This window comes from Caulobacter sp. 10L414, assembly GCF_056395525.1.
The window spans coordinates 1-57,671 of record NZ_JBFTJR010000026.1 but is presented as its reverse complement, the minus strand read 5'-3'; the positions used below and the strand labels follow the sequence as shown (position 1 = coordinate 57,671).

Below are 57,671 nucleotides of genomic sequence, written 5' to 3'. Positions count from 1 at the left end.
TATCCAGGTCGCCGGCCTACCGCGTGCTCAACGGCCCCAACGAGTTCACCATCGTCGGCAAGATCAAGGACTGGGATCGCCGCAAGGACCTGGGAGCGATCACCCAGAAGACCCTGATCACCACCGGCGAGTTCGACGAGGTCACCCTCGACTGTCACGAGACCCTTCGCGACGGCATCGCCGGCAAGGCGCGTCTGGCGGTGATGGCCGGCTGCTCGCACCTGACGATGAACGAGAAGCCCGCTCAATATAACGCCCTGTTGCGCGGCTTCCTGAACGAAGCCTAGGAGCCTCGCGGCCGGCGGCGGGGAGCGCCCGTCGCTGGCCAGGCGCTCAAAGCTGCGGGTTCGCCTCGGCGTTGGCCAGCCGGTCGGCCATGCGCACGAGTTCGGGCAGGGACTCGGCCTCCATCTTCTTCATCACCTGGCTGCGATGCAGTTTGACCGTGGCTTCGGTGATCGCGACCCGCTCGGCGATCTGCTTGTTGAGCAGGCCGGCGGCGACGAGCACGAAGACCTGCCGTTCGCGCTCGGACAGGGTGGCGTAGCGTGCGGCCAGCGCCTGGTCGAGCCTGGCTTCGCCCCGTCGTTGCCGGTCCTTTGTCAGGGCGCGGTTCACCGCCTCCAGCAGATCCTGCTCGCGCACCGGCTTGGTCAGCACGTCGATCGCGCCTGCCTTCATCGCCCGCACCGCCATCTGGACGTCGACATGGGCGCTGATCAGCACGACCGATTGGGCCGCCCCGCTTCGCGCCAGGGCTTCCTGGAACTCCAGGCCGCTGCGGCCCGGAAGCCGGATGTCGAGCACGATGCAGCCGGCGCGCTCAAGCTGGCCGGCGTCGAGGAACGCCTGCACCGATCCATAGATCTCCGTCGTCAGGCCCACCGACTGGAAGAGCGCCCGCAGCGCCTCGCGGACGCTTTCGTCGTCGTCGATGACCACGACGAGCGCATCGCTGTCCTTAGCGCTTGGAAACATGAACGCCGTGTCCTTCCGCCAAAGGCAGGGTGAAACTGAAGACGCCGCCGCGCGTCCCGTTGCTCGCCGCCCAGATCCGTCCCCCATGGGCTTCGAGGATCGACCGGCAGATGGAAAGGCCCATCCCGATGCCTTCGGGCTTGGTGCTGAAGAAGGCCTCGAACAGGCGATCAGGGTCGTCGGCGCCGAGGCCTGGCCCGGTATCCGTTACGGTCACCAGGGCCTCGCCGTCTCGCGTCTGGGCCCGCACGGTCAGGTGTCGGGGGCTCGTCGACGCGCCGGCCATGGCCTCGACGCTGTTCATGATCAGGTTGAGGATCACCTGCTGCAGCTGGGTCGTGTCGCCGAGGATGACGATGGCGCCGTCGTCCAGCTCCGCCCTGGCGGTCACGTCGTGCCGCTTGAGCTCGCCGCGCAGCAGGTCGAGGACGGGCTGGACGACATCGTCGAGGCTGACGCGGTCCATCCGCGGCGCGGACTTGCGCGCCAGGCTGCGCAGGCTGGCGATGATGTCGCCGGCCCGGTGACCATCGCGGACGATGCGCTCGGCCGCCTGGCGGGCCATGGCGATGTCGGTCTGCGCGCCATCGAGCCAGCGCAGGCAGGCGCTGGCGTTGGTGACCACGCCCATCAGCGGCTGGTTGACTTCGTGGGCGATCGACACCGCCAGCTCGCCGATCGTGGTCATCCGTGTGACGTGGGCCAGATCGCTTTGACTCTGGCGCAGATCTTCCTCGGCGCGCTTGCGGTTCTCGATGTCGACATTGACCCCGAACCATCGGGTCAGGTTGCCGTGCTCGTCGAAGAACGGGCAGGCCCGGATCAGGAACCAGCGATACTCGCCGTCGGCGCGGCGCAGGCGCAGTTCGGCCTCGCCGGGCGTGCCGGCGGCGATGATCTGCGTCCACATTTCCAGGATGTGGTCGCGATCGTCGGGGTGGATGTAGTCGGCGAATTTGAAGCCCAGGACGTCGTCGAGCTGCGCGCCCGCGTAGTCGAGGTACTGCTGGCTCCAGAACCGCGTGGCGCCCTTGGCGTCGGACGACCAGGTCAGGCCGGGGATCGAGGAGATGATCTGCTGCAGTTCACGTTCGCTGTCGCGCAGCGCCGCCTCGCTGGCGCGAACCGCATCCTGCGCGACCTTGCGGTCTTCGATGTCTATGTTGACCCCGAACCATTCGGCGAGCCGTCCGGCGTCGTCGAACGAGGGGCTCGCGCGAAACAGCATCCAGCGATAGCTGCCGTCGGCCCGGCGAAGGCGGGCCTCGTGCTCGTTGGCGAGGCCCCGGGTGAAAGCATTTTCCCACGCCGCGAAGAGGCTTTCGGCGTCCTGCGGGTGGATGGCGTCGCGCCAGGCGCCGGCCAGGGCGTGCTCGGCGTCGAGGCCGATGTAGTCCAGGTATTGCTGGCTCAGGAAGGTGATCTCGCCGTCCGGAGCGGCCGACCAGACGAGGCCGGGAACGGCGTTGATGATGTGCTCGAGCCGGCGCTTGTTGTCGCGCAAGGCGGCCTCGCTGGCCCTCAAGGCCTTCTCCGCTCGCTTCCTGTCCTCGATATCGACGACGATGCCGTACCATTTGAGAACGTTGCCGTCGGCGTCCAGCAGAGGGTTCTGACGAAACTCGAACCATCTGTATTCGCCATCGCGGCCCATCATGCGGCCTTCGGTCTCCTGCGGGCGCGTCGAGCCGACGACCTCGTTCCAGGTCGAGCGCAGAGGCTCCACGTCGTCAGGATGGAAAAGCCGATAGAAGCCGTCGCCCTCGATCTCTTCAAACGCGACGCCCGCGAAATCCAGGAAGGTCCGGTTCCAGGAATCCAGCATGCCGTCGGGCTTTGTCGACCAGACCATCGCGGGGATGGTGCTGATCGTCAGGCTAAGCGCCCGCTCGCTTTCCCGCAGCGCGGCTTCGCTTTCCCGTAGCGCGTTCTCGGCGCGCTGCAGATCCTCGATGTCGACATTGCATCCGAACCAGCGGACCGCGCCGTTGGCGTCGGTGATCTTCCGACCCGCGAAATAGAACCATCGGTACTGACCGTCCGCGCCGCGAATGCGCCCCTTGAGCGCGGTCTGGTCGTTGTAGGTGATGTCCCGCGTCCAAGTCTCCATCATGCTCGGGACGTCGTCGGGGTGGTAGAGGTCCAGGAAGCCCCATTCCAGGATCTTGTCCGCCGGCTCGCCGGCATAGTCGCGCCAGCTCTGGTTGATGAAGTCGGCGCTGCCGTCGGGGCGGGCGGACCAGACCAGCACGGGCAGCGAATTGACGATCAGGTCGAGGTTCTGCTCGCTGGCCAACAGCGCGGCCTGGGCCTCCTCAAGCGCGGCCTCGGCGCGCTTGCGGTCTTCGATGTCGGCGCCGGCGCCGTACCACTTGATGACGTTGCCATCCGCGTCGAACAGCGGGTTCTGTCGCAGCACGAACCAGCGGTACTCGCCGTCGGCCCGCCGAATGCGGCCCTCGACGTCGCGCGGGCGCTTGGTGGCCATGATCTCCTGCCAGGACGCCAGCAGGTGCGCGGTGTCGTCGGGGTGGAAGATCGGCCAGAAGCCCTGGCCGCTGATCTCCTCGGCGGTCCAGCCGACGAAGTCGACGAAGTTCTGGTTGCAGAAGTCGATCAGCCCGTCCGGCGTCGTCGACCAGGCCATGGCCGGGATGGTGTTGATGGTCAGGTGCAGGCGCCATTCGCTTTCCGCCAGCGCCTGGGCGGACGGCGGATTGGCGCGCTGGTCCTCAGGCGGTCGGCGATCGCTGAGTTCGCGCATTTCCCGACAGGCCAGGCTGGTCTGCGCAGCGGCGATCTTCAGCTTCGAGCGCTCGTGGGCGTTCGGAAAGCCTTCGCGGCGCGACCCGGCGAGGATCTCGCCGATGCTGGCGCTGACGCCCAGCCCGCACACGGCCACCGATACGGACTGACCACCCACGGAGAGCCGGGTGTCGGCCGCGCCATGGTCCGTCCAGCTCTCCAGCGCGGCGCGGATGTCGTCGGGCGTGCAGGCCTGGGCGAAATCCGTCGCCACGCGAAGAAACACATGCGTGGTGTCGTTGAAGCGCAGGCCCACGAAGTCCAGCCCGAGCATGTCGAGCAGGGTCTCCAGAACGCTTTCGGCGATGGAGGTGGGGTCCAGGCCGGTCCAGGCCTCGGGCAGGCTGCCCAGGCGCTCAAGGTCGTGTTCGAGCTGTTCCAGGATCCGACTTTCGGCCGCCAGCGGCATGACGTGCGGAGGTGCCACAAGGAGCCCTTTGTCTTGTCTCTCCGACGCAGCCGCAGCCTATCGTGATCAAAGCATCGCTTCCACCTCGACCAAGGTCGAGGCCGGTTCGACGATGGGCTAGGGCGCCGCGACCATGGGCGAATTGAAGCTCCACGCGGCGCGGCGGTACGATTAGTCGTCCAAATCAAAGGAGGGTGGCGTGTCGAACCGTTCGAATTCCACCCACCGGCGCCGGAGGGGCGGCTGATGACGCCCGCGCCGACCTTCGCATTCGGGGACTATCTCTTCATTCCCGGGCGCCAGCTCCTGCTGAGGGGCGGCGAGGTCGTTCGCGTCGGCTGCCGGGCCCTGGATCTGCTGACGGCCTTTGTCCAGCGCCCCGGCGAGCTCCTGACCAAGCGTGAACTGCTGGAGGAGGCCTGGCCCAGCACGACCGTCGTCGAGGGCAACCTGAAGGTTCACATCGCCGCCCTGCGTCGGGCGCTCGACGATGACGTCGACGCCGCCCGCTACATCGCCACCGTGAACGGGCGGGGCTATCGCTTCGTTTCGCCTGTCGAGGTCGGCGAGGCGCTGACCGCGGGCGCAGTTTCGCCTGCGGCCCTGGCCGGCGAGGTCGCGCTCACCCCCGCCGGCCCGGCGCATGGGAACTTCGAAGAGGCGCTGGCGCTGCTGGCGCGGACCCTGCGTTCGATGGTCATCGAGATGCCCGACGATCCCGACAGGCAGGCGGCGGCTGGAGCCTCGCGCCGGGTGCTGTTCATCGAGCTTACGCTCCGGGACGAGGCCTGGATCGAAGACATGTTCGCCCAGCGTCTGCGCACGATATCCGCGACGCGCTGAGCGCCGCGGATATCTTCGGCTACCGAGGGCGGGCCTACTTCTTGAGATTACGGTCGAGGAAGTCGTGGATCAGCGGCGCCATCTCGCTGAGGCGGTCTTCCAGCGCGAAGTGGCCGCTGTCGAGAATGTGGATCTCGGCCTTGGGCAGGTCACGCAGGTAAGGATGGGCGCCCTCCTCGGGGAAGATCTTGTCGTTCTTGCCCCAGACGATCAGCGTCGGCGGCTGGTTGTCGCGGAAGAACTTCTGGAAGTCGGGATAGAACGGCACGTTCGAGCCGTAGTCGCCGAGCATGTCCAGCTGGACGTCGCGGTTGCCCGGGCGATCCAGCAGCGCCTGGTCGTGGACCCAGTTGTCGGGGCTGATGCGGGAGACGTCGCCCATGCCGTCGGTGTACTGGAACTTGGTGATGTCCAGCGTGACCAGGCCGTTGAGGGCGTCGCGGTTCTTCTGCGAGCGATCCTTCCAGTAGACCTTGATCGGGTCCCAGAAGGGCGACAGCAGGCCTTCGTCATAGGCGTTGCCGTTCTGCACGATCAGGCCGCTGACCCGCTCGGGGTGCTTGAGCGCCAGGCGGTAGCCGATCGGGGCGCCGTAATCCATGACGTACATGGTGTAGCGCTTGAGGCCCAGCTGGCCGACCAGCTTGTCGACGATGTCGGCCTGGTTGGCGAAGGTGTAGGAGAACTTGGTGTGGTCCGGCGCGTCGCTCTGGCCATAGCCCGGATAATCGGGCGCGATGACGCGGTACTTGTCGGCCAGCAGCGGGATCAGGTCGCGGAACATGTGCGACGAGGTCGGGAAGCCGTGCAGCAGCAGCACCACCGGACCGTCGGCCGGCCCGGCCTCGCGGTAGAACACCTTCACGCCGTCGACGGTGGCGGTCCTGTAGTGGATGACCGGGGGCGCGGGGCGGGTGGCGGCCGCCTTCGGCACCGGGGCGGCCAGGGCGTGCGGCGCGGCGGCCAGGGTGGCGGCCGACAGCGTGGCGGCGGCGAGCGCCAGGGACGTGAACAGTCGGGTCATCGAAGTCTCCTTGGTGTTTCAGGACGTTTTCGGGGAGGAGGGGGCCTCGCCCCGCGGACTGCGCGCGGCGAGATCGTCTTGCGGGGCGACTACTTGGTCGCGTCGGCCGCCATCGCGATGAAGTCGGCGACGTAGGCGGGCTTGGAGAGCATCACGGCGTGGCTGCTCGGGGTTTCCACGAGCGTGGCCTTGGCCCGCACCGCCATCGCGCGCTGGGCCGCCGGCGGGATCATCAGGTCCTGCGTCGCCAGCAGGTAGTAGCTGGGCTTGGCCTTCCAGGCGGGCGCGGTGATCTTGGCGCCGACCGCGCCCAGGCCCCACGGCACCTGGGAGGCGGCCATGAAGTGGGTGACCTTGGGGTCGACGTCGGCGGCGAAGGCCGAGGCGAACTTGGCCGGATCGACCTGGATGAACCCGTCCTTGGGCGGCAGGAGCGGCGCAGGGGGCGCGCCGGGGACCGGCGTGCTGGCCAGTTCCAGGACCGACTCGCCGGCGTCGGGCGCGAAGGCGGCCAGATAGACCAGGCTCTTGACCTTGGGGTCGGCGCCGGCCTCGGTGATCACAGCGCCGCCGTAGGAGTGGCCCACCAGGATGACAGGGTGCCTGGCCTGGGCGATGGCCTGCCGCGTCGCCGTGGCGTCTCCGTCCAGCGTGATGGTCGGGTTCTGGACGATCAGGACCTCGTAGCCCTTGTTCGATAGCAGGTCATAGACCGGCCGCCAGCCCGAGGCGTCGACGAAGGCCCCGTGGACCAGGACGATGGATACGGGCTTCTCGGCGGCGAAGGCCGCACCGGTCGATCCGGCGGCGGCCATGGCCGCGATCATTCCAACTACGGCGCGCTTCATCGTGTTCTCCATGGGGCGACCGAGCCCTGGGTGGGCGTTGGTCAATAGAAATAGTCCCTTGGAGGCGAGCGCGGGGTTAGGTGTGGTAAAGGCTGGTCAAGGCTGGAGTGATGAGCTTCGTTCGTGAAAAATGTGAGCGAATTTTCTCGAAGCGGTCGTGGTGAATAGGGTTTCGAAATTTGCAGTGATTGGGCCGATACCGAATTTTACGGAGCTTTACTGGCTCGTGCGGACTGATCGGAGAATGGTCGACCTGCGCGGGGCGTCCTCGAGGATGCCGATCCTGGCGCGGACCATTCGAGGAAGTCCCCATGACCACGTCACCGAAACAAAAAACGAGCGTCCTGCCCACGGGCGGCGGCGCTGCTCTCCTGGATCCCGCCGATGCGGCGATCCTGCTGCTCGATCACCAGTCGGGCCTGTTCCAGACCGTCAAGGACATCGCGGTGGCGGACCTTCGGCGGAATGTCGAGATGGTGGCCCGTCTGGCGACGCTGCTGAACATTCCGGTGATCACGACCGCGTCCGAACCGTCCGGCTCCAACGGCCCGCTGATGCCCGAGATCCACGAGCTGGCGCCCCACGCCGTCTACGTGCCGCGCAAGGGCGAGGTGAACGCCTGGGACAACGGCGACTTCGTCGAGCAGGTCAGGGCCACGGGCCGCAGGACCCTGATCATGGCCGGCGTCTGGACCAGCGTCTGCGTGATGTTCCCGGCCCTGGACGCGGTGGCGGCCGGCTATGAGGTCTACGCCGTGGTCGACGCCTCGGGTGATCCCAGCGAAATGGCCTCGCGCACCAGCCTGGCCCGTTTCGTCCAGGGCGGGGTCAAGCCGACCTCGACCAACGCGCTGCTCAGCGAACTGCATCGCACCTGGGCGCGTCCCGAGGCCGCCGAACTGGCCAAGCTCTACGGCCTGGCCGCGCCCAACTACGCCGCGGTGATGGAAAGCTTCCAGAAGGCCCAGGCGGTGGCCAGGGCCGGCGCCTGACGCTCCAAGGATCGTCCCTGGCGGCGTGCACCCGCCGCCAGGAAGACGCTCGCTTTGCACCGCGCTCGCTCATAGCGAAGGGACGCCAATGCCAAGATCTGTTCAGTCCGAGATCGCCTTGCGACGCGCCGAAGTCGGCGACGTCTCGATCTTCTATCGCGAGGCCGGAAGTCGGGAGCATCCGACGATCCTGCTGCTTCACGGCTTTCCGACCTCGTCCCACCAATTTCGCCACCTGATCCCGCGCCTGGCGGAGCGCTATCACGTGGTCGCCCCCGACCTCCCGGGCTTTGGCTTCACGACCGCTCCGGACGGGTTCGACTACAGCTTCGCAAGCCTGGCCAAGGCCATGGAGGCTTTCACCGACGCGATCGGGATCGCTCGCTACGCCATCTACATCTTCGACTATGGCGCTCCGGTGGGGCTGCGCCTGGCGCTGGCGAGGCCGGGCGCGATCACGGCGATCATCTCGCAGAACGGCAACGCCTACGAGGAAGGGCTCAGCGATGGCTGGGCGCAGACCAGGGCCTACTGGGCCGATCCCTCGCCGGCCAATCGCGAGGCGATGCGGGGGATGTTCACGCTGGAGACGACGCGCTGGCAATACACCCATGGCGCGCCCGACGAGACCCTGGTGGCTCCTGAGGGCTACTGGCTGGACTACGCCCTGATGTCGCGGCCGGGTAATGCGGACATCCAGCTGGGGCTGATCGCCGACTACGCCGGCAATGTTGCGCTCTATCCGCGCATTCACCAGTACTTCCGCGACCGCCAGCCGCCGCTCCTTGCGGTCTGGGGCGCGAACGATCCCTTCTTCCTGCCGGCCGGCGCGGAGGCCTTCCGGCGCGATCTACCCCAGGCCGAAGTACACTTCCTCGACACGGGCCACTTCGCCCTAGAGACGCATGCGGGCGTGATCGCCGATTACGTCCTGGATTTCCTGGACCGGGTTGCGGGCTGAGCGCGACCCTGGCCGCGTCCTAGCGTTCGGCCTGATCCAGGCGCTCGCGAAGGGCGCGGTTCTCGGCCTCGAGGGCCTCGATCTTCTGATGCAGCGGCTGGACCGCCTGCGAGATCTCGGCTTGGGTGAAGCGTGGGACGATGTGCTGGGGGCAGTTCCAGTCGAACGCCGACAGTTTCAGGCGGAAGATCCGCTCGGGCCTCGCCCGGTAGCCGGGATCTGAGACGCGCTCCAGCAGGCCCGGTTCGGCGTCCAGCGCCAGGCGCTCGGCATGCGCCAGGATCTTCAGCCTGGCGCGCCGTGGATAGTCGACCAGGATCAGCGCCACGCGGTCGTTGGCGTCGAGGTTGCCGACGCTGATGTACTGGCGGTTGCCGCGGAAGTCGGCGAACGCCAGCGTGGTCTCGTCGATGACCTTCAGGAAGCCGGGCGGTCCGCCCCGGTGCTGCACATAGGGCCAGCCCGTTTCCGAGACGCTGGCCATGTAGAAGCTGTCGCGCTCGGCGATGAAGGCTTCCTCGTTCTCCGTGAACGCCTCCATCTGCCGGTCGACCTGCCCGGGTGTCCACAGATGGTCGACCCCCATCTCGGCCTGGGCTGATCTCACGCTCGCCGAGCTGGCGAGGTCCAGGAAGCTGTATCGGCTCATGACGGGTCCTTCATCGCACAGGCTGGCGCAGAGCGCGGGCTAGAAGCCCAGGTCGCTCAGGCCGGGATGGTCGTCCGGCCTGCGGCCGAGCGGCCAGCGGAACTTGCGGTCTGTCTCGGCGATCGGGTGTTCGTTGATGCTGGCGTGACGGTTGCGCATCAGGCCGTCGGTGTCGAACTCCCAGTTCTCGTTGCCATAGGCGCGGAACCAGGCGCCGCTGTCGTCGCGATATTCATAGGCGTAGCGGACGGCGATGCGGGCCCCCTCGAACGCCCACAGCTCCTTGATCAGGCGATAGTCCAGTTCCTTGGCCCACTTCCGTTCCAGGAAGGCCTGGGCCTGGTCGCGGCCGTTCAGGAACTCGGCGCGATTTCGCCAGCGGGTGTCGGTCGTATAGGCCAGGGCGACCTTGGCGGGGTCGCGGCTGTTCCAGCCGTCCTCGGCCAGGCGGACCTTCTCGATGGCGCTTTCGCGCGAGAACGGCGGGAGCGGAGGTCGGGACATGGAGGTCTCCCAGGAAGGGGCGCGACAGGATGATACCAGGCATCGTTGCGGTTGCGCCGCCGGTCTTCTTGCAAAAAGGCGCAACGAAACCGCAGCAGGGAAGGCGACTACCGCTTGGCCTTGCCGCGCGGCGCGATCTCGATCCGGCCGTCCGGCAAGGGAACCAGCCGTACCGGATAGAGCGTGGTCAGGGTCGTGGCGAACCGGGCCGGATCGTCGGTTCGGAACGCGCCGCTGACGCGCAGGGCCGCCACCTCCGGATCGAGCACGACGAGCTGCTTGTCGGCGTGCCGGTTCATCTGCGCCACGGCCTGCGCCAAGGAGACGTTGTCGAACTGGATCACCTTGTGTTCAGCCTCTTCGGGCGTCGCTTCTGCCTGGACCACCTCGTCGGCATGCCCTCGGCGAGCGATGAGCTCCTGTCCGGGAACCAGAATCCTCGGGGCGCCGGTCACGACGCGAGGATCGTCGCCGACCGTGACGCCGAGAGAGCCTTCGTCGAGGCGGACACGCGTCTCGCCGTCCTGGACCTGAATGTTGAAGCGCGTGCCCAGGTCCGACACCACCCGCTCGCCGGCCGCCACCCTGAAGGGATGAGCCGCGTCATGCCTGACGTCGAACAGCACCTCGCCGCGCGTCATGCGGACGAGCCGCTGGCCGTCGGCGTAGCCGATATCCACGGCGCTGCCCGGCGACAGCACAAGACGCGTGCCGTCTTCCAGTTTCACGTTCAGCCGCTGCCCGGCTCCGGTCTCGTAGTCGTTCTGGCCGAACCGCGTCAGATCCCGAGCGCCGACGCCGGCCACCTGCGTCGGCGGGGGCACAATGGGCTGGCCGCCAAGGATCGAGAACAGCACGCCGCCGACGACGACCGCGGCGATCGAAGCCGCTGCGAGATACCAAGGCGCAGGCGAGGCCGAGGGACGGGCGCGAAGGGACAGGGCGTCCTTGCGCAGGTGGGATAGCAGTTCGTTGGTCTGGGGGTCTTCGAACACGTCCCAGAAATCGCGCGCGCGATCCCAGGCCAGGCGGTTGGCGTCGCTCTGCGCCAGCCAGCGTGCGAACGCCGCGTCGTCCTCGGCCGAAGGGTCGTGTTGCAGGCGCGCAAGCCACAGCGCCGCGGCCGCTTTCGGCCCCAGTTCCTGCAGGGCTTGCGGGGAGGGCAGATCGGCGTTCATGCCTCGCCCTCCTCAAGCATCAGATGGTCGATGGCGCGAGCCATGTCCTTTTCGACGGTGCTCAGCGAAACCTTCAGGCGCGTGGCGATCTCGCCGTAGCGCAGGCCCTCCAGGCGGCGCAGGACGAACACCGCGCGGGTTCGTTCCGGGAGCGCCATCAGGCTTGCCGACACGGCGCGAAGCCGCTCCCTGGCGAGCAGGGCGCGCAGCGCGTCGGCGTCTTCGGTGCGGTGGATCTCGGGTTCGAGGGCGACATGCGCATCGGCGCGCCGGACGCTGCGCCGCCTGTAGCGATCGGCCAGGACGCTCTCTGCGGTGCGATAGAGGTAGCCTTCGAAGTGCGCGACCCCCTCGGGCGCCTCGCGCTGGGTGACCCGCAGGAAGGTGTCCTGCAGCAGGTCTTCGGCTTCGCTAGGGTCAGGCACACGCCGCCGGATCCAGCCCAGCAGCTTGCCCCTGGCGTCGCGAAACTGCCGCGCGACCAGATGCAGCGAACTTGATTGTGAATGCCCGTCCGACATTGGCGAGTTGCTAGCCCGATCATCTTCAAAAACCAGGGCTCCGTCGGGTGTGGCGAACATGGGTGGCGTCCCTTGATCCCACCCGTGACGCAAGCCTTGCGAAAACCCGTAAAAATTCGCCGCGATTTCTAGAATCGGGCGGTGGCGCTGACTTCGAACCGCCGCCCCCGTGGATCTCCGTAGAAGCTGTACCCGTAGTCGCTGCCGGCGACGGTCGGCGGATCGTGGTCCAGAAGGTTCTGCACGCCGAACCTGAGCTCGACGTCGCGATTCGGCGACTGTTGGCGCGAGAGCGGCAATCGCCAGGTCACGGCGGCGTCGAGATAGGTCTGCGCGGGAGTGCGATAGGCAGCCAGCTCCGCGGGGGCCCTTGCGGTCGAATATGCAGCGCCGGCGTGGACATGGGCGTCGTAGTACTGGGCCTCGAGTTGAACCGTCAGCGGTCCATGGTCCCAGGCCACGCCGCCGGCGCCCTTCCAGCGCAGGGGGCCCTCGCCAGTGCCGACGTACTGCAGCACGGGCTTGTCGGCCGCGGGCTGCCGGGTCAGGCTCGGCGTCCAGGTTAGGCCGCCGAACAGGCGGAAGCGATGGCCTCCCAGGATGAGGCTCTGATCCACATGCAGGTCGACCGCATCGACGGTCGTCCTGCCGACATTCAGATAGGTCGCGTCGATCTTAGTGATCACCCCGGCCGTGAAGCCGGCGGCGACATCGGCCGCAGTAAGCGGGGCGCGGACAATCCGATCTGGATAGCGCGTCTCGTTGTTCAGGATGTAGGTGAAGTTTCCGAGATCGACCTGGCTTATCTCGTCACGCTTTTCGGTGCGGGTGTAGTCTATCGAGATCCGCGGTCCGCGACGGCCGTCGGGATTGAAGACGACGCCCAGAGCCACGGTTCGCGCCCATTCCGGGCGCAAGTTGGGCGACCCCTCGGTGAGTACGGGGACGGGCGCATAAAGGCCGATGAGTTCGCCTCTGCGCGCCGGGTCGGTGTAGCCCCATGAACCGCCCTGCGACAACGAGGTGTGTCCGGCGATCATCTGATCTGGCGTCGGCGGCAACACGCCCGTAGCCACGCTGGCGCGCACGAGCAGGCGTTCCAGCGGGAACACGCGAAAACCGGCCGTGTAGACCAGGCCCGCTCGCTTGTACTTGCCCCTGGGTTCCCCATGCGTACCCGCGGGAATATCCGCCTCGTCCTGGTCGAAGCGCGTAGCCAGTTGCATCTCCAGTCCGCGCAACGGCGTCAGTTCGGACTCGCGAGACAGGATAGGGGCGCGAAGCTCGCCATAGAGCGAGGTCGTCGTGACCGCAAAAGAGTAGTCGGCATTGTCCGGTACGGTGCTGACGCCGTTTTCTAGCCGGGGCGTAAGCTTGGCGCGCTCCTCGCGCCGCTCGGCCAGCAGGGACAAGACCACGTCGCCGGCTTCACGCCGCAGAACGGGACCGCCCAGCCGAACCGCGACATCGCGCAGGCGAAGCTTACGCTCCATGCTCTCCGTGTTTGGCTGCTTGTAGGCCTGCAGCGTCGCGACGAATTCATTCCAGGAGCCAAGCGGTCTTGGCGTGGGCTCTCCATTGGCGCCCGGCTGCATCAGGAACAGCGACATGGGGAAGTTCTGGTCGAAGGCGAAGCCTTCTGTGCGGATCCGATTGCGCATCCCACCAGCGCTGTAGGTCGCTTCTCCGCGCCAGGATCTGGGCAGGTCGAAGATGACCTTGGCCGATGCGCGCGTGGTGCGGATGCGATTGCGGGTCAGCGCCTCAAGGCCGGGAAACGGGAAGATGACCTCGACGGGCTGGCTGAACGGGAAGGCGTCCGCCGGGGCGGCGCCGTTCTGGGGCTGCATGAACAGGGGCCATCCCAATTGCCAGCCCGTGATGGCGAACCCGGAGACCGAACGGCCCTCGTTCTCCCATCCGACGAAATCGATGACCGCTTCCACATGGTCGCCGAACCTGTGGCGCGCGTTGAACAGGAGCGACGTCACGGTCGTGTCGTTGGTCAGGCTGCGCAGGTCGCCGTTGCCGTCTGGGGACAGTCGGCTTGGGTACTTGCCTGYGTTGGCCAGCAGGATCGACCCGTCGCCGACCCCGGACGCGCCCAGCGGCAGGTACGTGAAGGTCGACCCCAGAGAGGCGCCGCCGAAGGCGCGGCTTAGCCTCAAAGGATCGCCCCAGATGCTCTTGATGACCACGCCGTTCAGGAAGTTGGGAGGCGTGTCGTTGCTTGCGATGTCTGCTTGCAGGGCCCGTTCGGCGAACTCGCGGTCGCCAAAGCGCAGGCCGTCGTTTTCGGCCCGAGAGACGTTGATCATGACATCGGTCGCGCCGTGGTCGGGCGTGAAGCCGATCCGTGCATCGACGCGTCGGCGCACGGCGTCGCCGCGCGTCGTCGCACCGGCGGTGGTGCTGATTTCGGCGCCCCGATAGTCGCGCTTCAGGATGATGTTGATCACGCCGCCTGTGGCGCCGGGGCCGTAGATGCCTCCGGCCGTGCCCGTCAGGCTTTCGATCCGGTCGATCGCCAGAAGCGGCAAGCCGTTCAGGTCGGGCTGGTAGAACTGCGCAAGATAGCTCAGCGAAAGCGTGCTGGGCATTCGGGCGCCGTCCACGAGCACCAGGGTCTGGCTCGGGCCTAGGCCATGAAAGTCCACTTCCGACCGGTTGGTCGCGCTCTGGCCGCGCGGATCGCTGATGGGGCCGAAGCGCTCGGCGTTGTTGGATTGCCGGGAGCGAAGAAACTGGTCGAGGTTGTCGACGTGCGAGCTGCGGATGTCCGCGGCGGTGGCCACGCGATAGCCTTGGATGTCGTTCTGCGTGCGGCGGATGTCGGCGTTCTGGGCCTTCCGGCCGATGACCAGCACCTCGGGCAGCGCTGTCGGCTGGTCCAGTTCGGGGCGATAGACGATGTAGGCGCCATCGCCCACCCGGCGATAGCTGAGGCCGGTTCCTTCCAGCAGGCGAGACAGGATCGGCTCGACCTTGAGGTTGCCGACGACGCGCCTGTTTCTGAGCTCGCCCACGACGTCTGGCGCAAACAACAGGTCCGAACCGCTGCGGACCGAAAGGTCTCGCAGGGCGTCGGCCAGGCGGCCTTCCTTGAGGACGATCCGGGCGCCGCCCAGCAGGCCCCGGGCGTCCGCGTTGGACGCCAGGCTCAGCGCCGTCGCGAAGGCCAGGATCGAAAGTCCACGTCGCCTCAATTCATCGTCCCCAGAACGCCACCGTTTCGGGGATCCCGGCGACCGCACCCCGGCGCCGTTCACGGACGAAGGTCAGGGTCGTCCGAGCCGTGGAGCGGCCGGGATGCGACAAAGTACTTCCGAGATATCAAGGCCTTGCCGCGTCGGAGTCGATAACTCAACGGGCGACCCGTCAGGTTCCCACCGCCGCAACCTACCGTGTCCGGCAGGGGCTCTCTGGTAAAGAGATGTAAAAAGCGCCGACTTCTTACGGGTTTTCGGAGGCCTTGCGTCTCCGACTGTCAGCGCGCTGGCCCTGATTACCTTTTGTGCAGGGCGGGCGCAGGTCGACGAGGTCGGAAGTCCCCGACGGCGTCTCGAACCTGGACCGGAGGCCCGTGATGACGACCCAGTTTGACCAGTCGAGGTCGTTCGCCTTCGGTCCCTTCGTGCTGAACCCCGAGCAGCAGTTGCTTGTCGAGGACCAGATTCCCGTCGCGCTCGGCGGCCGAGCGTTCGACCTCCTCACGGCGCTGGTGGAACAGCCCGGCGTCGTCCTCTCAAAGAGCGAACTGCTCGAGCGAGGGTGGCCCGGCCTGGCGGTCGAAGAGGCCAATCTGAAGGTCAACATCGCCGCGCTGCGCCGCGCGCTCGGCGAGAAGGCCGGAAGCCTGCAGTACATCGCCACGGTGATCGGCCGCGGCTATCGGTTCGTCGCGCCCGTCCAGGCGGGGCGCCAGCGCCGCGCCGCTGGCGAGGGCCGCTCCGCCGGCGGCCAGAACAACCTGCCGTCCGCGATGGTCGGCATCGTCGGACGCGCCGACGACATCGCCCACATCCAGAAGGGTCTTGAGGCCGATCGGCTGCTGTCGATCGTCGGCGCCGGCGGCATGGGCAAGACCACGGTAGCCGTCGCGGTCGCCGAAGGTTTTGCGGGCCATGTCGCCGACGGGGCTTGGTTCGTCGACCTGGCGAGCGTCGAGGAGCCGGCCCAGGTGCATGGCGCGATCGCCAGGGCTGTAGGCCTTTCCGACCAGGGACCGACCGCCCGGGTCGAACTGATGGACTATCTGCGCGATCGCCAGTTGCTGCTGGTTCTCGACAACTGCGAACACCTGATCGAGGCGGCCGCGTCCTGTGCGCAGCAGCTTCTTGCGGAGGCTCCCGGGGTGCGGATCCTGGCGACCAGCCGCGAGCCTCTGCGGATCAACGGAGAGCGGGTCTACCGCCTGCCGCCGCTCGATACGCCGCCGATCGCGCCAAGCCTTCAGGCCGGGGCGCTCCTGGCGTTTCCCGCCACGCAGCTTTTCATCGAGCGCGCCGCCGCCAGGAACCGCGCCTTCCACGTTGAGGACGAGGACGCGCCGATCGTGGCCGAGATCTGCCAGCGCCTGGATGGTCTGGCCCTCGCGATCGAACTGGCGGCCAACAGCGCCAGCGCCTTCGGGGTGCGCGAGCTTCTGGGGTTGCTCGACGGACGTTTTCGGCAGCTTGGCGGGCTGCGCTCCTGGCCGGATCGCCACCAGACGATGACGGCCGCGATAGACTGGAGCTACAATCTGCTGTCCGAGGAAGAGCGCGCGGTCCTTCGGCGGCTGTCGGTGTTTCCCGCCGCCTTCACGCTGAGCGCGGCCTGCCGGATCGCCGAGACCGGCTGTGAACTGACCAGCCCGATCGAGACCCTGGCCAGCCTCGTCGACAAGTCGCTGGTGACGGCCGAACCGGTCGGCGGCGCCATCGCCTATCGCCTGCTCGACACCACCCGCGCCTACGCCATGCGCAAGCTGGCCGACAGCGACGAAGACCAGTGGGTCCGCCAGCGATATGCCCATGACCTGGATGCAGGCGACTGATCCGGTGGCGTAAGCGCGCGAGGCAATCGGGATGGACGGCGCCGACAGGCCCTCATGCCGCGCGTGCGCCCAGTGACCGTGATCAGCGGCAGGGGCGCCTCCACCGTCTTCGGCCTGGCGGGGATCGCTATCGCCGCCTCGCTGCTGAACGGACGGCCCACGCCTGGGGTCATGCTGGATCCCGCGACCGGGGCCTGAAAGGTGACGGCCAATCGTCGCGTCCGGAATTGATGTGGCCCAGAGGCTGGCGTTCTGCCTCGGCCCGCGTTAGCAGACCGCCCCATGATCCGCCTCGACAACATCTCCAAGCAGAACGGCCACCAACTCCTGTTCATCGAAGCCTCGATGGGCATCCAGAAGGGCGAGAAGGTCGGGCTCGTCGGCCCCAACGGCGCCGGCAAGACGACGCTGTTCCGCATGATCACCGGCCAGGAACAGCCCGACGACGGGCTGGTCGCGATCGATTCCGGCATGACGATCGGCTACTTCAGCCAGGATGTCGGCGAAATGTCGGGCCAGAGCGCGGTCGCCGCGGTGATGGACGGCGTCGGCCCGGTCAGCGCGCTGGCCGCCGAAATGGCCACGCTCGAGGCGGCCATGGTCGATCCGGACCAGGCCGACCAGCTGGACGCCGTCATCGAGCGCTACGGCGAGGTGATGGAGCGCTTCCAGGAGCTGGACGGCTATGCGCTGGAGGCGCGGGCACGCGAGGTGCTGGCCGGTCTCAGCTTCAGCCAGGAGCGCATGGACGGCGACGTCGGCCTGCTGTCCGGCGGCTGGAAGATGCGCGTGGCGCTGGCTCGCATCCTGCTGATGCGGCCCGACGGCATGCTGCTCGACGAACCGTCCAACCACCTGGACCTGGAAAGCCTGATCTGGCTTGAGGCCTTCCTCAAGAATTACGACGGCGCGCTGCTGATGACCTCGCACGACCGCGCGTTCATGAACCGCATCATCGGCAAGGTGATCGAGATCGACGCCGGTTCGCTGATTACCTATTCGGGCGATCTGGACTTCTACGACCAGCAGCGGGCGCTCGGCGAGGCGCAGCGTCAGGCGCAGTACGAGCGCCAGCAGGCCATGCTGGCCAAGGAAATCAAGTTCATCGAGAAGTTCAAGGCGCGCGCCTCGCACGCCGCCCAGGTGCAGAGCCGGGTCAAGAAGCTCGACAAGATCGAACGCGTCGAGGCGCCGCGCCGCCGCCAGACGGTGCAGTTCGAGTTCCAGAGCCCGCCGCGTTCGGGCGAGGACGTGATCAACCTGCGCAACATCCACAAGGGCTATGGCGACAAGCCGATCTATGAGGGCCTGGATTTCCTGGTGCGCCGCAAGGAGCGCTGGTGCGTGCTGGGCGCCAACGGCGCCGGCAAGTCGACGCTGCTGAAGCTGGTGGCCGGCGACGCCAAGCCCGACCAGGGCGCGGTCCACATCGGCGCCAGCGTCAAGATGGGCTACTTCGCCCAGCACTCCATGGACCTGCTGGACGGCGAAGAGACGATCTTCGAGTCGCTGGAGCGCTCGTTCCCGCAGGCCGGGCAGGGGGCGTTGCGCACCCTGGCGGGCTGCTTCGGCTTCTCCGGCGACGACGTCGAAAAGCCCTGCCGCGTGCTGTCCGGCGGCGAGAAGGCGCGCCTGGTCATGGCCAAGATGCTGTTCGACCCGCCGAACCTGCTGGTGCTGGACGAGCCGACCAACCACCTCGACATGGCGACCAAGGAGATGCTGGTCGCGGCCCTGGCGGACTTCGAGGGCACCATGCTCTTCGTCTCGCACGACCGCCATTTCCTGGCGGCCCTGTCGAACCGGGTGCTGGAACTGACGCCCGAGGGCGTCCATCAGTACGGCGGCGGCTACACCGAATATGTCAGCCGCACCGGCCAGGAAGCGCCGGGGCTGCACCCGGGCGGCTAGCGGCCGGCGCCTTCGGAGCGGCCTGGGACCGGCAGAGGGCCGGCTCAGGACCGCTTGGCGCCGATCTCGTCGAGATAGTTGTAGATCGTGAACTTGGTGACGCCCAGGCGGGCGGCGACCCGTTCGACCGATCCGCGGATCACGAACAGGCCACGTTCGTGCATGGTGGCGACGGCCGCCTTCTTCTCGGCCTTCGACAGGCGGTCGACCGGCACGCCCGCGGCGTCCAGCGCCGACGCGATGATCTCTTCGATCAGGTCCTCGATGTTGGTTTCCGACCTCGGCGCGGGAAGCGGGGGCAGGACCATGGGGATCAGGGCGGCCTGGACGTCGCGCTGTATGCGCTCGATCGCGCCCATGTCGACGTTCAGGCACAGCGCGGCGGCGGGAACGCCTTCTTCGTCGAACAGCACCACCGACGACGAGCGCAGCGCGCGCCCGTCAGCGGTTCGGGAAGTGTAGTTCGAGACGACGCGCACCTCGTTGGGATGGGCGGCGGCCTTGCTGGCGACGAGGGTGTCGAAGGCCTTGTCCTCGGCCGGCCCCGCAATGATCGCCGAGCCGACCCCGCGTCCGCTGACGTGTCCGTTGACGATCTCGATGATCGAAGACTCGGGCTGGCGCAGGTTGTGGACCACGACCTCGGTGTGCTGGTTCACGGCGCATTCCAACGCCTTGGCGACGCCTTGAAGCACGCCCAGCAGGGCCTTTTCGTCTTGCACGGAGGTCAGGTCTTTCATGCGAAGCTGCGAACCGGGAACGAGGCGACTGATTTCAACAGAGCGTTGATATTCCGGCCTCGGCGCCCGCGCAACATGATCGGCGCCCCGCACGAACGGGCGCCGCGGCGCCTGCCTTTTGCGCAGCAGTGATCTGAAAAGCATGCGCAATTCGTCGCGCCTCAACGCCGTGTCGATGAATTCAACAAAATGTTGAAGCTGTCTTCGTTCTGTTGCAAGGGTATTGGCGAACATGGGTCTTGGGGCGGGCGTCGGCGCCGTGCTCCGCATCTTGGGGGTCTGCGATGCGCAACGGTTTGAAGGCTTTTCTGCTGGCGGGAACGGGCGGTGCGTGCCTGCTGGCCGGTTCCCTGGCGCACGCTCAGGAAGCGGCCGACGACACGACGATCGGCGAGATCGTGGTGACCGCGCAGAAGAAGTCCGAGCGCCTGCTGGACGTGCCCGTTTCGGTGGCGGCGGTCACGGGCGACAATCTGGCCCGGCAGAACCTGGTGCAGATCCGCGATTTCTATAACCGGGTTCCCGGCGTCTCGCTGAGCGGCGGCGGCACCGAGCAGCGCGCCAACGGTGTGGCCATCCGCGGTGTCACCACCGGCGGCGGCACCGCCGCGACCGTGGCCTTCGCCCTGGACGACGTGCCGCTGACCTCGGGCGCGGCTTCGGCCCAGTCGCCGCTGATCGACATCGATCCGTCCGACCTGCAGCGGGTCGAGATCCTGCGCGGCCCGCAGGGCACGCTCTATGGCGCTTCCAGCCTCGGCGGCCTGGTGAAGTACGTAACGGTCAGCCCGAACACCGAGCGTTTCAGCGGCCGTATCGAGGCCGGCGCCAACACCGCGTCCGGCGGCGATGAAGGCTGGTCGCTGCGTGGTTCGGTCAATCTGCCGATCATCAGCGAGAAGCTGGCCCTGCGGGTCAGCGGCTTCACCCGCCATGATCCGCCCTACCTCGACAACATCAACGCCAAGGCCGCGGGCGAGGACATCAACGACAACCGCGTCGAGGGCGGCCGCGCCGCGCTGCTGTTCAAGCCGATCGACGCCCTGAGCATCGACCTGTCGGTGCTGCGCCAGGAGGCCAAGTTCGTCGGCAGCCCGCAGATCCGCATATGCCCGTCGTGCGGCACGGGCGCCTTCACCGGCGGCGTCGACTTCACGCCGTACTTCGGCGACATGACGCTGAACATCGCGCCGACCAGGCGCGACGTCGACGTGACCCTCTATCAAGGCAGGGCCACGTACGATCTCGGCTTCGCCGACCTGACCTCGGTCAGCGCCTACAACCGCATCAAGTCGGCCTCCGACCTCGACCAGACCAACACCTTCGGCTTCCTGCTGTCGGCCTTCTCGGCGCCGACCGGATCCAGCGTCTCGCTGGTCAACGCCGACCAGACCAAGAAATTCAGCCAGGAAATCCGCCTGGCTTCGAAGTCGGACGGCCCGCTCGAATGGCTGGTCGGCGGCTTCTACACCCATGAGAAGATCTCGGTCGACCAGACGCTGGTCGTGCGCCCGACGACGGGCTCGGACACGACCGCCTACGCCTCGGTGGGCCCCGCCAAGTTCGAGGAGAAGGCGGCGTTCGCCGACCTCACCTACCACTTCACGCCGGCTTTCGACGTGCAGGCCGGCGTGCGCTACTCGTCGAACGACCAGACCAGCGCCTCGACCACGACCATCGCTCCGCAAGCGGTGCGCTTCTTCGGTCCGAGCTCGTCGGAGCCCCGAGCCAAGTCGTCGGACGACGCGGTCACCTGGCTGCTGACGCCGAGCTACAAGATCTCGCCCGACGCCATGGCCTATCTGCGCATCGCCACCGGCTATCGCCCGGGCGGTCCCAACGGCGCGGGGGTCACGGGCGTTCCGCTGTCGTTCCAGTCCGACAGCGTGGTCAGCTACGAAGCCGGCCTGAAGGGCGTGATCAGGGCTGCGCGCTTCACCTACGAGGCCGCGCTGTTCCGGGTCGACTGGGACGACATCCAGCTCCTGACCACCGACGTGGCCACGCAGTTCACCTACTACACCAACGGCTCGACCGCCCGCAGCCAGGGCCTGGAACTGTCGGGCCGCTGGGCGCCGATCGGCGGGCTGTCGTTCGACGGGGCGCTGACCCTTCTGGACGCCAAGCTGTCGGATGACCTGAAGTCGCCGGCGGGCGCTTCGCCGATCTATGGCGACAAGGGCGACCGCCTGCCGGGTTCGGCCAAGGTCTCGGCCAGCCTGTCGAGCGACTACGACTGGTCGATCGGCCACGGCTTCTCGGCGACGGTCGGCGTCAGCCTGGCCTATGTCGGCGAGCGCTATGGCGACTTCGCCAACATCCTGCCGACGGCGACGGGCAACACCGCCTACGGCTCGCGGATCAAGCTGCCGTCCTACACGACGGTGGACGTGCGGGCCGGTCTCTACGACGCCGACTGGAGGTTCACGGCTTACATCAAGAACCTGGGCGACGAGCGCGGCGTAGTGGAAGCGACCACCCGCGGCGGCACCAGCTCGCCGCAGGCCATCTTCCTGCAGCCGCGCACCGCGGGCGTCTCACTGAGCCGCAGCTTCTAGGCATGCGGTTCTTCGACGAAGCCGCCGTCCTGCAACGCCTCGATGTCGATGGTTGTCGGGCGGCGGTGCGCGAGGCGATGGTGGCCCTGTCCGGCGGGCAGACCCGGCAACTGCCCCGCTCGATCATTCCGATCGGGGCGGGGCGGCTGTTCGGGCAGATGCCCGGCGCGCTGATCGCCGGCGGCTATTTCGGCGCCAAGCTGATCAGCGTGTTCGCCGAGCCCGATCGTCCGGGGCRCAGCGCCCATCAGGGCGTGGTGGTGCTGTTCGACGCCGAGAGCGGACAGGCCGTCTGCGTCGCCGACGCCGGCGCCATCACCCAGATCCGCACCGCGGCCGGCACGGCGGCGGCGACCGACGCCCTCGCGCTCGCGGACGCCGATCGCCTGACCCTCATGGGGCACGGTCACCAGGCCAGCGCCCATATCGAGGCCCTGGCGCGGGTGCGGCCGCTGCGGGAAGTGCGCGTTTGGGGGCGATCTTTCGAACGCGTCCTGGTCTTCTGCGAACAGATGTCGGAGGCGACGGGGCTTGCCGTGGTCGCCGTCGAGGACGCTCGCGAAGCCGTCGCCGACGCCCACATCGTCTGCACCGTGACCGGCGCCGTCGAGCCGGTTCTGATGGCCGAATGGCTGACGCCGGGCACCCACGTGAACCTGGTCGGCGCGAGCGTCGCCTCGGCCGCCGAGGCCGAGGCCGCGGTGGTGTCGGTCGGCCGCTACTTCGTCGAAAGCCGGGAGTCGGCGCACAATGGCGCGGGCGAGTTCCTGCGCGCCATCGCCGCCGGTCTGGTGGACGGCGATTGCATCGCCGCCGAGATCGGCGAGGTGTTCGCCGATCCAAAGGCGGGGCGTCGGTCGGCGTCCGAGATTACCGTGTACAAGTCGATCGGCCACGCCGTGCAGGACCTGGCGGCGGCGGCCTATCTCTACGAGCAGGTGCGATGACCCTGAGAACCCGTCTGCTGGCCGGACTGGCCGCCGTCCTCCTGCTGGCGCCGGCGGGAACCAGCCTTGCCCGCTCCACGCCATCCCTCGACCTGCGCCTGACGCCGAGCCGGATGGACACGGCGGAGGGCAGGGGCGGCCTGGGCGTCGAGATGCGGTTCTCCGAACTGTCGGTCCAGGCCGGCGCGCCGCTGCTGACCCTGCCGCTGGTCATCGCCAACACGGCCACGGTCGCCGACACCCTGACCGGGCTGAAGGCCTCCGACGCTGACGGCGAGATCCCCCTGACGATCAAGGACGACCCCGCCACGGGGATGGTCTGGTCGCGCCACTGGCTAGCCGGCCGGGCGACCCGTGGTCCCGTCGTGGTCCGCTACGTCGCGCCGGTCGACAACACCCCGCCCACCCGAGGCTCGGGCCCGCCCTACGCCCTGCGCACCGAAGGCGGCGGGGTTTCGGGCGTCGGCAACACCTTCGTCCTGCTGCCCGAGGACCAGGTCGTGCGCCGCATCCGCCTCAGCTGGGACCTGGGCGCCTTGCCGGAGGGCTCGACGGCGACCTCCAGCTTCGGCGAGGGCGACGTCGCCTTGCCGGACGGTCTCGCCGGCCAGCTGGCCTCGACCGTGTTCATGGCCGGACCGATGAAGCGCGAGCCGGCGGCCGTGTCCGAGACCGGTTTTTCGGCCGCCTGGATGGGGGCGCCGCCGTTCGATCCCGCGCCGCTGATGGCCTGGACCAACCGCCTGCACGGCTGGATGAGCGGCTTCTTCCAAGACAAGGCGGTTCCGCCGTACCGCGTCTTCCTGCGCTATAACCCGATCAACGCCGGCGGCGGCACGGCCCTGACCCGCTCGTTCCTGACCACCTATGGCGCCGACACCAAGGGCGACAGCCTCAAGGGCACGCTGTCGCATGAGATGGTCCATACCTGGACCGACTCCGACGCCGGCCAGTGGTACGGCGAGGGGATCGCCGTCCACTATCAGGGCCTGCTGCCGTTCCGGGCCGACCTGCTGTCGGCCGACGAGTTCCTGGAAGACCTCAACGAGACCGCGCGGCGCTACTACGCCAATCCGCTGAACGGCACGCCTGACGGCGAGATCGCGCCGCGCTTCTGGGAGGACAGCCGCATCCGGGTGCTGCCCTATGATCGGGGCGGGCTGTACTTCGCGGTGCTGGACGGCAAGATCCGTCGCGCCAGCGGCGGCAAGCGCTCGGTCGACGATCTGGTGCTGGAGATGAACCGCCGCTTCGCCGCCGGTCAGAAGGCCGACGACGCGGCCTGGATCGCGCTGGTGACCGGCGAACTGGGCGAGGACGGCCGCAAGCTGCACGAGGCCATGCTGGCGGGCGGCCTGATGCTGCCGCAGCCCGACGACTTCGGACCCTGCTTCACCCGCACGACGGCCAAGGTGCGTCGGTTCGAACTGGGCTTCGAGCCGAAGTCGCTGGTCGGGACGACAAAGACGATCCGTGGCCTGATCCCGGGTTCAGAGGCGGCCAAGGCCGGGCTGCGCGACGGCGACGTCGTCACCTACGCGGTGGCGCTGGACGGCGTGCAGGGCGATCCGGCCGCGACCCTGACCCTGAAGGTCACCCGCGGCGGCAAGACCTTCCCGCTGACCTACCTGCCGCGCGGCGAGCAGGCGGAGGTCTATCAATGGGCCCGCAAGCCCGGGACCGAGGGGATGAAATGCGTCTACTGATCACTGCGCTGCTGGCAGCCTCGCTCGCCGGACCGGCCGCCGCTCAGGCGCCGGCCACCATCAAGGACGGCTTCTCGCTGGCCGTGACCGGCGACCTGATCGGGCCCGAACATCCCATCACCGGCCTGGGCGATCCCGGCACGCTGCGGATCCAGACGCTGCTGTCGGGCGCCGATGCGGCCTTCGGCAACCAGGAAGGCGCGGTCTTCGACTTCGACAAGTTCCCCGGCTGGCCGGCGGCCCAGAACGGCGGCGGCACGCCGATCAACGACGCAGCGGTGGCGTTCGACCTCAAGGCCTTGGGCTTCAAGGTCATGTCCATGGCCAACAACCACGCCACCGACTTCGGCGTCGAGGGCATGGCTTTGACGGAGCGCGCGCTCGACGCGGCCGGCGTCGTCCATGCCGGCACGGGCGACAGCCTGACGGCCGCTCGCGCGCCGGCCTACGCCAAGACGGCGCGCGGAACGGTGGCCCTGGTGTCGTTCGCCGGCACCTATACCGACATCTCGCTGGCCGCCGACGCCAATCCGGCCCGAGGCTTTCGCGCCCGGCCAGGCCTAGCCCCGCTGCGTGCGCGTGAACTGCAGCGCGTGACGTCCGAGCAGATGCGGACCCTGCGCGAGATCGCCGCCCGCTCGGCGACGCCCGACGCGACCAAGAACCCGGAAGTGTTCAACGCCGCCAAGACCGGCGATGAACTGACCATCGGCCGCACGACCTTCCGTGTCGATGAGCGCCCGGGTCTCAGCTACGACCTCGACGCCGGCGATCGGGGCGCGGCCCTGGCCAGCGTCAGGGAAGCGCGGAGCAAGGCCGATCTGGTGGTGTTCTCGATCCACGCCCACGAAACGGCCTCGTCGGATCCGGAGGACATCCGGCCGGCCGACTACATGCGGCCGCTGTTTCACGAACTGATCGACGCCGGCGCGGACGCGGTGGTGCGTCATGGCCCGCACGCTTTGCTGGGCGTCGAGATCTACAAGGGGCGGCCGATCTTCTACGGCATGGGCAGCCTGATGTTCCAGGTCGGCGACAAGAACCGTCAGTTCCGCGGCTTCACCCTGCCGGCCGAGTGGTACGACGGCGCGGTGGCGGTCAGTGAGTATCGCAACGGCCGCGTCGCGGTGATCCGCATCCATCCCTTCGTGCAGAACCTGCAGGACGACCGCTTGCTGGGCACGCCCAAGTCGCCCTCGCACGAGGACGCCCAGCGGATCCTCAAGCGCATCCAGGCCGCCTCCATGCAGTTCGGCACGCTCATCGACATCGAGGACGACGTCGGCGTCATCCGCGTGGCGGCGGAGCGCTGAGGTGAGGCTGGCGCGGCGGGAGACCCTGGCCGGGCTTGGCGCGCTGGCCCTGGCCCCGAAAGCCCTGGCGCGCGAGGCGTCGGTCCCGGATCTGGCCCTCTACCAGCCGATCCGCGACGAAGGCCTCAACCGCGGCCAGGCCATGACCTACGCCGCCAGCCTGGTCGACGAGGTCGGCGCACGGCTGATGGGGTCGCCCAACATGCGCCGCGCCCATGATTGGGCGCTGGCGCGGATGCGGGCGCTGGGTCTCCGCGATCCCCGGCTCGAGCCGATCGGTCCGTTCGGCCTTTCCTGGCGACAGACCCTGGCCTGGATCCGGATGACCGCCCCCGACAAGGCCCAGTTCGTCGCGGCGGCCAGCCCCTGGTCGGTGGCGACGCGTGGCGCGATCGCCGGCCAGGCGGTCGCCGCGCGCCTGGACAGCGACGAGGATCTCCAGCGTGCCAAGGGAACGCTGTCCGGCCGGGTCGTGCTGCTGGGACCGCCCAAGTCCACCGCCGGCGAAGGTCCGCCCGTCGTCCGCTACAGCGACGAGGCCGTGCTGAAGGGCGACGCCGCCGAGGCCGTCCGCGCCTACTACCGCACCGTCGCCGAAAGACGGGCGCGCCAGGGACGCGAAGGGCTGTTCAAGGCCCGCCGCAACGCCTTCCTGGCGGCCGAGGGCGTGCTGGCCGTGGTGATCGACGGCGGCGGCGCCGAGCCGGGCGCCGTGGTCGTCGACGGCTCCGAGCTCGGCGGTCGCCCCTGGCTGTCGGCCGAGCGGCCCGCCTTTCCGGCGATCTATGTCGATGGCGCGGCCTATGCCCGATGCTGGCGCTTGGCTGAGGCCGGGGCGCCGCCGCGGCTGGAACTGGAGATCGCCACCGAGGAGGGCGCTTCCGACGAGCCGGGCTACAACGTCGTGGCCGAGATGCCGGGCCGGGATCCGGCCCTGAAGGCGCAGGTGGTCCTGGCCGGCGCGCACCTCGACAGCTGGGCGGCGGGCGTGGGCGCGGCCGACAACGGCGCGGGCGTGGCCGCGACCCTGGAGGCGGTTCGCATCCTGCGCGCCGTCGGCGCCAGGCCCCGCCGCACCATTCGCGTCGTGCTCTACGGCGGCGAGGAGCAGGGGCTCTATGGCTCCGAAGCCTATGCGAAGCAGCGCCTGGGCTGGGTTCCGCGCTCCACCGCGCCCGAGCAGGCGGCCCTGGCGGTCGAGGGGCGACGGGCCAAGGTCGGTCCGTTGCGCAAGGGGCCGGAGTACGAGGATTTCGCCGTCGCCTTCAACCTGGACGGCGGCTCGGGTCGGATCCGGGGTGTCTTCACCGGCGGCGACCCGGCCCTGGCCGAGCTCTATCGCGCCTGGATCGCGCCCTTGAAGGACCTGGGCGTGCTGGCGGTCTATGACGGTCCGCACTGGCCGGCCGACCAGTCGACCTTCACCGAGATCGGCCTTAGGGGGATCTCGTTCCTGCAGGATCCGCTCGACTACGACAGCCGGGCGCACCACACGAGCCTCGACACCCTGGAGCGGCTGTCGCCCGCCGACTTGGCGCAGGCCGCGACGGTGCTGGCGATCTTCCTGATCAACAGCGCCGACGCCTGAACCCGCGCGATTATCGCTCGACATGAGGGGGCGGGACGATTGAAGCGTATAGGGTGGTGTCGAGGGCCTGGGAAACGGACATGAGCGAAGAGCTCGACCATCTGATGGAAGTGATGCGGCGCCGGCCGTCGGCGCGGCTGGACGGCCTGGAAGGGCGCGTCTGGGCGCGCATCGACGCCCTGCGTCAGCCGTCGGGGATGCTGCTGACGCCGCTGCGCGCCGCATCGGTGGTGGCCGCCCTCGGGATCGGCATGATCGGCGGCAGCCTCGCCACGACCTCGACCACGAGCAAGCCGCTGGAGATCGCGGCCTTCTCGGTCGACGCCCACCTGGCGCCGTCGACCCTGCTGGACGGCCGCTAGATGGCGATCTCGCGCGGCGCCGTATTGACCGTGGTGCTGGCCTTGGCGGCCGGTATCGGCGGCGGGTGGCTCGGCTCGGGACATCTGCTCCCGAAGCGCGAGGCGCCGTCGCTCCACGATGTCGTCCACAACGAACTGAAGCTGACCAGCGAGCAGGACCGCCGCATCGAGGCGCTGGAGCAGGACTTCGCCGTGCGCCGCCGCGCGCGGGAAGCCGAGCTCCGGGCCGCCAACGCGCAACTGGCCGCGGCCATCCAGGCGCGCCACGAGTACACGCCTGAGGTCGCCGCGGCGGTCGAGCGCTTCCACGTCGCGATGGGCACCCTGCAGAAGGAGACCGTCGAGCACGTGCTGGCCATGCGCAAGGAGCTGACCCCGGCGCAGGCGGCCAAGTTCGATCGTCGCGTCAGCGAAGCGCTCACGCCCGAAACCCCGTGACCCGGTCATCCGGTGACGACGAGGACGGCGCGCTGGCCCGCAGGGCGGCGCAAGGCGATGATCTCGCCTTCAGCCTGCTCATGCGTCGTCACAAGGGTCGGCTGCACGCCTTCGCCCGTCGTCACCTGGGCGACGCCGACGCCGCCCTCGACGTCGTTCAGGAAAGCTTCGTCGCCGCCTGGAAGGCGCTGGATCGCTACGATCCCTCGCGCCCTTTCTCGACCTGGCTTTCCGCCATCGCCCTGAACAAGTGCCGCGATCGCGGCCGTCGCCTGAAGGTGCGGCGGCTGATCCTCGGCGAGCGCTCGATCGACGCGCCAGGAACGCCGGACTACGCCGATCCGGCCGAAGGTCCCGAAACCCAGGCCCTGCGCTCGGAACAGCTGGTGCGTCTGGAGCGCGCGATCGCGCGGCTTCCCGACCAGCTCAAGGAGCCGCTGATCCTGACCGGCCTGGAGGGGCTGTCGCAACAGGAGGCGGCCGATCTGCTCAGGATCAGCGTCAAGGCCGTAGAGACGCGCGTCTACCGGGCGCGCCGGCGGTTGACGGAGTGGCTCGCCGAGACCTGAAACAATTTGCCAGGAGGTTGAGGGAAGGGCGGATCATGCGCGTAGCATGGAGCGAGACCGCGTCGCAGCCCCGAGGGGCTGGCCCGGCGCGCCGTACGAAGGACCAACATGCGTATCTCCCGCGGAGCCCTGGACCGCCGCCGCTTTCTGCAATCCCTGGCGATCCTCGGCGGCGGCGCGGCGCTGGCCGAACTGCTGCCCGCCTGGGCGCGTCCCGCGGCGGCGGCCGAACGCTCGCCCGCGGCCCTGACGGGCGAGGACATCCGGCTGACGATCGGCCACACGCCCGTTTCGGTGGATGGCCGCACCAGCCATGCGGTCACCATCAACGGAACCGTCCCCGGTCCGCTTATCCGGCTCAAGGAAGGCCAGACCGTCCGCCTGCACGTCAGCAACGGCCTGGACGAGGAGACCTCGATCCACTGGCACGGCCTGCTGGTGCCGTTCGAGATGGACGGGGTGCCGGGGGTCAGCTTTCCGGGCATCAAGCCCGGCGAGACCTTCGTCTACGAGTTCAAGGTCCGGCAGTCGGGCACCTACTGGTATCACAGCCACTCGGGGCTGCAGGAGCAGATCGGGCACTATGGCCCGATGATCATCGACCCGGCCGGCGAGGATCCCGTCGCGTTCGATCGCGAACACGTCGTCGTGCTTTCCGACCACAGTCGCATCCACCCGCACCAGATCTTCCGCCGCCTCAAGCAGCAGAGCGGCGCCTTCAACTTCCAGCGCCAGACCATCGCCGGCCTGCTGAAGGGCGAGGACCAGACCCTGGCCGAGCGCCTGGAATGGGGTCGGATGCTGATGGATCCGACCGACATCTCCGACGTCACCGGAGCGGCCTATACCTTCCTGATCAACGGCCGGGGCCCCCAGGACAACTGGACGGGCCTGTTCACGCCCGGCGAGCGGGTGCGGCTGCGGTTCATCAACGCCGGCGCCCAGTCGGTGTTCAACGTCCGCATTCCCGGGCTGAAGCTGACCGTGGTGGCCTCCGACGGCCAGCATGTCCGGCCCGTCGAGGTCGACGAGTTCCAGATCGGCAACGCCGAGACCTACGACGTCATCGTCCAGCCGGTCGAGGACAAGGCCTTCACCATCGTTTCGGAGTCGGTCGACCGCTCGGGCCTGGGGCGGGCCACGCTCGCCCCGCGGCCGGGAATGAGCGCCGAGGTCCCGCCGGTGCGCAAGCGGCCCCTGGCCAACATGCGCGACATGGGCATGGACATGAGCGGCATGGACCACGGGGGCATGAACATGTCGGGCATGGACCACGCGGCCATGGGCCACGCCATGCCCGCGGCCAAGCCCGCTCCCGGCATGGCCCCGCCGCGCGCCCGGGGCGGCGATGTGATGGCCAAGGGCGACATGGGCGGCATGGACATGTCCATGCGCAATCCCGACAACGCCCCGCAGGTCCCGCTCGGTCCGGGCGTGCAGATGCTGTCGCCCATGGCGGTGGACCGCACGGCCGAGCCCGGTCAGGGGCTGGAGAGCGTGGGCCATCGGGTGCTGGTCTATCGCGATCTTGTGGCGCTGGAGGCCAATCCCGACCAGCGCGCGCCGGAACGGTCGATGGAGATCCACCTGACCGGCAACATGGAACGCTTCATGTGGGGCTTCGACGGACGCAAGTTCAGCGACAGGCCGCCGCCCTATGTGTTCCGGCACGGCGAGCGCGTGCGGGTCGTGCTGGTCAACGACACCATGATGGCCCACCCGATCCACCTGCACGGCCACTTCTTCGAACTGGCCTTCGGTCCGGCCGGGCATATGCCGCGCAAGCACACGGTGATCGTGCTGCCGGGCGGCCGGGTCGCCTTCGACTTCACGGCCGAGGCCGGCGACTGGGCGTTCCACTGTCACATGCTCTACCACATGCATGCGGGGATGTTTCAGGTCTTCAGCGTGCGGGACGGCCAGGGGGAGGGCGCGCGATGAAGGCCTCCCTGATCGCCGTGCTGCCCGTGTTGTGGGCCGGTCCCGCCCTGGCCCAGCACGACCATCACGCGCCCGCGACCACGTCGGCCGATCCCCATGCCGGCCATGACATGGGCGCGCCCGACCCTCATGCCGGTCACGACATGGGGGCGATGACGGCCGAACCGTCGATGGAGCCGCCGCCGCTTCCCGATCGCGAGACCGCCGCCCCGCCGGCCCCGACCGATCACCTGGCCGACCGGATCTTCGATCCCGCCGCGATGGAGCAGGCGCGCGCGCTGCTGCGCCAGGAGCACGGCGGGGCCCAGGCCTCGCAGGTGATGCTCAACCTCTTCGAATACCAGGCCCGCTCGGGCGCCGACGGCTATCATTGGGCCGGCGAGGCCTGGTTCGGCGGCGACATCGACCGCCTGGTCATCAAGTCGGAAGGCGAGGGCGACCGTCACGGCGTCGAGAGCGGCGAGGTGCAGGCGCTCTATTCGCGGGCCATGGGCCTCTACACCGACCTGCAGGTCGGCGTCCGCCAGGACCTGGAGCCCAAGTCACGAACCTATGCGACCATCGGGTTCGAGACCCTGCTGCCCTACTGGATCGAGGCCGAGGGCGCGGTGTTCGTGTCCAACAAGGGCGATGTGCTGGCCCGGGCCGAGGGGGCGATCGACTGGCGCCTGACCCAGCGCCTGATCCTGCAGCCTCGCGCCGAACTCAACTTCGCCGCCCAGGACGTGCGCGAAACTGGCACAGGATCGGGCCTGTCCGACGCCGAGTTTAGCCTTCGGCTTCGCTACGAGGTGCGGCGCGAGTTCGCTCCCTATGTCGGCGTCACCTGGGGGGGGCGGTTCGGCCGCACCGCCGACTACGCCCGGGCCGACGGGGAGGGGGCCTCCGACACCGGCGTGGTGTTCGGTCTCCGGGCCTGGTTCTAGCGCCCCACAGTCATTGGTTCACGGAGTAAGCTCATGAAAGTTCTCGCCATCGCGGGCGGCTTTGTCGCCCTGGCTCTTCTCGCCCAGCCGGCCGCGGCCCAGGACGATCACGCCGGTCACGCGGGCCATGCCGCCCCCGCCGCCGCCTCGGTGATCGAGGCCGTCGGCGTGGTGCGCGCGATCGACGCCAAGGCCGGCAAGGTCACCCTGGCGCACGACGCCATCCCCGCCCGCAAGTGGCCGCCGATGACCATGGCCTTCAAGGTCGCCGACCCGGCCCTGCTCAAGGATCTCGCGGTCGGGACCAAGGTCCGTTTCAAGCTGGACGGCCAGATGATCGTCGGCTTGACCGCGCTCTAGGGGCTCGACCGCCCGCAGCGGGTCTCTCCCTCGCCCGCCGCCGGCGTGGCGAGGGCGGCGGATGTCGTAGAGGCGACGCCCGACTGTAACAGTCATTTCACACGAATCCTGCGGGGCAGCGGCTAGAAGGCGCATCGGTTGACGCGATGTTCGCTTGAGGATGCCCATGCTTAAACACCTTCTGGTCGCGGCTTCGCTGTCGCTGGCGGTGTGCTCTCCCGCCCTGGCCCAAGGCGTCTCGCCGACGCCCGCGGCCAAGAGCTCGCAGGCCTCGCCGAAGGCCAAGAACGTCATCCTCTTCCTCGCCGACGCGGGCGGCGTGCCGTCGGTGAACGCCGCCAGCCTGCTGGGCTACGGCGAGCCCCTGAAGCTGCATATCCAGACGTGGCCGAACCTGGGCCTCAGCGAGACCTCGCCGGTCGACCTGTTCGTGTCGGACTCGGCCAACGGCATGTCCTCGATCATGACCGGCGTGAAGACCCGCAACGGCGTGATCAGCCAGTCGCCCGACGCGGTGCGCGGCAAGGTCGACGGCGCGCCGACCAAGACCCTGCTGGAGTATGCCGAGCAGCGCGGCCTGCGCACCGGCATAGTCACCTCCGAACCGATCACCGACGCCACGCCGGCCGCGACCTACGCGCATTCGAACGATCGCGAGAAGTGGGGCGAGATCTTCCCGCAGGCCTTCGCTCCGCGCTTTGGCGACGGCGTCGACGTGATGTTCGGCGCGGGCCGCAGCAAGATCGGCGAGCAGCTGATCGCGCGCGGAAGCGGTTTCGACCAACTGGCCAAGGCCCATGGCCGACCGATCTACGCGCGGCTCGAAGATGCTTCCCCGACCAACGCCCGGCCGGTGGTGGTGGCCGACCAGATCGACGTTCGCGCGGCCGCGCTTCGGGCGCTCGACCTGCTGCAGTCCTCGCCCAAGGGCTATCTGCTGGTGATCGAGTGGGACGCCCACACCGACGACCCCCGCAAGGGCCTGCAGAACATCGTGGACCTGGACAAGCTGATCGCCGAGATCGAAGGCCGGGTCGACCTGAAGGACACCCTGCTGTTGTTCACCGCCGACCACTCGTTCGGCCTGCAGGTCGACGGCGGTCGCCGTGGCGAGCCCGTGCTGGAAGGCTACGACGCCTGGAAGGCCGCGGGTAAGGACGAGGACGTCGTCCGCCTCAAGAACGTGATGGTCAACCGCAGCCATACCGGCGAGGAGGTCGTTGCGTTGGCGACCGGCGCGGGCGCCGAGCGCGTGCGTGGCTACTTCCCCAACACCCACCTGTTCCAGATCATGATGGACGCCTGGGGCTGGAAGCCGGACGCGGCCGACTAGGACAGCGTCCAGCCGCGTCCGTCGGCCTTGGCCGATACGCTGTGCAGGCGAGCGACCGCCCTTGCGAAGGCGGCCGTGTCGCCCGCCTCGAACACGCCGTCGATCTGCAGGCGGCCCAGCGACGGGTTCAGGATCCGCAGCGGCGCTGGGCTGTAGCGGTTCATCTCGGCGACCGCCTCGCTCAACGAGGCGCCGACGAAGCTGATCCGGCCGTGGTTCCAGTCGTCGATTCGCCCGGCCTGGGCGACCAGGATCGGGCCCGGCTCGCCTGTCGGCGCAAGACGCACGGCCTGGCCCGGGCGTAGTCGCACAAAGGCCTGCGATCCCTCCTGCGCGGGACCTGCCGTCACGCCGCCTTCGAGCAGGTCGACCTGGGTGAAGTCGGCCTGGCGATAGACGTTGAAGCGGGTGCCGGTGACGCGGATGCGCCCGCCCTGGCTCAATACGTCGAACGGCGCGCCGTCGCGATGGACGACGGCGAACAGGGCTTCGCCCGACTCCAGCAGGACTTCGCGCCGGTCGCCGCCGAACCTGGCGGTCAGGCGCGTGGCGGTGTTCAGCGTCACCCGCGAACCGTCGGGCAAGGTCACCGTGCGCCGTTCGCCGACGGCGGTCTCGTAGGCGACGGGACGCTGGCGCCAGAGCAGCACGCCGCCCAAGGCGAAGCCCGCGGCCAGCGCTCCGCCGGCGATCAGGCCGCGGCGGTTCAGCGCCGAGTTGTCGGCCTTGGGGGCGTCCAGGGCGAAGTCGGCGGCGTCGAGCTGGCCCAAGGCGTCCCAGACCTCGCCGATCTGGCCATGATCGGCGCGCGGCGACGCGGACGGGTCCTGCTCCTCGCGCAGGCGGTCGGCGACGAAGGCGTCGGCCTCGGCGTCGCGCGGCGGGCCACGAAACGGGATTACTGTTCGAACCATCCACAATCCTTCAGCCTGTAGCGGCAGCGGGCGAGCGCGTCGGCCATCAGGCGCTGGGTCGTCCGCAGCGGGGTGCGCGTGCGGGCGGCTATTTCAACCAGGGTCAGCCCCTCGACGCGATGCATCATCAGCACCATGCGCTGGTCGCGGGGGAGGGCGGCGATGGCGCGCCGCAGCAGGTCGGCGTTCTGCTGCCAGCGCAGTTCGTCGAAGGGCGAGGGGCCCTCGTGGGCCAGGTCCTCGGGCAGTTCGACATGCCGGTCGCCGCCACGGCCCAGTCGTCGGCGCCGCAGGTCGCGCGCGACGCTGTCGGCGGTCTTGAAGACATAGGTGGCGTTGAACTCGGGCGGCGGGACGCCAGCCGCCAGCCGGGTCAGTCGCAGATAGATGTCCTGCAGCGCGTCCTCGACATCGGCGGCGATCAGAAAGCGGCCGAGGTGCCGGCGCAGGCGCGCATCGAACCGCTGCACGAGATCGGCCACGATCGCGGCGGCCGGTGCGGCTGGCTCGGGGGCTCTCATCGGTGGGTCGACGCCGTCAAACATTCGCACTGGTTCACGCCTCTACTTCAAGGAACGCAGCGCTGTCGACATGCCGCCAAATCAGATGGGCCGATGTCATGAATCCATTGCAGCCCGGCCATAGAAGCCGCCCAGCAGCGGGTTCTCATACGGATCGTCCCACATGGGCGGTGGCTGTCGTCACGCTTTTCTTCGGCTCATGGGAAGCGCGGCGCTGTTCGCCGCGATCGCGCCGAGCGCGGCCCGGGCGGGCGATCGCATCCCGACCTTCGACGTGCCCGCCCAGCCGCTGGCCTCGGCCCTGCGCGAACTGGCGCGCCAGAGCCGGGTCCAGGTGCTTTTCTCGGCCAAGGACATGGAGGGGCGGCGCAGCCGGGCCGTCGCCGGTCGTATCGAGGTCTGGCGCGCCTTCGACATGGCCCTGGCCGACGCCGATTTCGAGGCGCGCCGCGTGGACGGCAGAACCTTCGTCATCGCCGCCCAGGCGCGGCCTCGCCTGTCGCACCGGATGGCGCCTGATCCCGAGCCCTTCTCGACCGCCGAGCTCGCGCCGCTGCTGGTGCTGGGGGCGCGCTCGGACGTCGACACCGTCACGCGCCGAATGGCGATCGACATGGCCGAACTCGCGCCCGTGCGCCGCCTGACCCGCGACGACATGGAGCGCGGCGGCGCGCAGAACCTGTCCGAGGCGCTGGGCGACCTGCCGGGCATGACGGTGATCAACACCGGCCGCTCCTTCATCGGCGGCATCGACTCGGCCTCGCGGGGGGAGGGGCTCTACGCCGGCTATCGCGGCCTCAACGCCGAGTACAACCTCACCATGATCAACGGCGTGTCCGTGGCCCAGGGACTGCCGTACTCGCGCGGGGTGCAGTTGAATCTGCTGCCCCCCGGCGCCTTCCAGACCGTTGTCGCCCACAAGACCGGCCGGGCCGACCTGGACGGCGACTTCATCGGCGCGGCGCTGGATTTCCAGACCCCGGGGTCGGCGGATATCTCGCAATCGCCCCGCACCGTCGTGACATGGGGCGGGCGACTGGAGACGCGGGCGCGCGACTACGGACGTTCGGGCCTGGGCGGACAAGTCCAGGTCGAACACAGTCGCCGTTTCGGCGCCGAGGGGCAGGTCGGGCTGTACCTCGCCGCGGCCTATGAGGATCGGGTTTTCCTCAATTCGGAACTGGCCGGCGTGATGGCCGCGCAGAACGACCGGGGGTGGGCGTACGCGGTCTCGGGCTCGGCGGCGGGCGGGCCGGTTGATCCCGACCGGCCGCAGGACAACCTGGTCCAGACAAGCCTCAACGTCGGCGTGTCCAGCGGCGGCAGTCGCCTGCAGAACTATGGGCTGGCGATGGACTGGCGCGTCCGGCCCGGCCTGGACGTGCGGCTGAACGCCACCCACGCCCGCGCCGACACCGAGCAGAACTCGACCTTCAGCCAGGTGGTCAGCGGTCCCCAGAACTGGATCGACGACGGGACGGGCGCCTTTCGACTGTCGGTCCAGGACCTGTCGACGCGGGTCTGGTACGAGACCAATCCCGACACGGTGTCGCTGTCGACCGCCAGCCTTTCGGCCGACCTCGTCTCGGGGCGCTGGCGCCTGTCGCCCTATCTCTTCGCCAGCCATGGTCAAAGCGCCAGGCCCGACCACCTGGAAGCCTCTGCCTGGGTCAACCAGAACGACGGCTACAACACCGGCCAGCTGCCGCGGGCCTTCGGCGGCGTGACCGTGGTCTATCGCGACGGCCTGCCGGTTCCCCAGTGGCCCCGGAGCGTCTTCGACGACCTGAACAGCGCCGGCCGCGTCCTGCTGGCCCGCCGCGCGGGCCAGCGCACCGAGCAGTTCAGCGACCAAGCGCGGTATGGCGGCGGCTTCGGGCTGGCCTTCTCTCCGGCGGCGGGGCCGTGGCGCAGTTTTCGCGCGGGCGCCAAGATCAGCCGGAGCGATCGGGACCTGACCGACCGCAACTGGACCAACGCCTTCTTCGCCGACATCTACCAGAAGGCCGGTCTGACCTGGGAGGCGCTGGGCATCGCCAAAGGGACCTACGCTCAGGTCTTTCCGGGGCTCTACGACTGGTCGATCCCGCGGATCGATCATGATCGGCTGGCGGCCTACTTCCGGGCCAATCGCACGGCCGAGAGCTTCGACAGCTGCGGCGGTCTCTATGTCAACAATCTCAACTGCAACAGCCAGTCGGGCGATGAGACGGTCCGGGCGCTCTACGTCATGGCGACCCGCGCGGTCGGGGGCTGGGAGGCCCAGTTCGGGCTTCGCCACGAGCATACCGAGATCCGCAACCGCTTCTGGGTCCTGCCCGACATCAGCCAGGTCGAGACGGCGGGTGACTGGGGCGCCAGCCGCAGTCGCTACGACAAGCTGCTGCCCAGCGTGAACCTGTCCTATCGTCCCGACGACCGCGGCGTCTGGCGGGCGAGCGCGTGGCGGGCCTACAGCCGCCCGGCCTTCATGCAGTTGGCCGGCGGGGTGAGGACCGCGACCGTCGATGGGGTGACGACCGTGACGCGCGGCAATCCTGACCTCAAGAGCGCCGACGCCTGGAACTTCGACCTGTCGCACCAGCGCTGGCTGCCCGGGGGCGGCGTCCTGGGTCTGTCGGCCTACGCCAAGCACATCGACCACTACCTGTTCGAAAGCGGCTCCAGCTTGGGTGTCGAGGCGATCGCGGAGGAGGCGGCCGTGCGCGTGGTCACGCCGCGCAATGGCGGGCGGGGGCGGACGCGCGGCCTTGAGGTCGAGTGGTTCCAGCCCCTGGGCGACCCGCTGGGCCTGGACGGTCGGGCCAGCCTGGACGTCAACGCCAGCCGACAGTGGTCCCGGGTCGATCTTGGGGCGCGCCTGGGGCGCTGCCAGCCGATGATGAGCGCGCCCGAATGGCTGGGCAACGCCGAGCTGGCCTACAGCCGGGGCCGGGCGTCGGTCTATCTCAGCCTGAACTACACCGGGGCCTATCTTTCCGCCTACGACATCCTCGGCGCGGAGGGCGACTGGGACAATCAGTGGGTTCGTCCCGTCGCCAGGCTGGACGGACGCCTTCGATGGCGGCTGGACGAGCGAACCCGGCTCGACCTGATCGCGACCAACCTGACCGGAGGCTACAGTTATTGGGCGCATGTCGGTCGCGACAGCACCGCGCTGTCGGACGTGGTGGATTCCGGACGGCGCGTCGTCGTCAGCCTGCGCAGCGTGTTCTAGAGCCCCGCCGCGCGCAGCGCCCGTTCCAGGCCGGCTTCGCCCTCGGTGTCCAGCAACCCCCTGATCCTGTCCGCGCCCAGCCGCTCAAGCGCGGGGTTGCGCAGGCGAGTCCGGTAATCCGCGCCGTCGGCGACCGGGTGGCCGAAGCGCGAGGCCAGCCGGGCCAGGCCCGCATCGGCGGCATGGACGGCCGCCTCGGCGTGAAGCCAGTTGTCGTCGGCGGCGTTGCCGATCAGGCATTCGCGTGTCGGCGACACGGGATGCTCCCACTCGACCCGTGCGATGATCGCCGCCGCGTGCAGCCAGTCGGCCACCTTCCGCTGGTCGTCGCCGACCGGGGCGGCGTGGGCGCAGGCCTGGGCCAGGATCACGGCCGGCGGCAGGCGCCGGGCCATGGCTTCGGCCAGGCCCAGCACGTGATGCGCGCCGGCGCCGGCGATCTGGCCTTCGTGGGCCAGGGTGCCGTCGTCGCGCCAGGTCAGGACCAAAGCCTTGGCCCAGTCATGCCACAGCACCGCGCCGGTCAGGACGTCCCGGTCGACGCGAACGCCGCTCTCGGCCTCGTAGAGGTCGGCCAGCGCCAGGCCGGCGCGCAGGTTGAACGTCTCATGCGCGACCAGGCCGCCCGGCCAGTCGTGATGCGAGCCCGCGTTGCCGCCCGGCGCTCTGGAGATCGGTTGCGGCAGGGCGGGGCAGTCGGGCGTCTCGGCCAGCGGAGGAAAGACGGCGCGATGCTGCTGCTCCGCCTGCGCGGCGTCCGTCGGCGGGGGCAGCAGGCTTTTCTCGCGCAGGCGTCGCAGGATGCGGGCCTCGTCGGCCTGGGTGAGGCCGACCCGGTGGCGCACGCAAGGCTGCGGCCGCAGCGCGTCCAAGGTCTCGTTGCGCAGGTGCTCTTGAGCAAGGCCGCCCGCCGCGACGCGCAGCCGCTCCAGCGCCTCGGCGGTTCGCGGCGCCGGAACCGCCTGGGCGGCGAGGAGGAAGGCGGTCAGCGCGCCGATCATGCGGACCTCGTCCGTTTGTCAGGAAAAAGCAAAAGGCCCGGCTCGCGAGGGGAGGGCGAGCCGGGCCTTGGCCGACGCTTAGAAGTCGTACTTCAGCGTCAGCAGGGTGGTGCGGCCGGAATTGACCACGTCGGAGATGGCCAGGCTGTTCTGGCCGACATGGGACCAGTAGCTGTAGTTCTTGAACAGGTTGGACACCGACAGGTCGAGCACCACGCCGTTGCCGAAGTCATAACCCGCGTGCAGGTCGGTTCGACGGGTCGGGCGGGTCCAGTAGTCGAGGCCAGCCACGCGGTTGTAGGCCATGACGGTCTCGCCCGCGTAGTTCCAGTTCAGGTCGACCGTCAGGGCGCCCAGCACGTAGTTGAGCTTCAGGTTGGCCAGCTCGTCCGGCGCATTCTGCATCCGCTTCTTCTCGCCGCCGCCGATGTCGACCTGCGTCCACTGGCGGGTGTAGTTGGCGCCGGCGCCGAAGCCTGACAGCCAGCCCGGCAGCATGTCGAACTTCTGGTAGAGCTGGATCTCGACGCCCTTGACGTGGCCTTCGCCGCCGTTGGTCGGCGAGACGATGGTCACCCGGTCGAAGGTCTCGCCGTTGTACTGCGTGCCCCCCGTCGACTGGCCGCCGTTCACGGTGGTCGAGCCGTTGTCGTACATGTAGTCCGACAGGCGCTTGTAGTAGACGCCGACCATCGCATAGCCGCCGACGCTGTTGCGCCACTCGCCCGAGGCGTCGAAGTTCCAGGACTTCAGCGTCTTCAGGTCGGGATTGCCGCGGGTGACGGTGATCGAGTTGTCGCCGCGCGTGGTGGTTTCCGAACCGCCAAGCTGGACCAGGGCCGGGCGCATGTAGGCCCGGGTGATCGAGGCCCGGTACACCGCCTCATCGCTGGGGCGATAGTTGGCGAACAGGCTGGGCAGCCACTCGTTGTACTTGGTCGAGTTGGTCTCGAAGCGCCGGGCCTTGCTGTCGTTGTTCCAGTAGGTGTTCTCGATGCTGGTGTGCTCGTAGCGCAGGCCTGGAATGACCTCGAGCGCGCCCATGTCCCACTTGCCGGTCACGTAGGCGGCGGCGACGTTCTCGTCGCCCTTCAGCGTGTTGCAGTTGAGGTAGCAGAGGTCGGCCGCGGCGGCGCTGGCGTCGAAGTACTGGCGGAACAGCGAGACCAGGCGGTCGTGGTTCACCTTGGGCGCGCGGATGTCGTAGAGGCCCGGATAGACCGAGTCGAAGTAGCCCGAGATCAGGCCCAGCTCGTTCCACGTCACGCCCGGCTTGCCGAGTAGGTTGGCGAAGTGGTCGTTGGTCCAGTCGTGGCTGGTGACGCGGCGGTGGCTCTGGACGTACTTCACGCCGGTCTTGATGTAGGAGAGCGCTCCGTCGTCGAAGTCGCGCTGGACGTCGAAGCGGCCGCCGAACTTCTGCTGGTTGGAGAACTGCTCGGTCAGCTGGCCCGCCCGGCGCGCCAGCAGGGCGGTCCCGGAATTGTTGATGAGGTCGCGCTGCGCCTGGGTCAGGAGCGGCATCGGATAGCCGTCCTTGTTGTAGCCGATGAAGAGGCCGCTGTAGGGCGTAAGGAAGCCCGTGTTGAAGCGGTCGGACTGGTTGTTGCGGACCGAGGCCTCGATGTGGTCGGGACGGTCGTTGCCGCCTTCGGAGTAGAAGACCGACGGCGACAGGGTCCAGGCGCCGTGGCGCTTGATCCCGCCCAGGGTCACGGTGCTGAGGTCGGCGTCCTCGGGGTTGGTCGTGTACCACATCCGGACCGACGAATTGGTCAGGTTCAGGTCATAGAGGCCGGTGGCGGCGTTGAAGACGCGGGCGCGGTTCTGGACGAACTGGTTGAGGGTCGAGTTCTGCTCGGTTTCGGCGAAGGCGTAGGAGCCGCGCAGATAGAGATCCAGGCTGTCGTCCGGGCGCCAGTCCAGCGAGAAGTTGCCGCCATAGCGCTTGGTGTGGCCGGTCGAGACGCCGACGTTCAGGCCGGTCAGGGCGAGGTTCGCCTCCTTGTCCATGCCGGTCGGATTGACGCCTTCAGCCGAGTCCGTGGCCGAATGCAGATAGGCCCAGCCGCCGTCGTTCTGGGCGTTCATCAGGGCCGCGACCATCGAGTTGGCGAAGGTGCGCTTGTCGTAGAAGGCGCTGACATAGAGGCCGAACTGGTCGTTCTGGCCGAACCGGCTGGCGATCTCGCCGCTGATGCCGCCGCCCAGGCCGTCCTCGTCATAGGTGCGGGCGCGGCTCTCGACGCGACCGGCGACCGACAGCGAGGCGTAGCCGTCGCGGAAGCTGAAGGCCGAGGGGGTGATGAAGTCGATGGTGCCGCCGATGGCGTCGCCGTCCATGTCGGCGGTCGAGTTCTTGTTGACCACGATGGTCTTCAGGCCCGACGGCGGCAGTAGCGACAGCTGCACCTGGCGCGAATAGGGCATGCCCTGGGCGACGTTGACGCCGTTGATCAGGGCCAGGGTGAACTCCGAGTTCATGCCGCGCACGCCCACGAACATGCCTTCGCCGCGCGAGGCCCCGTCGACGCCGCCGAAGAACGAGTTGCCGGTGTTCTGCACGCTGATGCCGGGCAACAGGGCCAGGGCTTCGGCGACGTTGTGGACCGCGGTGTGCTCCAGATCGTCGGCCGACATCACGCTGACGGCGTTGTCGCTGGCCATCTGGGTGCGCATGGCGTCGTTGCGGGTGGCGACCACGGTGATGGCGGAGACCTCGGCGGAATCCGCCGTGGCGACGGGCGCGTCCTCGGCGAGGGCCTGGCTCGCGCCCAGCAGCGAGAAGAGCGCCATGGACGACGCGAGAAGCTTGGTTTTGAACGATAGCGTTTTCATCGACCGCAGGCCCTGAACCGGAGCAGAGATGCTCCCAAGCTCAAGGGACGCGGCGCGGCGCGAGGCGCGCCGGAATTTTATGAATACTTCACAGTCGGCCGAACGGTTTCGCCCGTCCGGCCGATGCGCCGCGGCTAGGGCAGGGCCGCAACGACCCTGCCGTCGGCGGCGCCGGCGGCCTGTCGTGGGCAGCCTTCGCCTTCGCAGGCCGGCCCCGTGGTCTCAAGGTTGGGTTCCGGATCCCAGTCGAGCGTGAAGTCGGGCGACTGGGTCACGTGCTTGAGCATGATCGAGCCTTCCTGCTCGATGGCGGGCAGCCGCTCGATCGTGAAGACCGCGCCGGTGAAGGTCAGGTCGTAGTTGGCCGACAGACCCAGGGTCCCCCGCGAGATCGCGTAGTCTCCCGGCGCCTCTCCGGCCGCCCGCGCGAGCAGGCCGCTGAACGAGTCGCCCGTGGCCAGGGACCCGACGGTGATGCGATAGGTCAGGGTCGGGTCGACCTGGCCGAACGGCTTGAACTGGCCGTCGGCGGACACCGTCACCTGGCGGCGCAGGATGTCGGCCAGATCGCCGCTCACCGCGCTCAGATCGTAGTTGGCGGCGTCGGCGCCGGCCAGCGTGACGCCGGAGGCCGTCACCGCCTTGTCCGAACCGGCGTTTCTGTCGGCGAAATTGTAGGTCCCCGCCGCCGAAACGGTGTCGCCGGTGACAAGGCCGGTCAGGGCTATCGATCCCGTGGCGGTGGTCGCGCCGTCATAGGTCTTGTTGTCGGCGGTCAGCGCGCCGGTGATGGACTTCTTGAGGATGTCGGCCTGCGCAGTGGACACGCCCGACAAGGTGTAGTTGGCGGCGTCAGCGCCGGACAAGGTCGTGCCCGAGGCGGTGACAATCTTGCCGCTGGCGGCGGTCTTGTCGGCGAAGGCGTAGGTTCCGCCGGCCGAAACCGTGTCGCCGGCGACCACGCCGGTCAGCCCGATCGACCCGGTGGCGGTGGTCGCGCCGTCATAGGTCTTGTTGTCGGCGGTCAGCGCGCCGGTGATGGACTTCTTGAGGATGTCGGCCTGCGCCGCAGATACGCCCGACAAGGTGTAGTTGGCCGCATCCGCGCCGGACAGCGTCGTGCCCGAGGCGGTGACCGTCTTGCCGCTGGCGGCGGTCTTGTCGGCGAAGGCGTAGGTCCCGCCGGCCGAAACCGTGTCGCCGGCGATCACGCCGGTCAGGGCGACGGACCCGGTGGCGGTGGTCGCGCCATCATAGGTCTTGTTGTCGGCGGTCAGCGCGCCGGTGAGGGTCTTCCTGAAGATCTCGGCCTGGGCGGCAGCCAGCGGCGCGAGCACGTAGTTGCCGGCGTCTGCGCCCGAGAGGGCGACGGCCGATGCCGTGACCGTCTTGCCCGCGCCGGCGTTGCGGTCGTCGAAGGTATAGGCGCCGGCGGCCGAGACGTCGTCGCCGGTCACCACGCCGCTCAGGGTGATGGCGCCGGTGGCGTTCGTGGTGCGATCATAGGTCTTGTCGTCGGCGGTCAGCAGGCCGCCCAGGGTCTTCGGGTCGATCCGCAGCGAGCCCACGCCGTAGGCGAAGCCGTAGTTGAGGTCCGAGGTCAGGCTGCCGCTGGCGGTCAGGACATAGGTCCCGGCGTTCTTGCTGGTCGCGCCCGAGACCACGGGCGTTCCCGACCAGGCGTCGGCCGCGGCGTCGCCGTTCTGCAGGCCGGTCACCGTCGCCGAGACCGACGGGATGGCGCCGTTGTAGGTCACGACCTGACTGACCGGCGTCACGCTCAGGATCGGCTGGTAGGCGTAGACGAAGCGGTTGCCGGCGTTGGGCGTCAGCGCGAAGGTTTCGGCCGAGAAGTCGTAGGCCGAGCCGTAGAAGGACTTTCCCGCCAGGCCGCCCAGGCTGTTGCCGGCCGTGGAGCCGGTCGGATCGCCGAAGGCCTGGGTGTAGATCAGCCAGCGCCCGCCGGCGTTGGTCGCGCTGACGGCGTCGGCGCCGCGTCCATTGGCGAACACTCCGTCGGAGGCCAGGATCACCGCGTCGCCCGCGCCGTCCGCCGCCACCTTGCCGTTGGCGGAGAAGGCCATTCCGCCATGCGAGGCCAGGGAGACGGTTCCGGTGCTGTGCACGGTTCCGTCGATGGTCAGGGCGTGATCGTCGATCAGCCGGAACCGGCCGCCGACGTTGCTGAAGTCGCCGAGCTGGACCACCTGGTTGGCCGCGCCGAAATCGGCGCCGCCGACCGACGAGCCCGTCAGTCTCTGGGCCGTGATGATCCCTGTCGCGGCCTGGCTGATGCTGCCGCCCGAGCGCAGGTCCACGGTCTGGCCCGTCGCGGTGATCGGGCCGTCGATGTCGAAGGCCGTCGTGCTGTTGAACGCAAAGCCGCCGGCGGCGACGCTGACGGCGTCAAGCCGGGCCACCTCGTTGACGCCCAGCAGCGTGACGCCGGTTCCCGAAACGACGCCCAGCGAAGCGGCCTTCAGCACGCCCTGCTGGGCGATGTCGGTGGCCGCCTCCAGCGACAGCGCGCCGCTGGCCTCGATCACGCGGCCGGGCGCAGCGTCGCCAAGGCGCAAGGCCCCGGACCCCGAACTGACCAGGAGGTCGCCGTCGACATCGGCGGAGACCAGCCGCGTGTCGCCGCCGCCCCTGACCTCGGAGGCGCCGCCCGCCGTCAGCTGGCCGATCGTCAGCGGGCCGCTGGAGACGACCACAGTGACGGCGTCCCGGGCGGCGAGGGTCGTGAGGGTCGTGTCGGTGCGATCCAGGTGGACCCCGACCTTGCCGTTGGCGCTCGAGGCCTCCACCACCGTGCTGGCTCCCGCCGAGGTGACCAGATTGGCCGTGGTGACAGCGCCGGGCGTCGCCGCGCCGAGGGTCACGTCGCCGTTCGCAGATTGCACGAGCAGGCTGTTGCTGCCGGTTCCGGTCAGGACCGCCGCGCCCAATCCGGCCGCGCCGGTTGCGGCGGAGACCTCGATCAGGTCCGCGGCCTTGGCCGAGACGAGGGTCATGCCGCCGACGCTGGCGGTGGCCCGGACTTGCCCGGTCGCGGCGTTCAGCGCGCCCAGCTGGCCGCTGGCGGCGGTTACGCGAATGTCGCCGTTGTCGCTGGTGATGTCGCCGCCGGTGACGCCGCCCACCGCGGTGAGGGTGATGTCGCCGCCATAGCGCATGGAGGCGCCCGTGAAGTCGAGGTCGCCGACCTTGTCGTCGATCGTCCAGTCGCCGGCCTTGGCGCCCAGAGGGCTGAGGGCAGCGATCGAGAACCCGCCGCCGGCCAGGACATAGTCGCCGCCGACCGTGACGTCGCCGGCCACGTTCACCTGTCCGGTTCCGCCGTCCAGGGTCACCGATCCGTCGCCGGCGACCGTGTCGAGCGCGACACCCTGGCCGCTCACGTCGATGTCGCCGTCGCCCAGCCCCGAGCCGGCGCTCAGTTGCGCCAGGCCCAGGACCGCGCCGTCCTGGGCGACGATGGTCAGCTTGCGGTCGGCGTGGATCGCCGCGGTTCCCAGGTCGAGGTCGCCGAGGGTGTCGGTGATGGCGACGTCGCGGATGACGCCGTTGAACAGGGTGGGGGTCAGGGCGTCGCCGAGGAAGGCCTGGGCGGTGATGGCGTAGTCGCCGCCGCTGGTGATCGTGGAGCCGGTCTCCAGCGAGCCGCCCATGGCTTCGATCGTGATGTTGTAGGCGGCGATCTCGTCGATCTTCAGGTCGCCGGTCTTCTGGACGACGGTGGCGCTGCCGCCGATCGACGCGCCGACCAGGGCCACGCCGTTGGTGGCCGAGTCGATGTTGACCACGGCGTCGCCGTCGAAGGACAGCACCTGCAACCCGCCCAGGCCGCCGCTGGCGGCGTTGGTGTCGACATAGTTGGCGGCGGTGATCGAGGCCTTGTCGTCGGCGCCGAAGGTTGCGGTGTTGGCCGCCAGCACGACCACGCCGTCCGGCGCCTTGGCGCCGCGCAGCGTCGCGTCACCATAGAGCGAGGCGACCACGACCGTCTGTCCGGCCTCGGCCAGTTGCACCGTGAGGTCGGTGTCCATGGCCGAAGCCTCGAGCATGCCGCCGGCCGTGACATGGCCAAGCTCGACCGCGCCGCCGATCAGCTCCAGGTCGCCGTCGCTGGAGATCAGGCTGGCCAGGCGGCCGTCCAGCAGGCCGTCGGTCTCGACGTGCACCAGGCCCCCGCCGTGAACCGACCCCGTGATCGTCAGGTCGCCGCCGGCGTCGTAAAGGCTGACGTCGCCGCTCGCGGCGGTGACCGTGCCGACGGTCATCGCGCCGTCCAGCACTTCCGCATAGACGTCGCCGGTCGTGGCCGTGAGCGCGCCGAAGACGCCTGGGCCGCTGGCGATCGTGATGTCGACGTCCGCGCCCTCGACCGTGTCGATCGCCGCGCTGGTGTCGAGATGGACCATGGCCGAGCCGTTGGTCGACTTCACCTCGGCCGTTCCCGCGCCGCCGCCCGAGCGGGTGAAGACGTTGTCGGAGGTGATCGCCGTATAGTCGGGATCGCCCAGGACGGCGTTGCCGGATGCAGTGACGCGCAGATCACGGGCCGCGCCCGCGCCGGCCAGGTCGGCCTTGCGCAGGATGGCCTGGCCGCCGAAGGACTGGACGGTGATGTCGTCGCCGGCTGTCGCCGAGGCCAGGTCGATGTCGCCCGCCGCCATCACCGTGACGTCGCCGCCGGCCGCCAGGTCGTAGGCGCTGGTCAGGATGTCATAGGACTCCAGCCGCAGATTGCCGCTGGCTGTCAGGGCGCCGGCCAGCGCCAGGCCGCCGTCGGTGTCGATGATCGTCAGGTTGCGGATCGTTCCGCCGGGGGGCAGCGCCGCGCCATTCCAGTCGCGCGCCTTGGCGGTGTAGTCGCCGCCGCCCAATGTGACGCTGGTGGCGTTGATCGTGCCGTTCGTCGCGTCGAGGTAGGCGCTGAAACCCTCGATGACGCCGACGTCGAAACCACCGTCGACGACGATCCAGGCCGTGCCGACCGTGTTGCTGGCGGTCACCGAGGTCAGGCCGCCGCCGGTCAGGCTGTCCAGGAACACCATGGCGTCGCCGCCCGACGAGGTGACGTTGATTGTTCCGGCGCCGCCCGTGCGGTTGACGTAATCGGAAGCGCCGATGCTCAACGGGGTGTCGGCGCCCAGGGTCGCCCTTCCCGTGGCCGAAATCGTGAGATCGCCGCCGCCCGTCATCGAGGCCCTGCGCAGGGTCGCTCTGCCGGACAGCGCCTGGACGAGGGCCGATCCGCCGGACGACAGGGAAATGGCCGCGACGTCGCCGGTGGTCGCCGTCAAGGTGGCGTCGCCGCCGGCGGAGAGCAGGCCGCCCAAGCCGGTGTTGACGGTCAGGCCGGTCGCACCCGTGAGGTCGAGGTCGCGTGTCGCGACGATCTGGACGTCCGAATTCACGGTCAGGTCGCCTGCCGTGGTGGTGATGGCGATGTCGCGCCCGCCGATATCGCCGGCGACGGTCAGGGCCTTGGCATTGTTCAGCACCACGTCGCCGGTCAGTGTCTGAACGTCGCCGACCTGATTGATCATGTTCGCGCCGGTCAGGCTGACGCCCATGGCGGCCTCTGCGGCCAAGGCGTTGGCCGTGACCACGCCCAACGTCTGGTTCAGGGCCCCGGTAGCCGAGGTCAGTGAGACCGTGCCTGCGGCGCTGTAGGCGCCGGTCAGCGCCAGGTTTCCGCCGCCGGTCCAGGTCAGGTTCCTGCTTGACGAAGCCGAGGTCAGGGTCGTCGAAGTGGCGGCGCTGACGGTGATGTCGCCGGCGGTCGAGCCGCTTCCCGTGGTTTCCAGCTGCTGGGCGGACACCGAGCCCGTGGTCGAGCGAAGCAGAATGTGGGAATCGTCGCTTCCGGTTCCCAGGGTCCTCAGGCGAGAGCTGGCCGACGAGCCGGCCGTCACGTTGCCGTCGGCGGTGATCTCGATGTCGTCGCCGGCGTAGATCCGGTTGGTCAGCAGCGCCGAGGTCGTGGCTGTCAGATAGACGCTGCGCCCGGCGTCGATGGTGCTCACGAAGACCTGGGGCGCGCTCAGGGTCAGGTCGCGCGCCGAGTTGCCGAGGGTCAGCGAGGCTGATCCGTTGCTGGTGATCAGGATGTCGCCGGAGGTCGTGGTGGTGGCGGCCCCGACCGAGCTGTTGTTGTWCGATGAGACGGTGACGCCGGTGGCGCCGGTGATCTGGGTTACGGTCGCGCCGGCGCCGCCTGCGGTGACCGTGGCCGCGCCGCTAGTGGCGGTGACCTCCGAGGCGGTGATCGAGCCGGATGTCGTGCTCACCTGAGCCGTCGCGCCGTACACCGTCTGGGCGCTGAGAGCGCCGCTGGTTGCGCTGAGCACGACGTTGCCCGACGCATCGACCGAGGCGCTGGTCGCCGAACTGACCGTGGACAGCCGGATCAGCCCGTTGGACGCCGCACGAAGCACGGCCGTCGGATCGGCGGCGTTGACGAAGTTGGCGTCGATCAGGCCCGTGCCGCCAGCGAAGACGAAGCCGCCTGCGCTCATGGTCGCGCCGGGCGAGACGATCACGCCTTGCGGCGAATAGAACCAGATGTTGCCGCCGGTCGCCGCCCCGACCCTGCCGGTGACCGTGCCGCCGTTGTCGATGGCGATCTGGCTGGTCGTCTTGTTCAGCACGATGTCGCTGGAGGCGTTGAACTGGAACTCCAGCGTGTCGCCGCTGCTGACGTGCAGGCTGGACCAGTTGATCACCGTCCGTGAGGCGTTCAGTTGCACCTGCAGGGTGATGGGGTCGGCATAGGTGATCAGCGGCTGCGAGCCGCCCGAGGAGACCGTGATGTCGCCGGCCCCCGGAATGGTCGGGAGGGTCCCGGCCGAAGCGGGCTCTGCCAGCATGGCGGCGACGCCGCACAGGGCCGAGGCGGCCAGCAGCTTCGTCCGGCGCGGCGAACGGGGGGCGGGGAAACGGGTCGGAAACTGGGTCATGGAGAGCGCTCCGGAGACGTCAGCGGGCTAGAACAGGGCGGCGGACAGCGAGACCAGCACGCGCGAGGACGGCGCGTCGCCCGTGCCAAACGGGCTGTCGAAGGGCTTGGCCCAGGTCAGGTCGAGCGCCACCCGCGAGGTCAGCTGCGCCCGTACCCCGACCCCGGCCGAGGTGAGGTCCAGCTTGCCGGCGCCGACGCCCAGGTTCGTCAGTTCGGCCAGGTCGTAGAAGGCGTAGGGACGCCAGGCGGCGCGCCCGCCGTTGAAGGGCAGGGGGACGGTGCTGAACTCCAGCGAGGCCGCCAGGGCGCGGTCGCCCGACGCCGACGACGGGTCGTAGCCGCGCCCGATCGTCAGGTTGCCGACGCCATACTCCTCGTAGGACAGCAGCGGATCGTCGGTGTGCTGCCAGACGACGTTGAGCTTGCCGATCACCGGCCCGGCCAGGCGGCCGCCGATCTCGCCCTCGGTGCGCACCACCGTGGCCTTGGGCTTGCCCAGCAGGCGCGAGGCCGAAAGGTCGCCATAGCGACTGGCGCCCAGGCCGTTGCTGCCCTGGCGCACCTCGAACACGCCGGTCATGGCCACCGAATGCGAGGCCAGGCTGGCCGGGGCGTAGTGGCCGTCCAGCCGCAAGAAGAACACCCGTAGGTGATCCTCGGTCAGGGTGGCCATGCCGCCGCCGAACTCGACCTTTTGGTCGATCCAGTCGACGCCGACGCCGATGTTGAGGTTGCGGTTGCGGTGGCGCGTCAGCGGATAGGTCAGGCGAACGCTGCCGGCGAAGGAGTCGCCTTCCAGGTCCAGCGGCTCGAGAACATCGCCCGGCTTGGTCCAGCCCCAGGCGCCCGACAGGTCGGCGGTGAGGCCGTCGGCCCCGATATAGAAGCGTTCGGCCACCTGGATGACCCGCTGCTCGTCGCTGGACAACGTGCCGTAGCCCAGGATCGAGGTGCGCTCGCCCAGCGGGGTGAAGCCGTTGAGATCGAGGCGCGCCAGGGTCAGGTCGCGGCCGACTGTCTTGGAGCCGTAGTTCTGGGCGACCACCGAACCGTCGACGGCGTCGCGGGAGATGGCGACTTCCAGGTCCAGCGCGCCGCCGCCTTGCGGTGACGGTTTCAGCGCCGACTGGATGCGCACGCCCGGCACGTCCGACGCCAGCAGCAGGTAGCGCTGGGCGACGTCGAGGTCGAACGGCGCCATGCCGCGCAGCTGGTTGAGGAACCGCACGACCTGCTTCTGGGCCGGACCCGCGTCGCCGCTGTAGTTGACCGATCCGATCCGCGCCTCGACCACCGTCAGGGTCAGGCGGCCATCGGCGATCCGCTGCTCGGGAATGACCACGTTGGCCAGCACGCCGCGCCGCAGATAAAGCGACGCCACCCGGTCGCGGATGTCGCAGACGACGCTGAGCGGAGCTTCGCGACCGATGTACTCGGCATAGGTCGAGACCAGGGCCTGTTCGGAGACGGCCAGGCCGCCGGAGGCGCCGCCCTGGAAGTCGACCGCCTTCAGCGTCACCCTGATGGGGCTGTCACGGAAGGCGCAGGGACCGGCCTCGACGCCCTTGAACAGGTCGCCGCGCGGCGCGGCGGCGATCGGGGCGGCGTTGGCCGGATCCAGTTCCTGGCGGGAGGGCAGGGCGATCTGGGCGTCAGCCGACGTGGCGGTCAGCAGGGCCGTGGCCAGGCAGGTCACGATGCTCGCGCCCAGGACGGCGCGACGCACATCCAACAAGACTTTCAAGCCCCACCTCCGCCCTACCGCGCGACATCGCCCTCAAGCTAGGCGTCACTATGGTAGAAAAACGTGCGTTGTAACACCGCTTCGCAATCTTAAGGCGTCGTGGCGGGAGCGCCGACGCCCGCGATCCAGGCCGTCCGTCGGGGTTCAGGGCCGCGCGATGAAGAACTCGACCGGGACGACCAGCTCCACTTCGTCGGGGCGGTCGGCGGGAACCGGGGGCAGGGGCTGGGCGCGTTTGGGGGTGTCCACGGCGGCGCGATCCAGTTCGCCGAAGCCCGACGAGTGCTCCAGGCGCGACCACAGCACCTTGCCGTCCCGGCTCATTCGAAAGCGCACGTGGGCTACGCCCTGCTGTCGCCGGGCCTGGGCCGCCGGAGGGTAGCGGCGCTTCTTTTCCAGCGCGGCCAGGACCTGGCCCTCCCAGGTGGCGACCGCGTTGCTGGCGGCGCGTTGGGCGACGGGCGCGGGCTGGGTCGGCGGAGCCGTCGTCTGGGGCGCGGCCGGTCCGGGATCGACGGGCGAGGCGGCGCGCGGCGGCGTGAAGAACACCGGCTCCGGCGCAGCCAGGGCTGTCTTGACGGGGGGCGGCTTCGGCTGCGTTGGCCGCGCGGCCTGGCGTTCCTGCTGCTGCGGGCCGGGCGGAACCTCCAGCTGGGGAACCGGCGGCGAGGTGGTCTCAAGTTCCACGATCATCGGCGCGGCGGGGGGCGGCGACACGAAGGCCGGAGCGAACCCGCCGAACAGGATCGCGCCGGCCAGGGCCGCGTGCAGTCCGACCGACAGCRCCATGCCAGCGGCGGTCCGCGAGCCGCCTCGGCGAGGCGCGCGGACCGCCGCGAGGGGCGCTGCGATGGGAAGATGCTCGAACGGGCCGGCTTCCTGTCTGGCCAGGGCGATGGGCTTCACCCCTGCGCGCCCCGCGACGGGCGCGAGACCACATAGGCCGCGCACAGGCCGATGATGGCGGCCACGAGCAGCAGCAGCGGCCATCTGGGATGGGCGCCCCACCAGAAGATCGCCAGGCCCGCGGCCATGCCGCCGCAGGCCATCAGCTTGGCGGCCGGCGGGATGGCCCGGTCGCGGCGCCAGGCGCGCAAGGTGGGGCCAAAACGCGGATGGTCCAGCAGCCAGGTCTCCAGCCTGGGCGAGGACTTGGCGAAACAGGCCGCGGCCATGATCAGGAACACCGTCGTCGGCATCAGCGGCACGAAAGCGCCGATGAAGCCCAGCGCCACGCAGACCACGCCAAGGACCAGCCAGATCCAGCGGACAAGGCGCGGTCGCTGGTGGGCGTCCTCAGGCGAAGGCGTCATCGACCAGTCCCCGCACCCGACGGAACGCGGCGGCGGCGCCGTCGACGGCGCGGGTCTCCTCGATGTCGCCGAAGGCCAGGCCGTCGAGGGCGGCGACGAAACCGCGCCAGTGGCGGCCTCGGCCCTCGGGATGGGGCGCCAGGTGACGGGCCCCGAAGGTCTCGTCGAGGCCCAGGGCGGCTGCAGCTTTCAGCAGGAAGGCCGCGCCGAGATTTGAGCCCTCGGCGACGTACAGCCAGCCGAAGGCCTCGGCCGCGTCGACAGGGCCCTGGCCGAAGACCGGCGGCGTCGAGGCGCTCGGCGCGGGCTGGCCCAGGTCCTGGATGTCCTGGGCGATCAGATCCAGCCGCCGGCGCTCAGGCAGGTCCGGAACCAGGGCCACCAGGGCGGGGTGGGTGTAGAGGGCGTCGATCTCGCGGTGGAAGCCCCACTGGGCCTTCAGGAACCGGCCGTAGCGGTCGCGATCGCGAAACGGCTCCAGCGACATGATCCGGCTGTCGAGCTGCTCGTGGGTGGTGCTGGTGCGGGCCTTCAGCCGCTTGGCGCGGGACGGATCGTTGATCGAGACGTGTGCGTTCATGGGGCCTTCCGGAGCTTCGGGGCGCGCCGGCGATCGCATCGCATTCGCGCCTCACGAGGGAATGACGGTTCAGGCCCGCCGCTTTCCGAAAGAAAATCGCACGAGCGCTCCGATCTTTTCGCTTCCGTCGGCTTCGCGGGCCTGCGTGCCAGGGATCGCGACGCAAAACAAGCCTTGTTGCGACTTATTCTCAAGTGCTAAGGGCGCGTTCCGGCGTCGACCGCCGGTGGCGCGCCCGCGGTCCGGGCGTTTTCGTCTGGCGGGCGCGTGACGCAGAAGAAGATGATCCGCTCGCACTACCAGGCCCACCGCGACGGGCTGGTCCGCTATGTCCAGGCGATCACCGGCGACCGCGACCAGGCCGAGGACGTCGTGCAGGAGGCCTATCTGCGACTGGGCCAAGCTCTGACCGGGCGGTTGCTCGACGACCCGGGGCGTTATCTCTTCCGCATCGTGCGCAATCTGGCGCTGGACGGGCGCCGGCGGGGGCGACGGGACGGCCGCCTTTATGCCGACGACCCCGATCCGCTGATCGAGGGCGCGCGCGACGAGCAGCCTTCTCCCGAAGCCAGCGCCCTGGCGCGCGACGACTATGAGCGCCTGCTGGCGGCGATGGCCGAACTGCCCGAGCGGACGCGGATCGCCGTCGAGATGCACCGCCTGGGCGGGGCCAAGCTGCGCGAGATCGCCGCCGAACTGGGGATATCGACCTCGGCGGCGCATCAGCTGGTGGTCGACGGCGTGGCCCACTGCCGCGACCGGCTTCGCCGCTGAACCGGATTTCTGGAAAAACCCGATGCTCGAACGTCGATTGCAACGAACGGCCGCGCGGGCCGGAGGAACCTGACCGAATGGCCGAGCAAGACGTCACGCGCGCGGACGCCGAAGCCCTGGAGTGGTTGCTGGCCCTGCAGGAGGAACCGCAGGACGCCGACCTCGTCGCGCGCTTCGAGGCCTGGTGCGCGGGCCATCCCGACCGGGCCCAGGCCTGGGACGAGATCGTCGGCGTCTATGGCGCGATCGGTGACGTTGCGCCGGCCCATGCCGAGCGCTGGGCGGGCCTTCCGGGCAGCGTGGAGCGCGTGGTCGCTGGCCGGCGTCGCGAGCGCCGCGCCACGCCCCCGGGGGCTGGCCGGCGGCGACTGGTCGCGACCTTGGCGGCCTCCGCCGCGGCGCTGGCCCTCGCCGTACTGACGCCTGGCGCGCTCGTTCGGTTGCAGTCGGACTATGTCACCGGCGTCGGCGAGGTGCGGGAGGTGCGCCTGGAGGACGGCAGCCTGGTCAGCCTGGCGCCGGAGTCGGCGCTGGCGGTGGACTATTCGGCCGGCCGGCGGGATCTGCGGCTGGTCAAGGGGCGGGCGTGGTTCGACGTACGCCACGATCCTTCGCGGCCTTTCAGCGTGGCCTCGCGCCAGGTGAGCGCCCGGGTGCTGGGCACGGCCTTCGAGGTCGACGCCGATACGCCGGGCGTCCAGGTGCAGCGCGGGCTGGTCGCGGTGAGCTCGCCTCGGGCGCCGAGCGCGGGGCGCGTGCCGGCCGGCCGCGGCGTCGCCCTGGACAGCGACGGGCGCTTCCGGCGCGCGGCGGTGGATCCCAACGCCGTGGCGGCCTGGCGGGACGGCCAGCTGCTGGTCGAGAACGGCGCCATCGGCGACGTCGTGCAGGCGCTCGGGCCATGGACGCGCAACCTTGTGCTGGTGCGGGGCAGGGGGCTGTCCGAGCGCCGGGTCACGGGGGTCTATAACCTGCGTGATCCGGATGCCGTGATCCGCGCGCTGGCCCAGGCCTACGACCTGGAAGTCACCCAGGTGACGCCCTGGGTCCTGGTGCTCTCCGAACGCTGACGGCTCCAAGGCGCTGTTTCGCAAGGGAAATCGGACCTTCGCGAAAATCTCGAACTTTTTTCGGAAAAAGCCGGTCCTGCGTCGTCGATTGGGAAGAATGGATTGCACATGCGTCGCAATCTATAATTTTTCGCAAGTTCGGAGACGGTCGTGGGGTTTTCCAATCGAGTGCGTACGGGCGGCCGGCAGGCGGCGCTGGCCGCGGCGCTGATGCTGACGACGGCGCTGGCCGGGACGGGCGCGGCCGTGCCCGCCTTCGCCCAGGAAAGCGCCCAGCGCGCCTATGACATCCCCGCCCAGTCTCTGCCGTCGGCCCTGATCGCCTTCGGCCGCCAGTCGGGCCTGCAGGTCAGCGTTCCGGCCGCCTTGGCCAAGGGGCGCACCTCGGGCGCCGTCGCGGGTCGCCTGTCGGCCGACGAGGCGATCAGCCGTCTTCTGGCCGGCACGGGCCTGACCTACCGCATCCAGGGCGACATCCTGACCCTGTCGCCGGCCCCCGCCGCCGAAGGCGCGACCCAGCTGGGCGCGCTGCGCGTCCAGGGCGACGTCGCCGGCGCGGGGCAGGGCGGCCCGTCCGGCGCGCCCTTCGCCGACGAGGAAAGCGATCAGGCACGCGGCGACGCGGTCTATTCCAAGGCGCGCTCCTCGGCCTACATCGCCCGCGAGACGCTGGAGCGATTTCGCGGCACGTCGGTGGCCGACATGGTCAAGGGTGTGGCCGGGGTTACGGCGGGCGACCCGCGCTCGGCCAACGCGCTCGATCTCAACATTCGTGGCGTGCAGGGCCAGGGCCGCATCCCGGTCGTCATCGACGGCGGCCAGTCGACCATCGACACCTATCGCGGCTATGCGGGCCAATCGCAGCGCAACTATCTCGACCCCGACCTGATCAGCAGCGTCAGCATCACCAAGGGGCCGAGCCTGGACGCCAACGCCTCGGGCGGCATCGGCGGCGTGGTGGTGATGGACACCCTGAAGGCGGCCGACATCCTGCGCGCCGGCAAGGACTTCGGCGTCCGCGTCCGCGCCGGGATCTCCGACGCCAGCACCAAGGACCTGCCCGCCTGGAGCGCCTTCCAGAACCCCAGCCGCAACGACATCACGCGTCCGGGCAGCCATTTCTACAACCTCGCCGTCGCCAAGAGCTGGGACCGGTTCGACCTGGTGGCCGCCTATGCCAAGCGCGAGAACGGCAACTACTTCTCCGGCTCGGAGGGCTACGAGGACTTCCCGACGGGGCGCGGCCTGCTGGCGACGCTGAACCCGGCCAAGACCGAGGTGTTCAACACCTCCAACAGCTCCGAATCCTTCCTGCTGAAGGGAACCTGGAAGATCAGCGACGATCAGGTCCTGGAAGCCGGCTACCGCCACTTCGACGGCCGCCAGGGCGAGATCATGGCCTCGCAGATCATCCGCGTGAACCGCGAGCGCGTGCCGCAGTGGGCGCTGGGCCACATGGACCTCGACGCCTATAACCTGCGCTATCGCTACCGCCCCGCCAACGACCTGATCGACCTGAAGGCCAACCTCTGGCTCACCAAGGCCGAGAGCCTGGCCTACAACGGCCTGACCGGCGTCACGCCCTGGTTCCTCGACCGGCCGACCCAATGGTACGACGGCCCGACCTTCAACACCGAGGACGGCTATCGCGACGCCTATTGGAACGAGCTCTCCATCGAGCGGTTCGGCGGCGACGTGACCAACACCTCGCGGGTGTTCACCAGCCTTGGTCGGCTGGACTTCACCTACGGCGGCTCGTTCACCAGCGAGGACATCAAGCCGGGCCCCAACTCGCCGATCCTGGAAGAGGACCTGCGCAACAACCGCTACCTGCGCAACGCCGAGCGCAAGGAGTACAGCGTGGTCGGCTCGGTGACCTGGGCTCCGAACGACCAGTGGGAGCTGACGGCCGGCGGCCGGTTCAACCGCATCGACATCCGCGACCGCAACCGCACGGCCACCGAAGGGCCCTATGAGGTGATCGGCCGCTATCGCGACACCACGTTCTATATGCCCAACCCGACCCGGCCGGGCGCGCTGACCAGCGTGGCGCGCGTCTACTGGTTCCCGGACGCGCAGGGCGCCTTCACCGAGGCCTCGCTGCTTGCCTCGCCCTACGAGAAGGGCACGGTGGGCGACATCAAGGGCTGGACGACCTATCGCGCCGACGCGCCCGAGGACCTGGAAGGCCCGACGTCCTGGACCTGGTCCAAGCCGATCCGCCGCAAGGCCGATGCGTTCATGCCGACGGTCAGCGCCAGCTACAAGCCCACGCAGAACAGCCTGATCTACGTGAAATACGCCGAGGGCGTGAAGCTGCCCAGCCTGTTCGAGTCGACGCTGGGCCTGTTCACCGCCGCCAAGCCGACCGACGACCTCAAGCCCGAGCGCAGCAAGAGCTGGGAAGTCGGCRCCAGCATCCTGCAGCGCGATCTCTGGAAGGCGGGCGACCGCGGCGCGCTGAAGGTCGCCTATTTCGACACCCGCATCCGCGATCTGATCACCCGTGACTATCGCACCCTGTCGGCGGGCCTGATCCGCAATGTCGACAGCTTCAACGTCGAGGGCGTGGAGTTGCAGACCTCGTACGACATGGGCCGGGTGTTCGCCGACCTGTCGGCTCACCGTTACTTCAAGGCCGAGACCTGCGCGCCCGACATCGCCGCCGAGCGCCGGGCCTATGGCCAGCAGCGCGGCATCGATGAGCTGATCAACACGCCCGACTGCGTGGCGGGCGGCTTCGAGGGTTCGTACACCAACACCCAGAACCCGCCGAAGTACAACGTCAACCTGACGGTCGGGACGCGCCTCTTCCAGGAGCGGCTGATCGTCGGCGGGCGGATGGTCGCCAACTCGGGTCCGATCAGCAAGCTGGACAAGGAGTGGAACGTCGGCCTGTCGGCGATCCAGCAGCTCTATCGCAAGGCCACGGTCTACGACCTCTTCGCCACCTACAAGGTGACCGACCAGGTGACGCTGGACGCCAATCTCGACAACGTCGGGGACGAATATTACCTCGACCCGCTGTCGCTGGCGGTGGTTCCGGCGCCCGGGCGCACCCTGCGCCTGGCTTTGACCTGGCGCTACTGAGGCCGCGCGTCGCGGCGGTCTGGCCCTGTTCCGGCCGTCGCGCGCAAGCCTAGCCGCGCCCGTCGATCCAGGTGCGGACGACGTTGCGGTGGTCGTCGAGGAGGACGAGGTCGGCGGCCATGCCGGGGGCGATGGTTCCGCGTTGGGCGGCAAGGCCCAGGAAGGCGGCGGGGGCGCTGGAGGCGGTCATGACGGCC

Annotated in this window: 43 protein-coding genes (1 of these 43 running past the window's edge); 23 read left to right on the top strand and 20 right to left on the bottom strand. The window is 69.1% G+C overall.

Annotation, left to right across the window (positions count from 1 at the left end):
• On the top strand, positions 1-287 hold the end of the coding sequence (locus AC1DCG_RS12575; RefSeq protein ID WP_477028180.1) for a proline iminopeptidase-family hydrolase. Its footprint begins 682 nt before the window's first position; only the last 287 of its 969 coding nucleotides appear in the window; its start codon lies beyond the left edge, outside the window; it ends in the stop codon at positions 285-287.
• Between the two features lie 46 nt (positions 288-333).
• Here AC1DCG_RS12575 and AC1DCG_RS12570 read toward each other — a convergent pair whose 3' ends face one another.
• Both AC1DCG_RS12570 and AC1DCG_RS12565 read right to left on the bottom strand, forming a co-directional pair.
• Complete coding sequence (locus tag AC1DCG_RS12570) at positions 334-978, bottom strand: response regulator transcription factor (RefSeq protein WP_477028179.1); 645 nt, start codon at positions 976-978, stop codon at positions 334-336.
• Positions 962-4,210 carry a PAS domain-containing sensor histidine kinase gene (locus AC1DCG_RS12565; protein WP_477036414.1) on the bottom strand — a complete coding sequence of 1,083 codons (3,249 nt, stop codon included), beginning with the start codon at positions 4,208-4,210 and terminating at the stop codon, positions 962-964. Before AC1DCG_RS12565 ends, AC1DCG_RS12570 begins: the two co-directional genes overlap by 17 nt.
• Before the next feature lie 228 nt (positions 4,211-4,438).
• On the opposite strand from AC1DCG_RS12565, the gene AC1DCG_RS12560 reads away from it, so the two are divergent.
• Entirely contained in the window at positions 4,439-5,035 is a 597-nt protein-coding gene (locus AC1DCG_RS12560; RefSeq protein WP_477036413.1) for a winged helix-turn-helix domain-containing protein, read from the top strand.
• Positions 5,036-5,069: 34 nt separating this feature from the next.
• Here the strand turns inward: AC1DCG_RS12560 and AC1DCG_RS12555 are convergent, their stop codons facing one another.
• Positions 5,070-6,059 carry an alpha/beta fold hydrolase gene (locus AC1DCG_RS12555; RefSeq protein WP_477028176.1) on the bottom strand — a complete coding sequence of 330 codons (990 nt, stop codon included), beginning with the start codon at positions 6,057-6,059 and terminating at the stop codon, positions 5,070-5,072.
• Positions 6,060-6,148: 89 nt separating this feature from the next.
• On the bottom strand, positions 6,149-6,907 hold the full coding sequence (locus AC1DCG_RS12550; RefSeq protein ID WP_477028175.1) for an alpha/beta fold hydrolase: 759 nt from the start codon (positions 6,905-6,907) through the stop codon (positions 6,149-6,151).
• Positions 6,908-7,218: 311 nt separating this feature from the next.
• On the opposite strand from AC1DCG_RS12550, the gene AC1DCG_RS12545 reads away from it, so the two are divergent.
• Positions 7,219-7,899 carry an isochorismatase family protein gene (locus AC1DCG_RS12545; protein WP_477028174.1) on the top strand — a complete coding sequence of 227 codons (681 nt, stop codon included), beginning with the start codon at positions 7,219-7,221 and terminating at the stop codon, positions 7,897-7,899.
• 118 nt (positions 7,900-8,017) lie between these two features.
• Complete coding sequence (locus AC1DCG_RS12540; RefSeq protein ID WP_477028173.1) at positions 8,018-8,860, top strand: alpha/beta fold hydrolase; 843 nt, start codon at positions 8,018-8,020, stop codon at positions 8,858-8,860.
• 19 nt (positions 8,861-8,879) lie between these two features.
• Here the strand turns inward: AC1DCG_RS12540 and AC1DCG_RS12535 are convergent, their stop codons facing one another.
• From AC1DCG_RS12535 to AC1DCG_RS12515, 5 genes are all read right to left on the bottom strand, one after another.
• Entirely contained in the window at positions 8,880-9,509 is a 630-nt protein-coding gene (locus AC1DCG_RS12535; RefSeq protein ID WP_477028172.1) for a pyridoxamine 5'-phosphate oxidase family protein, read from the bottom strand.
• Between the two features lie 39 nt (positions 9,510-9,548).
• Positions 9,549-10,013 (bottom strand): nuclear transport factor 2 family protein, encoded by a 465-nt coding sequence (locus AC1DCG_RS12530; protein ID WP_477028171.1) that lies wholly within the window; start codon positions 10,011-10,013, stop codon positions 9,549-9,551.
• Positions 10,014-10,120: 107 nt separating this feature from the next.
• Positions 10,121-11,191 carry a FecR family protein gene (locus AC1DCG_RS12525; protein ID WP_477028170.1) on the bottom strand — a complete coding sequence of 357 codons (1,071 nt, stop codon included), beginning with the start codon at positions 11,189-11,191 and terminating at the stop codon, positions 10,121-10,123.
• A complete protein-coding gene (locus tag AC1DCG_RS12520) occupies positions 11,188-11,772 on the bottom strand; it encodes an RNA polymerase sigma factor (RefSeq protein ID WP_477028169.1) in 585 nt (194 codons plus the stop codon). Before AC1DCG_RS12520 ends, AC1DCG_RS12525 begins: the two co-directional genes overlap by 4 nt.
• 68 nt (positions 11,773-11,840) lie before the next feature.
• Positions 11,841-14,918 (bottom strand): TonB-dependent receptor, encoded by a 3,078-nt coding sequence (locus AC1DCG_RS12515; RefSeq protein WP_477041509.1) that lies wholly within the window; start codon positions 14,916-14,918, stop codon positions 11,841-11,843.
• A gap of 380 nt (positions 14,919-15,298) precedes the next feature.
• Here AC1DCG_RS12515 and AC1DCG_RS12510 point away from each other — a divergent pair, with 380 nt between their 5' ends.
• From AC1DCG_RS12510 to AC1DCG_RS12500, 3 genes are all read left to right on the top strand, one after another.
• On the top strand, positions 15,299-16,750 hold the full coding sequence (locus tag AC1DCG_RS12510) for an ATP-binding protein (RefSeq protein WP_477036412.1): 1,452 nt from the start codon (positions 15,299-15,301) through the stop codon (positions 16,748-16,750).
• A 72-nt stretch (positions 16,751-16,822) separates the two neighbouring features.
• Complete coding sequence (locus AC1DCG_RS12505; protein WP_477028166.1) at positions 16,823-16,948, top strand: hypothetical protein; 126 nt, start codon at positions 16,823-16,825, stop codon at positions 16,946-16,948.
• Positions 16,949-17,032: 84 nt separating this feature from the next.
• A complete protein-coding gene (locus AC1DCG_RS12500; RefSeq protein ID WP_165259823.1) occupies positions 17,033-18,661 on the top strand; it encodes an ABC-F family ATP-binding cassette domain-containing protein in 1,629 nt (542 codons plus the stop codon).
• A 44-nt stretch (positions 18,662-18,705) separates the two neighbouring features.
• Here AC1DCG_RS12500 and AC1DCG_RS12495 read toward each other — a convergent pair whose 3' ends face one another.
• Positions 18,706-19,635 carry a helix-turn-helix transcriptional regulator gene (locus AC1DCG_RS12495; RefSeq protein ID WP_477028165.1) on the bottom strand — a complete coding sequence of 310 codons (930 nt, stop codon included), beginning with the start codon at positions 19,633-19,635 and terminating at the stop codon, positions 18,706-18,708.
• Between the two features lie 50 nt (positions 19,636-19,685).
• Here AC1DCG_RS12495 and AC1DCG_RS12490 point away from each other — a divergent pair, with 50 nt between their 5' ends.
• The 12 genes from AC1DCG_RS12490 (at position 19,686) to AC1DCG_RS12435 (ending at position 33,442) form a co-directional block, all read left to right on the top strand.
• Complete coding sequence (locus tag AC1DCG_RS12490; RefSeq protein ID WP_477028164.1) at positions 19,686-21,959, top strand: TonB-dependent receptor; 2,274 nt, start codon at positions 19,686-19,688, stop codon at positions 21,957-21,959.
• A 2-nt stretch (positions 21,960-21,961) separates the two neighbouring features.
• Positions 21,962-22,906, top strand: a complete 945-nt coding sequence (locus tag AC1DCG_RS12485) for an ornithine cyclodeaminase family protein (RefSeq protein WP_477041508.1) — start codon at positions 21,962-21,964, stop codon at positions 22,904-22,906.
• A complete protein-coding gene (locus AC1DCG_RS12480; RefSeq protein ID WP_477028162.1) occupies positions 22,903-24,612 on the top strand; it encodes a M61 metallopeptidase family protein in 1,710 nt (569 codons plus the stop codon). Before AC1DCG_RS12485 ends, AC1DCG_RS12480 begins: the two co-directional genes overlap by 4 nt.
• On the top strand, positions 24,600-25,925 hold the full coding sequence (locus AC1DCG_RS12475; RefSeq protein WP_477028161.1) for a CapA family protein: 1,326 nt from the start codon (positions 24,600-24,602) through the stop codon (positions 25,923-25,925). Before AC1DCG_RS12480 ends, AC1DCG_RS12475 begins: the two co-directional genes overlap by 13 nt.
• Before the next feature lies 1 nt (position 25,926).
• Complete coding sequence (locus tag AC1DCG_RS12470; protein ID WP_477028160.1) at positions 25,927-27,513, top strand: M20/M25/M40 family metallo-hydrolase; 1,587 nt, start codon at positions 25,927-25,929, stop codon at positions 27,511-27,513.
• Positions 27,514-27,593: 80 nt separating this feature from the next.
• Entirely contained in the window at positions 27,594-27,875 is a 282-nt protein-coding gene (locus AC1DCG_RS12465; RefSeq protein ID WP_477028159.1) for a hypothetical protein, read from the top strand.
• Positions 27,876-28,313, top strand: coding sequence for a periplasmic heavy metal sensor (locus tag AC1DCG_RS12460; protein ID WP_477028158.1), 438 nt, complete (start codon positions 27,876-27,878; stop codon positions 28,311-28,313).
• Positions 28,310-28,882, top strand: coding sequence for an RNA polymerase sigma factor (locus AC1DCG_RS12455; protein ID WP_477028157.1), 573 nt, complete (start codon positions 28,310-28,312; stop codon positions 28,880-28,882). The genes AC1DCG_RS12460 and AC1DCG_RS12455 overlap by 4 nt, the downstream gene beginning before the upstream one ends.
• 108 nt (positions 28,883-28,990) lie before the next feature.
• Positions 28,991-30,823 (top strand): copper resistance system multicopper oxidase, encoded by a 1,833-nt coding sequence (locus AC1DCG_RS12450; RefSeq protein ID WP_477036411.1) that lies wholly within the window; start codon positions 28,991-28,993, stop codon positions 30,821-30,823.
• Positions 30,820-31,749, top strand: a complete 930-nt coding sequence (locus tag AC1DCG_RS12445; protein WP_477036410.1) for a copper resistance protein B — start codon at positions 30,820-30,822, stop codon at positions 31,747-31,749. Before AC1DCG_RS12450 ends, AC1DCG_RS12445 begins: the two co-directional genes overlap by 4 nt.
• Positions 31,750-31,782: 33 nt before the next feature.
• The gene (locus AC1DCG_RS12440) at positions 31,783-32,109 is read left to right on the top strand and encodes a copper-binding protein (protein WP_477028154.1); all 327 of its coding nucleotides are present in this window, start codon (positions 31,783-31,785) and stop codon (positions 32,107-32,109) included.
• Positions 32,110-32,275: 166 nt separating this feature from the next.
• The gene (locus tag AC1DCG_RS12435) at positions 32,276-33,442 is read left to right on the top strand and encodes an alkaline phosphatase (RefSeq protein WP_477028153.1); all 1,167 of its coding nucleotides are present in this window, start codon (positions 32,276-32,278) and stop codon (positions 33,440-33,442) included.
• On the opposite strand, the gene AC1DCG_RS12430 is transcribed toward AC1DCG_RS12435, so the two are convergent.
• Both AC1DCG_RS12430 and AC1DCG_RS12425 read right to left on the bottom strand, forming a co-directional pair.
• Positions 33,439-34,356 (bottom strand): FecR family protein, encoded by a 918-nt coding sequence (locus tag AC1DCG_RS12430; protein ID WP_477028152.1) that lies wholly within the window; start codon positions 34,354-34,356, stop codon positions 33,439-33,441. The genes AC1DCG_RS12435 and AC1DCG_RS12430 overlap by 4 nt on opposite strands.
• The gene (locus AC1DCG_RS12425) at positions 34,341-34,877 is read right to left on the bottom strand and encodes an RNA polymerase sigma factor (RefSeq protein WP_477028151.1); all 537 of its coding nucleotides are present in this window, start codon (positions 34,875-34,877) and stop codon (positions 34,341-34,343) included. Before AC1DCG_RS12425 ends, AC1DCG_RS12430 begins: the two co-directional genes overlap by 16 nt.
• A gap of 199 nt (positions 34,878-35,076) precedes the next feature.
• Between AC1DCG_RS12425 and AC1DCG_RS12420 the strand changes: the two genes are divergently transcribed.
• The gene (locus AC1DCG_RS12420) at positions 35,077-38,094 is read left to right on the top strand and encodes a TonB-dependent receptor (protein WP_477036409.1); all 3,018 of its coding nucleotides are present in this window, start codon (positions 35,077-35,079) and stop codon (positions 38,092-38,094) included.
• Here AC1DCG_RS12420 and AC1DCG_RS12415 read toward each other — a convergent pair.
• From AC1DCG_RS12415 to AC1DCG_RS12385, 7 genes are all read right to left on the bottom strand, one after another.
• Positions 38,091-39,095, bottom strand: a complete 1,005-nt coding sequence (locus tag AC1DCG_RS12415; protein ID WP_477036408.1) for a hypothetical protein — start codon at positions 39,093-39,095, stop codon at positions 38,091-38,093. The two genes, AC1DCG_RS12420 and AC1DCG_RS12415, sit on opposite strands and share 4 nt — an antisense overlap.
• A gap of 78 nt (positions 39,096-39,173) precedes the next feature.
• Complete coding sequence (locus AC1DCG_RS12410; protein WP_477036407.1) at positions 39,174-41,891, bottom strand: TonB-dependent receptor; 2,718 nt, start codon at positions 41,889-41,891, stop codon at positions 39,174-39,176.
• Between the two features lie 176 nt (positions 41,892-42,067).
• Positions 42,068-48,901, bottom strand: a complete 6,834-nt coding sequence (locus AC1DCG_RS12405) for a YDG domain-containing protein (protein WP_477041507.1) — start codon at positions 48,899-48,901, stop codon at positions 42,068-42,070.
• Between the two features lie 27 nt (positions 48,902-48,928).
• Positions 48,929-50,647 (bottom strand): ShlB/FhaC/HecB family hemolysin secretion/activation protein, encoded by a 1,719-nt coding sequence (locus AC1DCG_RS12400; protein ID WP_477028146.1) that lies wholly within the window; start codon positions 50,645-50,647, stop codon positions 48,929-48,931.
• 144 nt (positions 50,648-50,791) lie between these two features.
• Entirely contained in the window at positions 50,792-51,436 is a 645-nt protein-coding gene (locus AC1DCG_RS12395) for a TonB family protein (protein WP_477041506.1), read from the bottom strand.
• 113 nt (positions 51,437-51,549) lie between these two features.
• Positions 51,550-51,960: a YbaN family protein gene (locus tag AC1DCG_RS12390; protein ID WP_477036405.1), complete on the bottom strand. Its 411-nt coding sequence runs from the start codon at positions 51,958-51,960 to the stop codon at positions 51,550-51,552.
• Positions 51,944-52,540, bottom strand: coding sequence for a biliverdin-producing heme oxygenase (locus tag AC1DCG_RS12385; RefSeq protein ID WP_477036404.1), 597 nt, complete (start codon positions 52,538-52,540; stop codon positions 51,944-51,946). Before AC1DCG_RS12385 ends, AC1DCG_RS12390 begins: the two co-directional genes overlap by 17 nt.
• Before the next feature lie 267 nt (positions 52,541-52,807).
• Here AC1DCG_RS12385 and AC1DCG_RS12380 point away from each other — a divergent pair, with 267 nt between their 5' ends.
• The 3 genes from AC1DCG_RS12380 (at position 52,808) to AC1DCG_RS12370 (ending at position 57,474) form a co-directional block, all read left to right on the top strand.
• Positions 52,808-53,314, top strand: coding sequence for a sigma-70 family RNA polymerase sigma factor (locus AC1DCG_RS12380; protein ID WP_205691685.1), 507 nt, complete (start codon positions 52,808-52,810; stop codon positions 53,312-53,314).
• 77 nt (positions 53,315-53,391) lie between these two features.
• On the top strand, positions 53,392-54,384 hold the full coding sequence (locus AC1DCG_RS12375) for a FecR family protein (protein ID WP_477028142.1): 993 nt from the start codon (positions 53,392-53,394) through the stop codon (positions 54,382-54,384).
• A gap of 150 nt (positions 54,385-54,534) precedes the next feature.
• Positions 54,535-57,474, top strand: a complete 2,940-nt coding sequence (locus AC1DCG_RS12370; RefSeq protein WP_477041505.1) for a TonB-dependent receptor — start codon at positions 54,535-54,537, stop codon at positions 57,472-57,474.
• Between the two features lie 49 nt (positions 57,475-57,523).
• On the opposite strand, the gene AC1DCG_RS12365 is transcribed toward AC1DCG_RS12370, so the two are convergent.
• On the bottom strand, positions 57,524-57,664 hold the full coding sequence (locus AC1DCG_RS12365) for an amidohydrolase family protein (RefSeq protein WP_477028301.1): 141 nt from the start codon (positions 57,662-57,664) through the stop codon (positions 57,524-57,526).
• Positions 57,665-57,671: the final 7 nt, after the last annotated feature.

Coding starts and splice junctions, on each gene's coding strand:
- AC1DCG_RS12510 (WP_477036412.1), top strand. CDS start 15,299: ATGACGACCCAGTTTGACCAGTCGAGGTCGTTCGCCTTCGGTCCCTTC.
- AC1DCG_RS12450 (WP_477036411.1), top strand. CDS start 28,991: ATGCGTATCTCCCGCGGAGCCCTGGACCGCCGCCGCTTTCTGCAATCC.
- AC1DCG_RS12375 (WP_477028142.1), top strand. CDS start 53,392: ATGGCCGAGCAAGACGTCACGCGCGCGGACGCCGAAGCCCTGGAGTGG.
- AC1DCG_RS12445 (WP_477036410.1), top strand. CDS start 30,820: ATGAAGGCCTCCCTGATCGCCGTGCTGCCCGTGTTGTGGGCCGGTCCC.
- AC1DCG_RS12570 (WP_477028179.1), bottom strand. CDS start 978: ATGTTTCCAAGCGCTAAGGACAGCGATGCGCTCGTCGTGGTCATCGAC.
- AC1DCG_RS12530 (WP_477028171.1), bottom strand. CDS start 10,013: ATGTCCCGACCTCCGCTCCCGCCGTTCTCGCGCGAAAGCGCCATCGAG.
- AC1DCG_RS12420 (WP_477036409.1), top strand. CDS start 35,077: ATGGGAAGCGCGGCGCTGTTCGCCGCGATCGCGCCGAGCGCGGCCCGG.
- AC1DCG_RS12425 (WP_477028151.1), bottom strand. CDS start 34,877: ATGAGAGCCCCCGAGCCAGCCGCACCGGCCGCCGCGATCGTGGCCGAT.
- AC1DCG_RS12560 (WP_477036413.1), top strand. CDS start 4,439: ATGACGCCCGCGCCGACCTTCGCATTCGGGGACTATCTCTTCATTCCC.
- AC1DCG_RS12430 (WP_477028152.1), bottom strand. CDS start 34,356: ATGGTTCGAACAGTAATCCCGTTTCGTGGCCCGCCGCGCGACGCCGAG.
- AC1DCG_RS12525 (WP_477028170.1), bottom strand. CDS start 11,191: ATGAACGCCGATCTGCCCTCCCCGCAAGCCCTGCAGGAACTGGGGCCG.
- AC1DCG_RS12365 (WP_477028301.1), bottom strand. CDS start 57,664: ATGACCGCCTCCAGCGCCCCCGCCGCCTTCCTGGGCCTTGCCGCCCAA.
- AC1DCG_RS12415 (WP_477036408.1), bottom strand. CDS start 39,095: ATGATCGGCGCGCTGACCGCCTTCCTCCTCGCCGCCCAGGCGGTTCCG.
- AC1DCG_RS12535 (WP_477028172.1), bottom strand. CDS start 9,509: ATGAGCCGATACAGCTTCCTGGACCTCGCCAGCTCGGCGAGCGTGAGA.
- AC1DCG_RS12490 (WP_477028164.1), top strand. CDS start 19,686: ATGCGCAACGGTTTGAAGGCTTTTCTGCTGGCGGGAACGGGCGGTGCG.
- AC1DCG_RS12555 (WP_477028176.1), bottom strand. CDS start 6,059: ATGACCCGACTGTTCACGTCCCTGGCGCTCGCCGCCGCCACGCTGTCG.
- AC1DCG_RS12480 (WP_477028162.1), top strand. CDS start 22,903: ATGACCCTGAGAACCCGTCTGCTGGCCGGACTGGCCGCCGTCCTCCTG.
- AC1DCG_RS12475 (WP_477028161.1), top strand. CDS start 24,600: ATGCGTCTACTGATCACTGCGCTGCTGGCAGCCTCGCTCGCCGGACCG.
- AC1DCG_RS12385 (WP_477036404.1), bottom strand. CDS start 52,540: ATGAACGCACACGTCTCGATCAACGATCCGTCCCGCGCCAAGCGGCTG.
- AC1DCG_RS12500 (WP_165259823.1), top strand. CDS start 17,033: ATGATCCGCCTCGACAACATCTCCAAGCAGAACGGCCACCAACTCCTG.
- AC1DCG_RS12440 (WP_477028154.1), top strand. CDS start 31,783: ATGAAAGTTCTCGCCATCGCGGGCGGCTTTGTCGCCCTGGCTCTTCTC.
- AC1DCG_RS12545 (WP_477028174.1), top strand. CDS start 7,219: ATGACCACGTCACCGAAACAAAAAACGAGCGTCCTGCCCACGGGCGGC.
- AC1DCG_RS12550 (WP_477028175.1), bottom strand. CDS start 6,907: ATGAAGCGCGCCGTAGTTGGAATGATCGCGGCCATGGCCGCCGCCGGA.
- AC1DCG_RS12465 (WP_477028159.1), top strand. CDS start 27,594: ATGAGCGAAGAGCTCGACCATCTGATGGAAGTGATGCGGCGCCGGCCG.
- AC1DCG_RS12520 (WP_477028169.1), bottom strand. CDS start 11,772: ATGTTCGCCACACCCGACGGAGCCCTGGTTTTTGAAGATGATCGGGCT.
- AC1DCG_RS12495 (WP_477028165.1), bottom strand. CDS start 19,635: ATGTTCGCCAATACCCTTGCAACAGAACGAAGACAGCTTCAACATTTT.
- AC1DCG_RS12460 (WP_477028158.1), top strand. CDS start 27,876: ATGGCGATCTCGCGCGGCGCCGTATTGACCGTGGTGCTGGCCTTGGCG.
- AC1DCG_RS12435 (WP_477028153.1), top strand. CDS start 32,276: ATGCTTAAACACCTTCTGGTCGCGGCTTCGCTGTCGCTGGCGGTGTGC.
- AC1DCG_RS12390 (WP_477036405.1), bottom strand. CDS start 51,960: ATGACGCCTTCGCCTGAGGACGCCCACCAGCGACCGCGCCTTGTCCGC.
- AC1DCG_RS12410 (WP_477036407.1), bottom strand. CDS start 41,891: ATGGCGCTCTTCTCGCTGCTGGGCGCGAGCCAGGCCCTCGCCGAGGAC.